Source organism: Streptomyces sp. NPDC052052, assembly GCF_040680455.1.
Lineage (GTDB): Bacteria > Actinomycetota > Actinomycetes > Streptomycetales > Streptomycetaceae > Streptomyces.
Map to the genome: position 1 here is coordinate 1 of NZ_JBFAWU010000026.1, position 57,671 is coordinate 57,671.

Sequence of the window (57,671 nt, forward strand, 5' to 3'; positions counted from 1 at the left end):
ATTTCCCTTTCGGCGAGTCCGACTCTATCAGATCCTTTCGGGCCTGATTCCCAGTCAGTTGGGTTTGTCCTCCCGGCCGTTGGGCCGTTCCGACGTCCCAAACTCTAGCGGATTCTCCCGGCGACTCATAATCGAGCCTTCGAAATTAATTTCGGCATGCCGAAATTGTCCCGAGTGGGAGATCGTGCTGAGTTTTGGTTGCCGCGTCCGCGGCGGGATCGGTTGTCGCAGAACCGTTCCGGCTCGTTGACAACTCGAAGAACCTTACGGATCGAGGAAGGGTGTGTCAACTTCGCCAGGTCAAGCTCTTTCCCCCGCGTGTCGGCCCCGGTTCAGTCCAGGTCGGTGAGACGGCCACCCGCATCCGGCTGCGCGTGTTCCACACGGCGCAGGAGCCGGATGAGCATGTCGCCGAGGACCCCGCGTTCCTCGCTCGAGAGGTCCTGGAGCAGCTCCTCCTCGAAGTCGGAGGCCATGCGCATCGCCTCCAGCCACTTCGCACGGCCTTCGTCGGTCAGTTCGACGATCACGCGCACCCGGTTGCTCTCGTCCCGGTCCCGGGTGACCAGGCCCTCGCCCGCCATGCGGTCGATGCGGTGGGTCATGGCCGCCGGGGTGAGCCCGAGGCGCTTCGCCAGCTCTCCCGGGCCCAGTCGGTACGGGGAGCCGGCCAGGACCAGGGTCTTGAGGACCTCCCACTCGGCGTTGCTGATACCGAGGGCGGCGACCTGACGCCCGTACGCCACGTTCATCCGGCGGTTCAGTCGCCCCAGGGCCGATACGACCTGCTCGACCTGGGGGTCCAGATCGCGGAACTCGCGCTGATAGGCGGCGATCTGCTCGTCGAGGCTCGGCTCCTGCGGGCCGGGCTGCTCGGTGGTGTCAGACATGGCGGGCAGTATTCCATGCCCCCCATAGCCCTCGAAGTCCTTCAAGGTGAATTGTTGAGCTTCTAACTTTAGTGCTAAAGTCTTCGGGTTCGAGTCTTGGAGTGGCTCGACACGTCGTTCTTTGGAGATCTGAGGTAGGTGAGTGTGACCAGGGAGATGGGCGCAGCGCTGCGGCGAATCCAGCTGGGGAGCGCGCTGAGCGCCTTCGGGGTGGGGTTCACCGTTCCGTATCTGTACGTCTATGTGGCACAGGTACGTGATCTGGGCGCCGGTACGGCGGGAGTCGTGCTGGCGGTCTTCGCCATGGCAGCACTCGCTGTCCTGCCCTTCAGCGGGCGTGCCCTCGACCGGCGCGGACCGCTGGCCGTGCTCGTCGTCGCCTCGGTCACCGCCGCCCTGGGCTCGGTCGCTCTCGGTCTGTCGTCGAACACGGCCTCCGCCGTGCTGTCGGCCGCGGTCCTCGGCGCCGGCACAGCGGTCATGCAGCCGGCCCTCGCCACCATGCTCGTCTGGTGCTCCAGCACCGCCACCCGTACGCGTGCCTTCGCCATGCAGTTCTTCCTGCAGAACCTCGGACTCGGGATCGGCGGGCTGGTCGGCGGCCAGATCGTTGACACGAGCCGGCCGGAGACCTTCACCCTGCTGTTCCTCATCGAGGCCGCGATGTTCATCGTGCTCGGTGTCATCGCCGCCACGGTGCGGATGCCTCGTACGCCGTCCTTCCCCGACGCAAGGCCTGCTGAAGGGGCCGGGGCGACGGGCGGGCTGCGGGCGCTGCTGTCGCACCGGGCCATGGTGCAGCTGTGCGTGCTGGGCTTCGTGCTGTTCTTCGCCTGCTACGGGCAGTTCGAGTCCGGGCTCTCCGCCTACGGCACCGAGGCCGCCGGGATCCAGCCTTCGACGCTGGGCGTCGCGCTGGCCGCCAACACGGCCGTCATCGTCGTGGCGCAGTTCGTCGTGCTGCGTCTGGTGGAGCACCGCAGGCGCAGCCGGGTCATCGCCTCAGTCGGTCTGATCTGGGCGTTCGCCTGGGTCGTGGCGGGGTACGCGGGGCTCGGGCACGGCAGCCAGACCATGGCGACGGCCGCGATGATCTCCACCTATGCGCTGTTCGGACTCGGCGAGTCGATGCTGTCCCCGACGCTGGCCCCCTTGGTCGCCGATCTGGCGCCGGAGTCGATGGTCGGGCAGTACAACTCCGCGTTCGCCCTGTGCAAGCAGCTCGCGCTGGCGATCGGTCCGGCCGTGGGCGGGCCGATGGGGGCGACGCTGCACGGCCCGTACATCGTGACGTTCGTGCTGTTCTCGCTGGGCATCACGGTGCTGGCGCTGCGGCTCGGCCGTCGGCTCACCCCCGTGCAGGATCAGCCTTCGATCGCGGCGATGGCATCCAGGGTCGTGGCCGTGTCCCGGCCGGAGACCGGACCCGTGGCCGCCTCGGCCGTCACCACGCGCTGAACCGACCGGATCGCGCGCGGGGCGCACAGGAGTGCGCCGGGGTGCGTGGGGCCCCGCTTCGGCAGGGCCCTCACTTCGGCAGCACGAATTCGCACCAGACCGCTTTGCCGCCGCCCGGTGTCCGGCGGCTGCCCCAGGACGAGGCGATCGTCGCGACGATGGAGATGCCGCGACCCGCTTCGTCCGCAGGATCGGCGCGGCGGCGGCGCGGCAGGTGGTCGTCGCCGTCGGTCACCTCGATGATCAGGCGTCGGTCCGTGCGGCGCAGGCCCAGGCGCATCGGCGGGGTGCCGTGCTGGAGGGAGTTCGCGACGAGTTCGCCCGCGGCCAGTACGCCGAGGTCGCAGAGCTCGGCCGGGAAGCGCCACGAGGTCAGGACGCCGGTCGCGAAGGCGCGGGCGCGCGGGGCCGCTTCGGTGCCGCCGAGAAGATCGAGCGAGGCGTTGTGGAAGAGTTCCGCGTCCGCGCCCGTGCGGGCGGGGTGCTGAACCACCAGGACCGCCACGTCGTCGTCGTGTTCGGCGGTGACGCCGAGGGAGCGGATCAGCCGGTCGCAGACCACCTGGGGTGAGCCCTTGGCCCCGGACAGCGCACGCTCCAGCGCGGCGACGCCCTCGTCGATGTCCTCGCTGCGGCGCTCCACCAGGCCGTCCGTGTAGAGGACCGCGGTGGAACCGGGCGGCAGCGCGATCGTGCCTGAGGTGTGGATCCAGCCTCCGGTGCCGAGCGGCGGTCCGGTCGGGTCCTCGGCGCGGTGGACCGTACCGTCCTCGTCGCACACCAGGATCGGCAGATGCCCGGCGGAGGCGTACACCAGCTGTCCCTCGTTCGGATCGTGGACGGCGTAGGCGCAGGTGGCGATCTGGCTGGCGTCGATCTCGGCGGCGAGGCCGTCGAGGAGCTGCAGCACCTCGTGCGGCGGGAGGTCGAGGCGCGCATAGGCGCGCACGGCCGTACGGAGCTGGCCCATGACGGCGGCGGCCCGCACCCCGCGGCCCATCACGTCGCCGATGACCAGGGCGGTGCGGCCCGCGCCGAGGGTGATCACGTCGTACCAGTCGCCACCGACCGCGGCGTCCGTGCCGCCGGGCTGGTAGGTGGCGGCGATCCGCAGGTCGTCGGGCTGCTCCAGCTCCTGCGGGAGCAGCGAGCGCTGGAGGGTGACGGCCGTTTCGCGGTGACGGCGTTCGCTGGCGCGGAGGCGTTCGGCCGCTTCGGCGTGGTCGGTGACGTCGGCGGCGTACACCAGGACTCCGCCGTCGCTGACCCGGCTCCTGTTCCTGTTGCCCCTGCCGCTTCTGCTCTGCTTCCAGCCGTCGGTCCCCCGGTGCACCGGGGTGCAGGTCACGGTGTACGAGTTGCCGCTGCGGACCTTGCGGGACTTGACCGTACGAGGGGTGCCGCTGCGCAGGACCTGGTCCATGAGGGGCAGCAGGCTGAGCTCGGTGAGTTCGGGCATCGCCTCGGCGGCGGTGGCGCCCGTGGGGCGGGGTCCGAAGGCTGCGGTGTAGGCGTCGTTGACGTACGCGATCCGGTGGTCGGGTCCATGGACCAGGGCCACCAGGGCGGGCAGTTGGCCGAGGATGTCCCGGGTGGAGAGGTCCTCCGGGGCCGGCCCGCGGTTCTCGGTGACGCCGCTGTCGTCGCCGGGCGTGACGCGGCTCGTGCCGCCGTCCCGCTGCCGGGGGCCGGTCTCCGGCCGGGGGTACTCGGCACGGGCCGAGGGTACGGAACTGCGGTCGTCCCGTGCGGCGGCGCGCCGCTGCGTTCCTGGTAGTCGGGCGCTCCAGCGCGTGAAGTTCACGGAATTTCTGGCCTCGTGTGTCGGTCTGGTCCGCTCGGGCGGGCTGCTCGGTGTCGGTCACTGCCGGCCGGTTCACTCAGTGCAGGTGTAATCCCCACCCATGGTCACATGTCCAGTGTGACGGACCGTACGGACACTTCTCGGTACGGTCGGGTGCGCGGGCAGGGCGACGGGCAGTCAGTTGCCTTTGTCCGTCCGGGCATCGGGGTCCGGTGGCCGTTCGCTCCCCGGCGCGCCGCCCGGGCGGGGTGGGCCGACCGGGCCGGGGTGTCTGCCTCGTGCGGCGAGTTCGAATTCGGCGCGCGGGTGTTCCAGCGAACCGAGGGAGACGATCTCGCGTCTGAAAAGCCCGGCGAGGGTCCATTCAGCAAGGACACGGGCCTTCCGGTTGAACGTCGGGATACGGCTCAGGTGGTACGTACGGTGCATCAGCCAGGCCGGAAAGCCTTTGATCGCGCGCCCGCGCACATGGGCCACGCCCTTGTGGAGGCCGAGGGAGGCGACGGAGCCCACGTAGCGGTGGCGGTACTCCTCGAGGAGGTTGCCGCTGATCGACGCGAGGACGTTGTCGGCGAGGACCTTGGCCTGACGCACGGCGTGCTGGGCATTGGGCGCGGTTGTCCTGCCGACTTCGGCGCTGGTGAGATCGGGGACGGCCGCGGCGTCCCCGGCTGCCCAGGCGTGTTCCCTTCCTTCGACGGAGAGTTCCGCCGTGCAGGTGATCCTGCCTCGCTCGTCGAGCGGCAGGTCGGTGGCGGCAAGAATCGGCGCGGGTCTGACTCCGGCGGTCCATACGAGGGTGCGGGTCGGGAAGCGGGAACCGTCGCTCAGGACGGCGATCCGGTCCTCGCAGGACTCCAGCCGGGTGTCGAGGCGTACGTCGATGTTGCGGCCGCGCAGTTCACGGATCGCGTATCTGCCCATGGCGTCGCCGACCTCGGGAAGGATGCGACCGGACGCCTCCACCAGGATCCATTTCAGATCGTCCGCCTCGATGTTGTGGTAGTACCGCGAGGTGTAGCGGGCCATGTCCTCCAGTTCGGCGAGGGCTTCGACGCCCGCGTATCCACCGCCGACGAAGACGAAGGTGAGGGCGGCGTCGCGGATGGCCGGGTCGCGGGTGGTGGAGGCGATGTCCATCTGCTCGATGACGTGGTTGCGCAGGCCGATGGCCTCCTCGATGGTCTTGAAGCCGATGCCGTGGTCGGCGAGGCCGGGAATCGGGAGGGTGCGCGAGACGGAGCCGGGCGCGAGGACGAGTTCGTCGTAGGGGATCTCTACGGCTCCCGTGCCGTCCTCCCCGGTGGCGAGTGTGGTGACGGTCGCCGTCCGTTTCGTGTGATCGATACGGTGCGCCTCGCCGATCACGAGCGTGCAGTGCGCCAGGACGCGGCGGAGCGGAACGACCACATGGCGGGGCGAGATCGAACCGGCAGCCGCTTCGGGCAGAAACGGCTGATACGTCATATAGGGCTCGGGCGTGATGACGACGATCTCGGCCGTCCCGCTTCGGAGTCTGTGCTTCAGCTTCCGCTGGAGACGCAGCGCTGTGTACATCCCGACGTGGCCGCCGCCGACGACGAGAATGCGCACACCGGACGCGGGTGCGGAGTGTGTTCCCACGGAGTCTGAAGCCTTCACCACCCCATGACGCAACGCGCTCAAGGGTTTGTCCACAGGCCCGGCAAATTGTGTGACCGGAGGTTCTGGACGGGCCGCTGCCGCTGATCACGGCGACATTACGGAAGCTCCGCAGGTCAGGGGTTGGTGTGGAGGTGGAGGGCAGGGGCCGATTCAGTGACCAACCGGTCCTTGCTCCGATCGGGGGGCGCTCCGTGCGGAACCACCCTCTTCTGAATTGACCCGGGCTCAACTATGTTCGTATGTCGTCGGGGTGTCGGTCGAGACCGTGATCCGCGCTCCGGCTCAAACGGCGGGAAGTCTCCGGGGGGAGACGTCATAACCGGGGGAAAAGTTATGCCCATTCAGGAATCTCATTGGCAGACCGCTGCGGCAGTCACGTCAGCCACGTCCCATTCTCCCGACGGAAACGGGCGAATCGGAGCAGTGGGGACCATGGACACGGAGATGCCGGTCGGCACGTCCGCCGCGGCGGGGGCAGTCGTGACGAACGGCCGCTCGACTCCGCTCCGGGTGGACGCACAGCGCAATCTGGAGCATGTACTGCGAGCCGCGCGCGAGGTGTTCGGCGAGCTGGGTTACGGGGCTCCGATGGAGGACGTGGCGCGTCGCGCCAAGGTCGGAGTCGGCACGGTGTACCGGCGGTTCCCGAGCAAGGACGTCCTGGTGCGGCGGATAGCCGAGGAGGAGACCTCCCGGTTGACGGCCCAGGCACGGACCGCCCTGGGCCAGGAGGAGGAGCCGTGGTCGGCGCTGTCGCGCTTCCTGCGGACGTCCGTGGCCTCGGGTGCGGGGCGGCTGCTGCCGCCGCAGGTGCTGCGGGTCGGGGTCGATGCCGACGCCGCGGCCGAGGGGCTGCCGGGGGCTGTTGCGGCTTCAGTGCCGGTCTCGGGCACGGACGGCGCGGGGGGCGAGGCATGGGTGCCTCAGCAGCGCCACGGCATGGGGCAGGGCGGCCTCCGGCCCGCCGCGGAGTCCGATGTGCAGGACGATGCCGGGGCCGGTGAACTGCTGGACGTGGTCGGCCGGTTGGTGGACCGGGCGCGTGCGGCCGGTGAGCTTCGCCGTGATGTGACGGTGGCGGATGTGCTGCTGGTCATCGCCACGGCGGCACCTTCGCTGCCCGATGCCGAACAGCAGGCCGCGGCGTCGAGTCGGCTGCTGGACATCCTGCTGGAGGGGCTGCGCTCACGGCCTGCCGCTTGAGCGGGTAAGCCGACGTGAAGTACCCGGGCGTGGGCGCGGTGCGCGGCCACGGAGCGGACTCCGGTCGGCTTTCGAGTCCGTGAGGCGGTGCCGGGCGGGTCTGGGCGGGCGGCCGTCGGCGCGATCGGGCCGCTCGTGCATCGCCTGTATGCCCTCGGCTCGGTGCCCCTTCAGCAGGCTAGCCGCACCCGGCCGACGCCCGGCGGGGAGGCCGCTCAGGATCCGCCCCGTCCTTCCGTGCGGGAGAGCGGAAGGCTCCTCCCCACCGGTCCGTACGGGCCGCGGAAGGCTCCGCCCCAGTCGTCCGTACGGGCCGCGGAACGCTCCGTCCCCGGGTGGGGGGCCACCGCCCCTCACCTGCCGGAACGCCCCGGACGAGCGCTTATGGGGACGCAGAGGTTCGGTGTGAACACGTAATGTGAAACGCTTGCCCGATATTCGGTTCCGACGGTGCATACGGGAGCTTCCGCGATGAGCGGTGACGGGCAGCAGGAGAAGTCGCTCGACGACGTCTCAGCCAAGGGTGAGGCGGCGGGGACCGGTGGGCCGTCCACCCCGCAGGTACCGGGTCAGGGCGGCCCCCTGCGGTCGGCCGGTGGCACGGAGGGCGGCACCGTCCTGCCCGGTCCGTGGTCGACGCCCGACGAGTCCGCTGCCGACTCCGGTGCCGCCGTGCCGATGCAGCGGGAGGGCCGCGCCGGCAGTGCTGCCGGTACCTCCGGTTCCGGCTTCTCCGACGGCGAGTTGATCAGGCAGATGCGGGACGGTGACGATCTCGCGTACGCGGAGCTGTTCCGGCGGCATTCGGACGCGGTACGCCGTTACGCGCGGACCTGTTGCCGGGACGCGCACACGGCCGACGACCTGACGGCCGAGGTCTTCGCCCGCACCCTGCAGGCGGTCCAGCGGGGCAAGGGTCCCGAGGAGGCGGTCCGGGCCTACCTCATGACATCGGTACGGCACGTCGGAGCCGCCTGGGCCAAGACCGCGAAGCGGGAGCAACTGGTCGACGACTTCGCGGTGTTCGCCACCGAGGCGTCCCGGCCCTCCCCGCTGTCGGATACGGACAGGCTCGACGTGGGTGCCGATGTGCTGGCGATGCACGACGCCGAGCAGTCCATGGCGATGGACGCGTTCCGCAGCCTGCCGGAGCGCTGGCAGGCGGTGCTGTGGCACACCACGGTCGAGGAGGAGTCGCCCAGCGAAATCGCCCCGCTCTTCGGGCTGAGCGCCAATGCCACGGCCGTCCTCGCCAAACGGGCCCGGGAGGGACTCAAGCAGGCCTATCTGCAAGCGCATGTGAGCCAGGCGCTCACCTCGGACGGCAACTGCGCCCGTTACGCCGACCGCCTCGGCGCGTACGCACGGGGTGGACTCCGGATGCGGGCGGAGCGCGGGTTGCACGGACACCTGGACGAGTGCGCCAGGTGCCGGGGCGTCGCGGGCGAACTGGCCCATGTCAACGCCGGGATCCCCGCGCTGCTGCCGGTCGCGGTCATCGGCTGGTTCGCCGCCGGATACGCGCTCAAGGCTGCCGGTGGCGCGGCAGGAGTAGCGGGAGCAGCGGGAGCCGGTGTCGCCGCGGCGGCGGGTGGGGGAGGTTCGTCCGGAGGCGCGGCCGGAGGTGCCGCGGCGGGGGGACTGGGCATCCCCGCGAAGGCCGGAATCGCGGCGGCGGTCGCCCTGGCCGTGTCGGCCGGACTGGCCTGGGCTCTGATCGGCGACGACCAGCCGGAGCCCGAGGCCAGGCGCGAGGCGAAGCCCGCGTCCGTGGCACCCGTGGTGCCGAAGCCCAGGACATCGACGCCGGCACCGGCCGCCCCGGGGCCGCCCGGATCACCCGCCTTCTCCCCGACTTCCTCGCCCACGTCCGGACCGAAGCCCGCGACTGCTCCGACGCCGGCGTCCACCCCCGACCCGACGCCGACACCGAAGCCGAAACCCACATCGAAGCCGACCCCGACGCCGACGCCGACGCCGACTCCGACACCGAAGCCGAAGCCGGTTTCGACACCGAAGCCCACGCGCACCCCCGGGCCGACGCCGACCTCCAAACCGTCGGCGTCCCCCTCACCGAAACCTCCCTCTCCGGATCCGACTCCCAGGCCTGCCCCTCAGACCGTCTACCGGCTCAGCGAGTTGAGCTACTCGATGCGGGGCGACCACTCGCGGCCGGAAATATCGGTCAATGAGAGCAACTGGCTCCAGCAGCGTTCCGGCCTGTCGATCGGCGGAACCTGGTACGCACACGGGGTGACCGTCCACAGCAAGTCCTCGGTCACCATCCGGCTGAACCGCCCCTGCACGCGTTTCGAGGCCATGGTCGGGCTCGACGACCCGACGAGGTGGTCCGGTTCGGTGCGTTTCTCCGTCCTCGGCGGTGACAGGACGCTGCTGTGGCAGTCCTCGGCGCTGAGGCGCGACGACCGTGCCGTGCCGGTCCGGCTCGGCATCGGCGGCCAGAAGAAGATCCGGCTCGTCGTCGAGCGGCTGGAGAAGGGAGGAGGTGCGGCCCTCGCCAACTGGGCCGCCTCGACCATCACGTGTCAGTGAGGAGGTCGGGAGGTCCGCGAGAAAGCCGGTCAGGGACTCGATGACTGCGCCGACCGTCAGCGGGCCGCCCGCGGCGCGCTGACCTTCGTACAGCTGAGAACTCGGCGCGCTTCCTCTCGTACCAGCTGAGGTCTCGGCGCACCTCCCCTCGTACAGCTGCGATCTCGGCGCCCGTCCTTCGCCGGCTACGGCTGCAAGGTCCGTCTCGCCGGGACGACTCCGCCCGCGACCGCGCGCTGGCGGGGTGCCTCCGTGCCCGTCCAGCAGGTGCCACGCCGGGAGACCAGGCGGCGGAGCCAGAGTTCCGTGGACGCCAGGTGCGCCAGGCCGTCCAGCGGGAGCGGTTCGCCCTCCGACGCCGCACGCAGGGCCTTCCGCACGACGCGCGCCTCGATCAGGCCCGCATCGGCGAGCAGGGGGGCGTCGAAGAGAGCGATCAGACCGGGGAGGGCGGCCCGCAGCCCCGTGCGGGCGGTCTCCTGCGAGGTGGCGAGGGAGGGGGTGCCCCAGCCGTGCGGCAGCTCGTGGATGCCCGCGCCCGCGAGCACCTGACGCAGGATCGCGGCGCGGGCACCGGGCTGGACCCGGAGCGATTCGGGGAGCGCACGGGCGGCGCGTACGACCTGGTTGTCGAGGAACGGGGCGTGCACCCGCTGGCTGCGGTTCTCCGCGGCCTGCTCCAGGATCCGGTGGTCGGCGGCGTACCGGGCGAGGGCGGCCCGGGCGCGGGCCTCGCCCGGGCGCTGGACGGAGACGGGGCGGATCGCCGCCTCCTGCAGACGGACCGACACCTCGGCAAGGGCCTCCCCGGTCAGCCAGCGTGCGGCGGGCCCCGGCCGCGACCAGGCGAGGGCGGCGAGCGACGCAGCGGCGGGGGTGTCGAGATCGGGCGTGTGGCGGTTGGCACCCGGCAACCGGTCGGCCGCCGTCTCCAGACCGGCGCGGTAGGACGTACGGGAAAGTCGACGAGCCGCGCGGTAGACGGTCAGCGGGACGAAGAGGGAGTGCGCGGTCGGGCCCTCGGCCCTGGCGAGTGCGGCGACCGGACGCAGCAGATGGCGTCGCCGCCGGTCCATCAACAGGTCGGCGAGGCGGGCCGGGTGGGCGTCGAGCGCCTGTCGGGCGCCGGCTCCCACGAAGTGGTCGGCGCTGCCGGAGGCGAGACGGCGGCGGTGGCGTTCGGAGGCGACGAGGGACGGGGCGGGTTCGTCGGTGAGCGGGCCGCCGCCCAGATCGGCGTAGGGGAGGGCCTCCTCACCGGCGGCGACGACGACGTGGTGCAGGCGCGGGTCCGCGGCGATGACCCGGGCGCGTTCGAGCTCGTCCTCGTGCCCACGCGTGGTGAGGTCGTTGAAGGTGACGGCGAGCAGCCGCTCCCCCGCCCCCGCGCCGTGGCCGAGGAGGGTGCCGGGCAGGCCCGGCAGTCCGGCGGCGAGCAGGGCGAGCGTGGCGGAGGCGCTGCCTCCGGAGAGGTCGGCACCGATACCCGGTACGGGTGCGCCGCGGGCGGCGCGACGTTCGGCGGGTCCCATGCCGGGGACCGGGCCGGGGTCGGGCGGCAGGGTCTCGGGGGCGTGGCGCGGGGCGGTGAGCCTGGCGCGTACGGCTTCGACCAGTGCGTCGCGCACGCCGTCAACGGCGCTGACCGGGTCGAGTTGCGGCGCGGCGACGGCGAGGGAGGCCACCGCCTCGTACCCGGTGATCTCGCGCGAGCCCTCACGGAGGATGAGCGTGTGCCCCGGCGGAATGCGCTTCACTCCGGCGTACGGGGTGCCGTCGCGCAGCGCCTCCGGCGTTTCGGGACAGGCGAGCAGGGCGGCCAGGTGCCCGATGTCGAGCTGGGCCCCGATGAGGTCGGCGAGCGGGAGTGCGGCGGTGGCGTAGGCCGTACCGCCTGCCCAGGGCGTGTAGAAGACCGGGCGGGCCCCGGCGAGGTCCCCGATGACGGTGATCCGGCGGCCGACCTGGACGACGGTCGTGTAGCTGCCGGGCCAGGAGGTGAGATGGCGCAGGGCTCCGCCGCGGGCGGCGAGGAGGCCGGAGCGCAACTGCTCGTCGGTGGCGCTGCAGCAGCCGAGTACGGCCATGCGGGCGGTGGGCGCCCCTCCGGGGGTCTCGACCGTGCTGATCCGGATCTCGTCGGGGCGCCAGTCGCCGACGGCCCAGAGCGGATCGGGGTCCCCCCACAGGAGTTGGGATCCGACGGGATGCACCGTGCGCCCCTCGTCGGCGGCTCCGACGGCACCGGCCGTGCCGAAGCTCGCGGCGATACTGCTCCACCCCACCAACCAACGCATCGCCGCCTCCACAGGCTGTGGACGAAACGGCGCAGCAGGGAGTCACCGGGATAACTGCGGTGGTGCGCAGCGCCGTTGCGACCATGCTGCCATGACAAAGGCGCACAGGAGGGGCTACGGACGGCGCACGTCGTCAGCGCATGCGCCCCTGGCAAAAACCGGAACGGAACGGGCAGGGGCCGGACACTGCCTGAGGCGCACCGGACGGGAGTCGGCTGCGGATATCCCGTGACCCGGTCGACGCACGGGTCGCATGAGGCACAGCGTGCACCAACACCCTTGCTCACACAGCGTGTTGCGTCCCCCTGAGGAACGCGTTCCGGCGGCCGGATTCCGGCCACGGGCCGAGGGGGACGACGTACGACGGCCGGCGGGATGATCCGCACCTCGGTCGGTTCCCCGGCGGGCGACGGGCAATATTCGGCCATTTTGAGGGGAGGTTGCACCTCGGGGACAGGAAAATCAGCGCACCAGACATGCCCTTTCGGCGCAATTGTCTCCCCGGCCCTGCCCGGCCTCCTCTGGAGCCCGACTCTGCCGAAGAGGACCGCCACAGGAGTGGGCAGTGGTCCGGTCCGGGCCCGGAGACCGGCCCGGACCAGTACCGACGCACAGTCCGGGAGGCGGAGTCCACCTCCCGGACCGGTCCCACCGCCTGCGGGGAATGAGGCGGCAGTGTCCCCCAGCCCACTGAGTCCCATGCAGCGGGCCGACCCACGCAGCACCCATGGAAACGCTTCCGATTCGGCCGTACGAGAGCGCACGGCCGGGCGCACGGCCACACACCAGGAGCACGTGCGGAGCCCGGCGGGCGAGTCCGTCCCCGCGCCCCGGCGATGTTCCGGGGAGCGCACGAACGGGGCGCCGGACAGGGCACCCGCCCCGGCCGATCCGGATCCGGGCGGGGTCCGGACCGCGGTACGCGATGTCCCGGCCGGCCCGCGACGGCGGTCGGAGCGGCGCCGCGAGACCGCTCACCTCCGCACGGACAACAATCCCGCCATACGGACGTCTGCCCCTTAACGGTAGGGATGCGGCGAACTACGCTGGCTTTTACTGAGGTTCTCGGCAGGAGGCATATTCCTCGGGGCTCGGCCAGATGCGTGTGCGGCCCGAGTGCCGGGGTTCGTCCCTGGGGAGGACACGGTACGAATGCCGCGCGCCGCTTCGGTGACGCGGCTGCCGTCTGTGTGTCGAGGGGTGTCCATGTCCAGGGAGCAACGCGGACCGAACGAGAAGCTCGGAACCGTTCTCGCCCTCGCGGGAATCAGCAACGCCGGGCTCGCCCGGCGCGTCAACGACCTCGGGGCGCAGCGCGGTCTGACCCTCCGGTACGACAAGACCTCGGTGGCACGGTGGGTCTCCAAGGGCATGGTGCCGCAGGGCGCCGCGCCCCATCTCATCGCGGCGGCGATCGGCGCCAAACTCGGCCGGCCGGTCCCGTTGCACGAGATCGGACTCGCGGACGCCGATCCGGCGCCGGAGGTCGGGCTGGCCTTTCCGCGCGATGTGGCCGAGGCGGTCCGCTCCGCGACCGAGCTGTACCGGCTGGATCTGGCCGGACGACGGACCGGCGGCGGGATCTGGCAGTCGCTCGCGGGCTCGTTCTCGGTGAGTGCGTACGCGACGCCTGCATCCCGCTGGCTGATATGCCCCGCCGACGCAACGGTGGCACGCGATGCGACAACAGCCGAGGCGGCCGTCCTCGGCACCCAGGGCGCACAGGGCGCACAGCCCGGTGCAGGGGCGCAGAGAGGTTCGGGTACGGCGACTGACAAGAGCGCGGATGCCCGGTCCGGCGAGCCGGGTGCGACGGGCGCGGCAAGCACGTCACCCGCGGGCGGCACCGCAGCGGACGCGGAGGCCCAGGGCCCACCGGGTGCCGCTGGAGCGCGGACGGCACCCGGAACCCGGACGTCGACGGGGACCCAGTCGGTTCAGGTGGCGCCGGGAACCCTGGGAGCCGTGGAGTCCCGACGGACCCCGGCCATCCCTGCTCAGCCGGGCCCGCAGACCGCGCCCCCGCCCGTAGGCACGGCCACGAACGCGCTCCCCCACGACATCTCCTCGCTGCGGGTCGGCCACAGCGATGTCTCCAAGCTGCGCGAGGCGGCCCAGGACGCCCGCCGCTGGGACTCCAAGTACGGAGGCGGGGACTGGCGTTCCTCGATGGTTCCCGAGTGTTTACGGGTGGACGCCGCGCCGCTGCTGCTCGGCTCGTACAGCGACGAGGTGGGCCGGGCGCTCTTCGGCGCGGCGGCGGAGCTGACCAGGCTCGCCGGATGGATGGCCTTCGACACCGGCCAGCAGGAAGCCGCGCAGCGCTACTACATCCAGGCGCTGCGTCTGGCGCGGGCCGCGGCCGACGTGCCGCTCGGTGGCTATGTGCTCGCCTCGATGTCGCTGCAGGCGACCTACCGCGGCTTCGCCGACGAGGGAGTCGACCTCGCGCAGGCGGCCGTCGAACGCAACCGGGGGCTCGCCACGGCCCGCACGATGAGCTTCTTCCGTCTGGTGGAGGCGCGCGCCCATGCGAAGGCGGGCGACGCATCGGCCGCGGGGGCAGCGCTGAAGGCCGCCGAGAGCTGGCTGGAGCGGTCCAGGGACGGTGACGCGGATCCGTCCTGGCTGGGCTTCTACTCCTACGACCGGTTCGCGGCCGATGCCGCGGAGTGCCACCTCGATCTGAAGGCACCCCGGCAGGTGCGACGCTTCACCGAGCAGGCCCTGTCCCGGCCCACCGAGGAGTTCGTCCGCTCGCACGGGCTGCGGCTCGTGGTGTCGGCCGTGGCCGAGCTGGAGTCCGGGAATCTGGACGCGGCCTGCGCGGCGGGCACCCGCGCGGTGGAGGTGGCGGGCCGCATCTCCTCGGCACGCACCACGGAGTACGTACGGGACCTGCTGCACCGGCTCGAACCGTACGGGCACGAGCCGCGCGTCGCCGAGCTGCGGGAGCGGGCCCGGCCGCTGTTGGTGGCGCCTGCCTGAACCGGATCCGGCCACGCATGCCCGCCGGCACCTGAGCGAGGACGCCGCCACGGCGTCCTCGCCCCGTCCGGGCGGGGCGCCGTGGTGCCCCGCCGCTCACGGATCGGGTACGCGGCGCGTACGGCCGACGTCTCTGCGGCATACCCGGCCCACTGGAACGGGGATTCCGCGCCACGCTGAGCCCGCCCGGTTTGAGGACGTTGTCAGTGGGTCAGTGCACTATCGGGGTTGGGAGGTGGTGCAACGATGACGCACATGGCGTACGACTGCGATGTGCTGGTGATCGGCGGCGGAATCGTCGGCCTGTCGACCGCGTATGCGATCACGCGCACCGCCCCGGGCACCAGAGTGACGGTGCTGGAGAAGGAATCGGGCCCCGCCCGCCACCAGACCGGGCGCAACAGCGGCGTGATCCACAGCGGTATCTACTACCCTCCCGGCTCGCTCAAGGCCCGTTACGCGGTGCGCGGCGCCGCCGAGCTGACCGGCTTCTGTGCCGAGCACGGCATCGCGCACGCGGTGACCGGCAAGCTGATCGTCGCGACCGAGCGGTCCGAGCTGCCCCGGCTGCACGCCCTGGTCCAGCGCGGCCGCCGGCACGGGCTGCCGGTGCGCGAGCTGGGGCCCGCCCAGATCACGGAGTACGAGCCCCGGGTGCGCGGGCTCGCCGCGATCCATGTCGGGACGACCGGGGTGTGCGACTTCGGCGCGGTCGCGGCGCGGTTCGCCGCCGAGGTGGGCGCCGCGGACGGAGTGATCCGTTACGGCTCGGAGGTCACCGCGATCGACCGGCGCCCCTGGGGCGTGGCGGTGCGCACGGCGGACGGCCCGGTGGTGCGGGCCCGGGTGCTGGTCAACTGCGCGGGGCTGCACTCCGACCGGGTGGCACGGCTCGCGGGCGACGACCCCGGGGTGCGGATCGTGCCCTTCCGGGGGGAGTACTACGAGCTGGCCCGGCCGGAGCTGGTGCGCGGCCTGGTCTATCCGGTGCCCGATCCGGCGTTCCCGTTCCTCGGTGTGCATCTGACCCGGGGCCACGACGGCAGCGTCCACGTCGGACCGAACGCGGTGCCCGCGCTGGCCCGCGAGGGGTACGGCTGGCCGGTCGTGCACCCCCGTGAGCTGGCGGACACCCTGACCTGGCCCGGCACCTGGCGGATCGCGCGAAGGCACTGGCGGTACGGAGCGGGCGAGGTGCACCGCTCTCTGTCGAAGCGCGCGTTCACGGCAGCCGTGCAGCGGCTGCTGCCCGAGGTCACACAGGCCGATCTGCTCCCGGCCCCGTCCGGGGTCAGGGCACAGGCCGTGCTGCGGGACGGCACCCTGGTGGACGACTTCCTGATCCGCGAGGCCCCGCACACCGTGCACGTACTGAACGCCCCGTCGCCCGCCGCGACGGCCTCCCTGCCCATCGGGCGAGAGGTGGCACGCAGGGCGCTGCTCCGGGCACGGGGGACGGGGTGGAAGCCGCCCGCCGTAGAATCGGGGCATTGTGTCTGAGCCCATGAACCCCTCCACGGACTCCTCCGCGCAGCCGCCCGTTCCGCCGAACGTTCCGACCGACGTTCCGACGACCGGCAGGACCTCGTCCGGGATCCCGGACGAGCTGCGCGCCGCCTCCTTCGAGCGGCAGCGCAGGCTGCGCCAGGAGCCGCGCTTCCCCGGCGGACCGGCGATCGATCCCGCCGGATCGCACCATGAGCGCCGTATCCGCAGCTTCCAGCCGCGTCGCAGCCGCGTCACGCCCGGCCAGGAGGACGCGCTGCTGCGGCTCTGGCCGAAGTGGGGCCTGGACATCGACGGACAGCACGTCCTCGACCTGCCCGAGCTGTTCGACGGACTCCCCGCGGTGCTGGAGATCGGCTTCGGCATGGGTGAGGCCACCGCGCAGATGGCGGCCGACGACCCGGGCACGGGCATTCTCGCCGTCGACGTGCACACCCCGGGCCAGGGCAATCTGCTCCGTCTCGCGGACCAGAACGGCCTGTCCAACATCCGGGTCGGCAATGGTGACGCGATCATCCTGCTGCGCGAGATGCTGAAGCCGGACTCCCTGGACGGGCTGCGGGTGTACTTCCCCGACCCGTGGCCCAAGAAGCGCCATCACAAGCGGCGGCTGATCCAGCCCGAGTTCCTCGATCTGGTGGCGCAGCGGCTGAAGCCGGGGGCCGTGATCCACTGCGCGACCGACTGGGAGCCGTACGCCGAGCAGATGCTGGAGGTGCTGACCGCGCACCCCCTCTTCGAGAACACCCAGGCGGACGGCGGCTATGCGCCGCGACCGGCGTTCCGGCCACTGACCCGGTTCGAAGGGCAGGGCCTGGACAAGGGCCATGTCGTGCACGATCTGCTCTTCGCCCGCCGCTGAGTCCTGCTGCTGAGCCCCGCTGCTGAGCCCCGCCGCTCAGCCCCGCCGCTCACCCGGTCGCCGGGCACAAAGCCCGGTGCCGGGGGCGTAGGTCACTCGTCCCATGGCCGACTGTCGGTCCTGCTCGCTAGGGTCATCGGGTGGTGTCCGACGGGTCTCTCCAGCAACGACAGTCGCAACCGGTCGTCCCGCTTCTCGATGAGCAGCGGGTCGGCGAGATCCTGGCTGCCGTACCGGAGCGCAGGCTCTGGCGCTACCGGCCCCGCCGCGTCGGCATGGTCTGGCGGAGCAAGGCATTCCGGATCTCGGCCGTGTGCACCGTGCTCGCGCTGTGCGCTCTGGCGATCCTGGCCCTGGTCCGCGATCAGACGGGCACCGAGGGCTTTCTCGTCGGGCTGGGTCTCGCCGTCCTGCCCGTACCGCTCCTGATGGCGGCGTTCCGGTGGCTGGACCGGGTCGAACCAGCGCCCTGGCGCAATCTGCTGTTCTCCTTCGCCTGGGGCGCGTTCGCGGCCGCCCTGGTGGCAATCATCGCCAATTCATTCGCAACCCACTGGATAGCCACAGCCACCGCAGACCCCGCGGATGCCGACACCCTCGGTGCCACGCTCATCGCCCCGGTCGTCGAGGAGAGCGCCAAGGCCGCGGCCGTCCTGCTGATCTTTCTGTTCCGAAAACGCGAGTTCCACGGGATCGTCGACGGCATCGTCGTCGCGGGCTTCGCCGCGAGCGGCTTCGCCTTCACCGAGAACATCCTCTACCTGGGCAGTGCCTTCGGCGAGGACCAGCGGACAGGCCTCTCGGGCGCTGTCGCGGTGACCGCCGCGACGTTCTTCGTACGGGCGGTGATGTCCCCGTTCGCACACCCACTCTTCACGGTGCTCACCGGAATCGGGTTCGGGCTGGCCGCGGCCAGTGCACGGCGCCACCGGATCCGGCGTATCGCGCTGCCCCTGCTGGGGCTCGTCCTCGCCATGGGCATGCACTCCCTGTGGAACGGGTCGGCCGCATTCGGCCCGTACAGCTTCTACGCCGTGTACGGACTCTTCATGGTCCCGGTCTTCTCCCTCGTGACCTGGCTGGCGATCTGGTCGCGCCGACGGGAGCTGCGCACCCTCGCGGCCGAGCTGCCCGCCTACGCGGCGGCCGGCTGGCTGGCCCCCGCCGAGCCGCTGGCCCTCTCCTCGATGCGGGCCCGCGGCATGGCACGCGAGGCGGCACGCCGCCGCCACGCCCTCGCGGCACGCGGAGGCTGGGTCGGCCCGTACGCCACCGGACCCGTGCCCGCGTACGGACCGGGGTACGCGCCGGCGTACGCCTCGCCCCGGCGCGGGCCGGCGGCCCAGGTCGCAGCGCATGCCAAGGCGCAGGCCGAGGCCCATGGCAGAGCTGCCGCCCGTGCCGTCGCCGAGTACGAATCGTTCGCGACCTCACTGGCCTCACTGCGCCGGCAGGCCCGCCTCGGGACGGCAGGCCCGGACTTCGCCGAGCGTGAGCTGGAGTTGTTGCACCACCTCTGGCAGCGCAGGGACGTGGCCTCGCCCGCCCTGACGTATGCCGCTCAGGCGACGGGTCTGCTGCGCCCGCCCCACGGACCGGCCGCCCCGTACGCGTCCCCGCACCCGTTCCCGCAGCACACGCCGTACGGCGGCTACGGCGGCTACGGCCACAACCCCTACCTGGACCCGCGCCGGCCTCCACCACCGCAGTAAGGCCCCACGGCCGCGCCCAGAAGCGCCCGGGCCCCGGAGCATGCGGGGCCCGGGCGCGACCGGCGCGCGGTCCGGGGCGTCACTGTCAGGCGGATGCCTCGGTGAGGTCGGCCAGGTCCTGCTCGGTCAGCGCGAGGTCGGCGACCGCCACCAGTGCGGGCAGCTGCTCGACCGTACGGGCCGAGGCGATCGGCGCGGCGACGGTCGGCCGGGACGCGAGCCAGGCGAGCGCGACGGTCGCGACCTCCGCGTCGTGTTCCTGGGCGATCCTGTCGAGCGCGGTCAGCACCTTCTGCCCCCGCTCCGACTCCAGGTACTGACCGGCCTTCTCGGCCCGCGCGCTCTCCACCGGGACGCCCGGACGGTACTTGCCGGTGAGGAAGCCGGAGGCCAGGGCGTAGTACGGGACGGCGGCGAGCCCGGCCCGGGCGGCCGTGTCCTGGAGCTCGCCCTCGTATGTGTCACGGGAGACCAGGTTGTACTGCGGCTGCAGGGCGACATAACGGGCCAGCCCCTCGCGCTCCGAGAAGTCCAGGGACTCCTGGAGCCGTGCGGGGCTGATGTTGGAGGCGCCGATCTCCCTGACCTTGCCCTCCTTCACCAAGTGGTCGAGGGCGGTGATGATCTCCTCCACCGGCACGGTCTCGTCGTCGAAGTGCGTGTAGTACAGGTCGATGTGATCGGTGCCGAGCCGGCGCAGCGACTCCTCGGCCGCGGCCTTGATGTTCGCGGCGGAGAGCCCCCGGTACGAGGGGTGGGCGCCGACCTTGGTGGCGACGACGATGTCGGAACGGTTGGACCGTGCCGCGAGCCACTTGCCGATGACGGTCTCCGACTCGCCGCCCGCATTGCCCGGGACCCAGGCGGAGTACGCGTCGGCACTGTCGATGAAGTTGCCGCCCGCCGCGGCATAGGCGTCCAGAACGGCGAAGGACTGCGTCTCGTCGGCTGTCCAGCCGAAGACGTTGCCGCCGAGGGCAAGGGGGAAGACCCGGAGGTCGGAGGGGCCCAGCTCACGAAGAGAAGTCATGTGTGGATCAACGGATTCCAGCAGTTCGGCTATTCCGGCGGACCGGCCCCGACAGCCGCTTCCGGACAGCCCGTTCCGCCGGGTCCGGACGGCCGTTCCGACCGGCGGGACGGCGACGGACCGGCGGGACGGCGACGGACCGGCGGCCCTGACGTCGGGGGGTGAGCGTCAGGGCCGCCGGGGTTCGGCAGCCGGTGAACCGGCTCGGTTCACACCGGCGGGGAAGCGGCCGGTGGATCAGGGGGTGAGGCCCTTGTCGCGCAGCCAGGCCATCGGGTCGATGCCCGTGCCGTCGGAGGTGTGGACCTCCAGGTGGAGGTGCGGGCCGGTCACATTGCCGGTCGCGCCGACCCGGCCGATGGTGTCACCGGTGGTGACCTTCTGGCCGACGCTGACGCCGATCGAGGACTGGTGGCAGAACCACAGCTCCGTACCGTCCTCGAGCTCCAGCACCGTGCGGTAGCCGTACGAACCGGACCAGCCGGCCGAGGTGATGGTGCCGGTGTGCACGGCCTTGATCGGGGTGCCGGTCGGCGCCGCGAAGTCGAGGCCGGTGTGGTAGCCCGAGGACCACATCGAGCCGGCCTGACCGAACGTCGAGGTGACCGTGTACGAGGAGGTCGGGAGGGCGTAGCTGGCGGCGAGCTTGGCGAGTCGCAGTGCCTCGGCCTTCGCCCTGGCCTCCTCCTCCGCCTTCTTCTTCTCGGCGGCGGCCTTGGCCTCGGCCTCGTCCTGCTGCTTCTTGGCCTCGGCGGCGGCCTTCTCCGCGGCGGCCTTCTCCTGAGCCGCCCTGGCCTCGGCATCGGCGGCGTCCTGCTGCTGCTCGGCCTGCTGGAGGATGCGGGCACGGAGCGCCTCGCCCGCGTCCGTCGCCCCCTGCTCGGCCTCGGCCGTGGTGATGCCGGCGGTGGTGAGCGGAGCGGCGGCTTCGACGGCGGCCTGGTCGGCCTCGGAGTCGCTGGAGAACAGGGCGCCGACCCCGGGGAGGGACTTGACCTCGGGGAGGTTGTCCGAGATGGAGTCGGGAAGGGAGATGGAGACCGGCGGCTTGCTCTGTGCGCTGGCCATGCCGCCCGCGCCGACCGCCGCTATGACACCGACGCCGAGCACCGTGGAGCTACGGGCAAGTGCGTTGCGCTGCTTGGCCACCCGGTGCTTGCCGCGCACGGGACGGACGGACTCCTCGGTGGGGTTCCACTCGTCCCAGCTCCCGGCGGGTTCCCTGCCGTCGTCCGCACGGGCTTCGCCACCGAACTCACCGACGAAGCCGGCACCCGGTTCGGTGCCGTGGTCGGCGCCGAACTCCGTTCCCGTCCCGAGGGTTTGGTGTCCGTAACCGAATTCTGATCCGCCGCCAGTGACGCCGAGGCCGGTGCCGAACTCGGAGTCGAACCGTGAAGGGGCCTCGGGGGCAGGCTTGTTGGACGCCACGTGGGCGCACTCCTTTCCTTCCTTCTCGCCTACCGGGTTAGCTGACGGGTTCGGAGCAGGAAGGTCTCCTACGGGCCTCTCTCGCCTCTCACGAGACATGGATGCCCGATTCACCCCATATGGATGGTTCCCCGGTTCCCTTGCGGAATTCGGCGCTCGCGCACGGTGCCGCCACTGACGACGGCTGGGACGACCGCGCTGCGTTATCGAACGTTAATAGACGCGGGGGCTCGATTCCAAGCCGTTCCCCTGGATCGCTCACCTCTTTGGCCTGGCCTTTACCGGACAAAACCGTTCGGAGTCGGACGACCTGATCGGCCCTTAGGCGTCGACGACTTTCTGACGTTGCATCATATGTTATGCGGAGCGGCGCCTTTTGATTACGCACGGTTTCCTTCGGGTCCGGAGCCGCACCGCCCCACCGGGTCCGGCGCACCGTCGCCCCACCCGTCACGTCCCGTCCGGGCCCACGATGCTCACGGTCCTCCGCCGGTCCGGCTGCCCCTCGGCGGGACGTGCGACCGCGAGCAGCGCCATGTCGTCGGTCGTCTCGCCCCCCGTGTGGCGCCGCACGTCATCGATCAGCGCGGACAGCAGCTCCTCCGGCCCGGGAAAGATCCGCCCGCGCAGCCGGGCCGCCGGATCGTAGAAGACGCCGTCGGCATCCCGCGCCTCGGAGAGACCATCGGTGTAGAACAGCAGGGTCGCCCCGGCCGGCAGGTCCCACTCGTCGGCCCGGTCGGGCCACGCTCCCAGCCCCATCCCGAGCGGCAGCGCGGGCACCGTCGGCCCGAGCACCTCCACCACCCCGTCCGGGTGCAGCAGGATCGGCTCGGGGTGACCGCGGTTGACGATCCGGACCCGGGACGCACCGGACGGGATCTCGGCCAGTACGGCGGTGGTGAAGCCCTCGACCGCTTCCAGACCGCTCCGCCGCGACTCCTCCCGCGCCAGCGCCCGCTCCAGTCGCTGCGCCACACCCTCCAGCGAACGCTCCGGCTCGGCCGCCTCCCGGAACGCCCCGATGACCACCGCCACCGACTCGACCGCTTCGAGCCCCTTCCCCCGTACGTCCCCGACCACCAGCCGCACCCCGTGCGGGGTCTCCGTCACGGCGAACAGGTCTCCGCCCACGAACTCGTCCGCCTGCGCCGCCTCGTACCGCGCCGCCACCTGGAGCCCGCCGATCCGGTCGGACGGCTTCGGCAGCACCGCGCGCATGGCGGTCTCCGCGACGACCCGTGCGGAGGCCAGCTGCTCGTTGCTGCGCCGTACCACCGTGTTGATCACGACCGCGAGGGCCGAGACGGTGGCCACGGTGAGCAGCTCACTGAGCGGCACGACCAACGGCAACGTGTTGGTGATCAGCCGCAGCACGATCACGGCCAGCACCGAGGCGGCACCGGTGCCCATGGTGCTGCGCAGCGAGAAGAAGGGCGCCGCGATCAAGGGCGCCGCGACGAACAGCGGAATGGCGGTGAACGCCTGCGGAGTGAGGACGTCGAACAGCACTCCGCCGACGATCATCAGCGCGGGCAGCATGCGGACGAAACGCCGGGTACGGGCGGCTTCGTACTCGCCGTGTCCGCCGCGCCGCTCCAGCCGCATCCCCACCTGTGCTCTCCTGCCCGGTACGCGCGAGGTACCGCGCCCCACCCCAGGCTCGCCCGAACGGGCCCGCACGGCGACTCCTCATCGCCCAATGGGGGCAGCCCGTGGCACAGCTCACACACCCGCCCGGCCTGCTCCCCCATCGGGCACCGGCCGGTCGTCCCGGGCCGCCGAATCCGAGGCGGACATGATTCAGGCCCGGCACGCTGTCTGCGTGCCGGGCCTGAATCTTCAGTAGCGGGGACAGGATTTGAACCTGCGACCTCTGGGTTATGAGCCCAGCGAGCTACCGAGCTGCTCCACCCCGCGTCGGTGAATACAACTGTACGGCATGTCCGACGCACTCGTGACCACTGGGGACATCACGGCCGCGCGCGCCCGGGAACGGCCCGCCCCGCTCCGCCCCCTCAGTTCGACTCGGTGATCCGTGCCGCGGCCTTCCCGTCGAACGCCGCCGGCTTCATCGCACTCGCGCCGTGCTGCAGGGACTGGAGGATCGCCAGCCCCTGGCCGACCACGCCCGCCGCCATCTCGTTGACACCACTGGTGCCGTTGAGAACGGTGAGATCGGCCCCCGACATACCGCGGGCGGCGGCGTCGGCCAGGGCCGGGAGGTTCTCCACGATGCGGTTGGCCGCGATGAGCTCCTGGTTGCCGTCGCGCAGCGAGGCCGCGCGCACGCTGTTGGCATCGGCCTGCGCCTGGGCGAGGGTCCGCTCGGTGTACGCGCCGCCGTCGGCCTCGAACTTCACCCGGTCACGGGCCGCTTCCGCGAGGGTGCGCTGCCGGTAGGCCTCGGCGTCCGCCGGGCGCCGGACCTCCGCTTCGAGCCGTTGCGCGGCGAGGGAGGCCTGCCGCTCGGCCAGTGCGGTCTGCTCCTCGATGACCTCCTGCGACGCCCTGGCCTCGGCGAGCGGCCCGGCCTGCGAGGCACGGGCGTTGTACTGCTCGGTCTCGGCCCGGAAGCCGGCCCGCTTGATCGCGGTGTCGCGCTCGTACTCCGCCTTGAGCGCGGCGGCCTGCTGCTCACGCTGGCTGGCCTCCTGGTCGGCCCTGGCCTCGGCGATCCTGGCCTGGCCGGCGACTGCGGCGGCGTGCGGGGCGGCGAGGTTCTTGATGTAGCCGGTGGCGTCTTCTATCTCCTGGATCTGGAGGGCGTCCACCACGATGCCGAGCTTCTCCATCTCGCCGTGGCTGCCCGCGATGACCTCCTGGGACACCCGGTTGCGCTCGCGGATGATCTGCTCCACGGTCAGTCCGCCGACGATGGACCGGAGGTGGCCCGCGAAGATCCGGCCGACGAGCTCCTCCATCTGTTCCTGCTCGGTCAGGAAGCGACGTGCCGCGTTGGCGATGGACACGGCGTCGTCGCCGACCTTGAAGACGGCGACGGCCCGGACGTTGAGGCGGATCCCCTGCTGCGTCACGCAGTCCTCGGTGAGTTCCGCCTCCCGCAGCGCCAGGGAGAGCATGCGCACCTTCTGCTTCACCGGGAGAACGAAGCTGCCGTGTCCGGTGACGATCCGGAACTGGGTGTCCAGGGTCTGCCTCTTGGAACCGGATATGAGCATCGCCTCGTTGGGGGCGGGAACGTGCCAGAAGAACATCGGAAGACTCCTGCCGTGCGTGACTGCCCGGCGTACCCGGATCCGCCGCCCGGAATCAGGACGGCAGGGGTTCCACGATCACGCCGCGCGCCGAGACCGAGTCGACGACAACGACGCGTACGTCACGGTCGATCGATCTCACCGACCATGCGGTGTATGCCTCCGACCCGCCCCGTACGGCCACCAGCACTTCGCCCGGACCGTCGGACGGGATCGGCACGGTGACGCGCCCGATCGCACCGACCGGGCTCCGGGCGGACTCGTCAGCCGCGTGCATGCGCCCTCGCGAGGACCCCTGCGTACGCCTGATCACCACACCGCCGCCCACGTCGCATCCCACACCGCTTCATGAACACGGGGCGACCTCGCCTCCTGGAGGCTCCGGCCTCCTCGTCACCTCCACGGTACTCCGCACCCACCCTCCGGAGGGCGACGAGCGAGGGACGATATGCGGTGGTATGACTGGTTTATAAGTCAGTCGGTCGACGCGATGAACTCGCGGTGATCCAGGAGCCGGACGTGCAAAATTACCCTCTGCTCAACCTCTTCTGGACCATGCTCTGGTTCTTCCTCTGGATCATGTGGCTGTTCCTGCTCTTCAAGGTCATCGCGGACATCTTCCGCAGCGACGACCTCGGAGGCTGGGCCAAGGCGGGCTGGCTGATCGTGGCCCTGGTGCTGCCGTACCTCGGCGTTCTGCTGTACGTCATCGTGCGCGGCAAGGCCATGGGGAAGCGGGACATCGAAGAGGCGCAGCAACGCGATGCGGCCTTCAGGAGATACGTACGGGAAGCCGCCGCCCCCGACGCGAGCGCCGCGAAGAAGGGCGGACACGTCGAGGACCTGACGAGGCTCGCCGAGCTCAGGGACAGGGGCGCCCTCACGGACGAGGAGTACCAGCGGGCGAAGACGAAGCTCCTGGTCTGAACCGTTCCCGCCGCGGCGACCCGACCGTCCGGCAGGACGGCCCGGTTGGCTGGGCCGGGCGCGCTTCCCCCTCGGTGAACAGGGAGATGGGCAGGCCATGAACGGCACCACGCGCACGACCCTGGACACGATGCGGGACGCGCTGCGCGGGCCCGTCATCGGCCCGCGGGACCCGGAGTACCGGTCCGCCCGCACGATCTACAACGCCATGATCGACAAGTATCCGGCGGCCGTGGTGCGGTGCCGGGACGCGGCGGACGTGATGGCCGCCGTCGTTCTCCTCCGGGACGAGGGCCTCGAGTGCGCGGTCCGCGGCGGCGGGCACAGCGGCGCCGGTCTCTGCCTGGTGGACGACGGCGTCACCATCGACCTGTCGCCCATGCGCTGGGTGCACGTCGACCCCGCCGAGCGAACGGCCACGGTCGGCGGCGGCGCCACCCTCCACGACCTCGACCACGCCTCGCACGCCTTCCAACTGGCCACACCCGCCGGAATCCAGTCGACCACCGGGGTCGGCGGCCTCACCCTGGGGGGCGGGCACGGCCATCTCACCCGCAGATACGGCCTGACGGCCGACAACCTGCTCTCCGCGGACGTGGTCCTGGCGGACGGCACCTGTGTGACGGCGAGCAACACCACCCACCCCGACCTGTTCTGGGCACTGCGCGGCGGGGGCGGGAACTTCGGCATCGTCACCTCCTTCACCTTCCGGATGCACCCGGTGGACACCGTGGTCCTCGCCCTCACGCTCTGGCCGGTCGACCGGACACCCGACCTGCTGCGCTGGTACCGCGAGTTCCTGCCGATCGCCCCCCAGGACCTGAACGGCTTCTTCGCCGCGCTCACCGTGCCGCCCGCTCCCCCGTTCCCGGAGGAGATCCACGGCCAGAAGACGTGCGGTGTCGTGTGGTGCTGGACCGGCGACCCGGAACTCCTCGGCACCGCCCTGGGCCCCGTGGACGACCTGGGCCCGCCCGCCTTCCGCTTCGCGACCCCGTTGCCCTACCCCGCGCTGCAGGCCATGTTCGACGAACTGCTCCCGGCCGGCCTGCAGTGGTACTGGCGCGGCAACCTCTTCGACCGGATCACCGACGACGCCGTCGCCGTCCACGCGAAGTACGCCGAGAACCTCCCCACCGCCCTGTCGACCACGCACCTCTACCCGGTCGACGGCGCCGCCCACCGGCTGGGCCCCGACGACACCGCCTGGGCCTACCGGGACGCGGTCTGGTCCGGCGTCATCGCGGGCATCGACCCGGACCCGGACAACGCCGAGCGGCTGCGGCAGTGGTGCGTGGACTACTGGGAGGAGCTGCACCCGCACTCCATGGGCGGCACGTACGTGAACTTCATGGGCACGGGCGAAGCCCCCGACCGGGTACGGGCCACCTACCGCGACCACTACGGCCGTCTCGCGGCCATCAAGAGCACCTACGACCCACAGAACTTCTTCCACGCCAACCAGAACATCGAACCGGCGGCCTGATGGGGACAGCCCCAGGTCGGACCTGCTCCGACCCGGGGCTGAGGTGCAGGCCGTGGGGGACTCGAACCCACAACCAACGGATGCGACCTTGATCAGCGTGACGCGTAGTCCGGCGTGTGCCAACCCGTCCGCTCACGCAGCGCTCACGCAACTCTGCTTCGCTGCCGGAGATCATCAAGATGATGACATCCAGGGGCTTTCGGCTCCGACCCCCGCCACCATGGCGTGCGCCCGTGTGGCCGTGTGCGTGAGGCTGATCAGCCAGGAGTGGATGCCCACCGTTTCCGCGAGTACCGCCGCGCGGCCGACGAGGAGGAGGGAGGGCTTCCCTCCCGGGGCCCGCCGGACCTCGATCTCCGTGAGGGCCGCGCCGGAGAGGCCGGTCCCCAGGGCCTTCAGCACCGCTTCCTTCGCCGCGAACCGGACCGCGTACCGCTCCGCCGGGTCGCCGAGGATGTCGCAGTAGGCGCGCTCCGCCTCGGTGAACGTCTTGGTCCGGAAGCGTGGTTGCCGGGCCAGGACGGCCCGCATGTCGGCCACGTCCACCAGGTCCGTCCCTATGCACAGGACTGGCCTGCCGACCAGGCCTTCTGTCCATACCGTGTGGGGCCCCACTCCGCGTTCCCGTCTCCTTGCTGCACAACCACCCTCAGGCTAGGGTGCCTGCCGCCACCCGACAATGCACCAAGGAAGCGAAAGGGTCCCCGCGATGAGTGTGCGGTTCACGATCGAGGCCAACCCCAGACCTGTGAGTCGCACCCGTCGCTCCGAGATCCTCCAGGACCCCAGGTTCGGCCAGTACTTCACCGATCACATGGCCCGCGTCGTGTGGACGAAGGACGGCGGCTGGCGGGACGCGGCGATCGTGCCGTTCGCCCCCATCCCCATGAACCCGGCCGCCGCCGTCCTGCACTACGCGCAGGAGATCTTCGAGGGTATGAAGGCTTACCGGCACGCGGACGGCTCGGTGTGGACCTTCCGGCCCGAGGCCAACGGCGAACGCTTCAACCGCTCGGCCCGCCGTCTGGCCCTGCCCGAGCTGCCCGTCGACATCTTCCTCGAATCCGTCACCCAACTGGTGTGCGCGGACCGCGACTGGGTGCCCTCCCAGGACGAACACAGCCTGTACCTGCGGCCGTTCATGTTCGCCTCCGAGCCGTTCCTCGGGGTGCGGCCCGCGGCCGAGGTGACGTACATGGTCATCGCCTCGCCGGTCGGCCCGTACTTCTCCGGTGGCGTGAAGCCCGTCTCCATCTGGCTCTCCGGCCAGTACACCCGGGCCGGGCGCGGCGGCACCGGCGCGGCGAAGTGCGGCGGCAACTACGCGGCCAGCCTCGCGCCGATGCTGGAGGCGGACGAGCACGGCTGCGACCAGGTCTGCTTCCTGGACGCCACCGAGGGGCGCTACGTCGAGGAACTCGGCGGCATGAACCTGTACTTCGTCACCCGCGACGGCCGTCTCATCACTCCGGAGCTCGGCACCATTCTGGAGGGCGTCACCCGGGCCTCCATCCTCACCCTCGCCAAGGAACTCGGCCTCGATGTCGAGGAGCGGCAGGTCGACATCCGCGAGTGGCAGGAGGGCGCCCGCACCGGCGAGATCCGCGAGGTGTTCGCCTGCGGCACCGGCGCCGTCGTCACTCCCGTCGGCCGCCTCGTCTGGGAGGACGGCGAGGTGACCGCCCCGGACACCGCCGCCGAGGACTCGGTCACCATGCAGCTGCGCCGCCGCCTGGTGGACATCCAGTTCGGGCGGGCCGAGGACCAGTACGGCTGGATGCGGCGCCTCGTCTGAGCGGGCACGTCCTCGCAGCCAGATCGGGCCGGGTCAGGCCGGGGCAGTGAGCAGGCCGTGGCCCACCGCGTCGTTCGGGCAGACCCCGCCGCAGTCGTCGCCGGTCAGGGTCCGCCCCTCCGTCACCGGCAGACAGGCGTCCGCCAGGTCCGCCGTGGTCAGCGCCCGGCCCTTGCCGATGCCCTGCTGCACGGCGAGCGCCACCATCCCGGCGGCATAGGCCGTCGCCCCCGACGTCCCGCTGGAGACCAGCCAGCCGTCGTCGGGGGCGGTGTTGTCGTACGCGCTGTTGCGGCGGTCGAACATGCACCCCGGCTGGGTCGGGAACACCACGTAGTCGCCGTTGGGCAGCATGCCGCAGGGTCCGGACAGGTCGGGGACCCGGCGGCCCGGGAAGACGTCCGAGCGGTAGCTGGACGCCAGGTCGGCGGCGCGCCTGCGGCCGTCCGGCGTCACGTGGACCCCGCCGACGGTGATCGCGCCCGGGGTAGCCACCGACTGGAACATGGCGGTGCGCCGATCCGTGGAGCCGTTCCCGGCGGCGAACAGGACCGTGATCCCGCGCCGCACCGCGTTGGCGACCTCCAGGTGGAGGTGCGGTTCGGCCCGCAGGGTGCCCCAGCTGCACGAGATGACGTCCGGTGCCAGCTCCACCGCCCGCTGGAAGGCAGCCACCGGGAAGGAGAAAGTCTCGCAGGCCATCTTGACCATGGTGAGCTCGGCCGCCGGGGCGACCGCGAGCAGCAGTGCGGACATGGCGGTGCCGTGGCCGCGCTCGTCCACGGCGGGGTCGAGGGCGGACAGCGCGCGGACGACCGATATGCGGTAGCCGTGGGCGCGGTGGTGCGGGTGGTCGTACAGGCCCGTGTCGACCATCACCACCCGGACCCCGTCGCCCCGGATCCCGGCCTCGTGCGCCCGGCCGGCGCCCGCGAGGCGCACCGCGTCCTCGGGCAGCCGCAGATAGCGGGCGTCGCGGGGCAGGGGCGGGGTGGCCAGGGGCGCGGACGGGGCTCCGGCGCCCAGCTCGAAACCCGCCCGGGGCACCCGTACCTCCGCGACCAGCTCGGCGTGCGGCCGGGAGCGGAGCGGGCCCGCGGCGGCGAACTCGTGGCGGACGGTGTCCCGGATGTACTTGTTCCGCACCGGCCGCACCGGGTGGCCGAAGACCTCCGCGAGCAGGTCCGGGGCGCCCGAGACGGTGAGACCCACCTCGGTGCGGGCCTCGACGGCCAGGCCCTCGCGGGCATACGCGTCGGCCAGCCGGTCCACGGTGCCGAGGGCCGGAAGGAACGGCTGCACCCCATGCCGCAGGAGCAGCGCGGGGTCGTCGCCGAGCGCCGGCCCGCCGGCTGAGCGGGGCACGACCGTCACCACGCCGCACCGCTCGAAGCGGGCCGCCTCCACGTCGCTCACCGGAACTCCGTTCTGTCTCCGGCCGCGTCCGCGGCCTCCCGCAGCCGGGCGCGGTCGAGCTTCCCGGACGGCGTCAGGCTCACGTCTCCGTCGGCCAGGAACTCGATCCTGGCCGGCAGCATGTAGTCGGGCAGCCGCAGCGCCAGCTCCCGACGCAACTCCTCCTCGCGCGAGCCCGTGTCGCCGTCCCGCGTGCCCAGGACGAAGAGCGTGATCGCCCGGCCGGTCAGCGGGTGCGCCACCGGGACCGCGCAGCAGTCCGTCACCCCGGCCGCGGCCAGCGTCGCGGCCTCCACCTCGGAGAGGTGGACGAGGTTGCCGTTGATCTTCAGGGCGTCGTCGCGGCGCCCCAGGAAGACCAGCGCCCCGTCCCCCGGCCGCTGCCGCACGTAGTCGCCCGAGCGGTAGTACCGATTTCCTGAGCCGGCCGGAAGCTCGATCACGGAGCGGGCGGTGCGCTCCGGCTCGCCGCAGTAACCCACCATCACCTGTGGCCCGCCGACGAGCAGTTCGCCGGTTCCTCCGTCGGCCACCGGCCGCAGTGCGTCGTCCACGACGAGGACGTCGACGGCCGGCAGCGGATGGCCGATGGGCAGGAACTCCTCGCCGTCCTTGCCCGGGGCGTCGGTGAGAAAGAGCGTGGCGCTGTGCGTGGTCTCGGTGGGCCCGTACCCGTGCACGTACCGCAGCCCCGGTACGAGGGCGGAGAACGCCTCAAGGACCGAGACCGGGCACGATTCGCCGCCGAACCACAGCCGTCGCAGCGAGCCGAGGTCGCGCCGTCCGGCGTCGCTGAACCGGCCGACCAGCATCCGGATCACGGACGGCACCAGCAGCGTGTCGGTGATCCGCCACTCCTCGATCGCGCGGGTGACCTGGGTGGGCATGCGCAGCCGGGGCAGTAGATGGACGGTGCCGCCGACCAGGAACGTCGACCACAGGTCCACGACGGAGGCGTCGAAGAAGAGCGGCGCCACGTTGAGGAAGCGCATGCCGTCCTCGAAGCCGACGGTCTCCTGTACCCCGGCCAGCAGGGCGCACATCGACCGGTGGCTGATCACGACGCCCTTGGGCGAGCCGGTCGAGCCGGAGGTGAAGACGACGTACGCGTGGTCCTCGGGGCTCCGGCCGGCCACCCCGGTCGGCCGGGGCTCGGCCTCGGCCGACGGGTTCCAGCCAGGGCCGGCGTCCACCGGGTCCGCGCCGACCGTGACCACCTTCCCGGTCGGCGCGCCGTCGAGCAGTTCGCGGTAGGCGGGCTGGACCAGGGTGGCCGTGGGCGCGCACTTCCCGAGCAACAGCGCGATGCGGGCCGCCGGCAGCGACTCGTCCAGCGGCACGTAGCGGGCGCCGAGCCGCAACGCGGCCCACATGACGGCCACCGAGGCGGCGGACTTGTCCATCACCATGGCGACGGTCCCGCCCCGGCCCACGCCGAGCCCGGCCAGCAGGTCGGTCAGGGCCTGGACTCGGCGGGTGAGAGTCCGGTACGACACCTGCTCGCCGGTCTGCAGGTCCACGACGGCGGTGGCCGTGCTGTCCCGCCGCCGTTCCAGCAGCTCGTCGGCGAATGTGACGCTCATCATTCCTCCGGGTGAGTCCCGTCGAGACGGTGGCGGATCGCCGCCAGCAGCTCCGGGAAGGTGTCCATCTGCTGGTCGTACGAGCCGAAGTGACCCATGCCGCGCATGGCGTGGAACGTGCTCCCGGTCAGCCCGTGCAGCTCCTCGGCGACCTCGAAGGGCACCCAGGGATCGTCCTCCGAGTGGAACTGCTCGATGAACGACTGGTTGGCGCGGATGGCGTCCCAGTCCCACGGGGTGTCGAAGAAGCCGCTGCGCCGCTCCAGTTCGAATCCGCAGTCGTGGTGATGGCCGGCGACGGCGAAGGTGCCGAGGAGCGGCGCCTTCTCGGCGTACCGGAAGGCGGCCAGCGCGCCGGACGAGTGGCCGACGATGACCGTCCGCTCGTCCGGGCGGATGACGTCGCTGAGGTAGGGCAGCCAGTAGCGCATCCGGCCCTTGATGGGGTCGGGAAAGGTCTCGGCCACCACCTCGGCGCCGAGGGCCTCCAGTTCCCGCTTGAGGTACGGGAACCAGATGCCCTCGACGCTCGCTCCGGCGTTCCCGTGGATCAGCACCACGCGCACGTCCGAACGGATCTCAGACAGGGGACACCTCGTCTTCGAGGAGTTCCTCCAGGAGACCGGCGAGGGAACCCAGAGTCGCGAAGTTCTCCGTCGTCAGCAGCTCGGGTTCGAGCTCGATGTCGTAGAACGTCTCGAAGGCCAGAGTCAGTTCGATCATCTGGGTCGAGTTGAGCGACAGGCCGCCGTTGAACAGCGGGGTGTCGGAGTCGAGTTCGACCTGCTGCCCGGGGAAGATATCGGCGATCACCCCGCGGAGGTCGTCCTCGATCTCCTTCTGGGTCTTGTGGCTTCCCACGGTGGTTCAGCTCCCCTCGTTCTTCACGGAGCCGGTCTCCTTGGCAGTCTCCTCCGCCGATTTCGGGCGGGTCTGGAGGAAGAGCGGGGTGCGCGGGATGTTCTGCGCGTCCTGGTGGAAGGGGTTGCGCTTGTTCTTCAGGGACAGGTACATCGTGCGCCGAGCGCGGGCCTTCTCCTCGTCCGAGTAGAAGAGGAAGGCGATGTTGCCGGCGTTCTCCCGGCCGTCCTCGGTGAGGGTCAGCTCCTCGTCGGTCTCGATCGCGTAGCCGCCCGCGACCAGCCAGTCCACCTCGCGGCGGTACTTCTCGAAGTTGGCGACATCGGCCTTGCGGGCGGTGCCGAAGACCGGGAAGAAGACCATGACCCTGTTCTCGACCTCGTCCTCGGAGCAGATACGGCCCTGCTCGATCGGGATGATGCCTTCCTCGACCTCTCGCATCCACCGATCGACGTCGGTGTGGTTGCGGTAGCTGCGCTCCCCCATGTAGTTCTCGGCGGCCGGGCCGATGCCGAGGGTGTAGCTGGCGCGGTAGCCGTTGCCGCCGCAGGCGTGGTTGAGGCCGATCTCGCCCGGGTCGTCCAGGTGGGTGAAGAAGTTGATCAGGAGCTGCTTGTCATAGCCGTACCCGGCCAGACCCTCCTTGATCTGCCGGTACTGCTGCCGCTCGATGGCGCCCGACGGCTTGACGTCCGCGACCTTGCCCGCCCGGATCTGCTGGTCGAGGCGGGTGCCTTCCCACTGGTTGAAGCGGTACGTCTGCACGAAACTGGGGCGCAGCTCGCCGCAGATGCCCGCCAGGTCCTTGGCGAGGACCTCGTCGTCCTGCCCCGGCAGGTTGTACATGAGGTCCAGGGCGAAGGTGCGGATGCCGGCCTTACGGATGTTCTCGGCGGTCTGGTGGACCTGTTCGACACTGGCCTTGATGGTGAGCTTGCGGCGGATCTCCTCGTCGAGGGTCTGCACCCCGAAGGAGATGCGGGTGATGCCGAGGGACTTCAGCATCTCGATGTAGCCGTCCTGGGACAGCCCGAGCGGGCTGCCTTCCAGGGAGATGCCGTCGACCTCGCTCAGGTCGAACTCGCGGTGGACGGCCTCCAGGATGGTGGCCATCGACTCCTGCTCCAGGGCGGAGGGCGTACCGCCCCCGAACTGGACGTACTTGACCTTGGTGCCCTGGAAGTACTTCGAGCGGGCGTTGCGCTGGATCTCCTTGACCATCGCCTGGACGAAGCGCTTCTGCCGCTCACCCTGGTACTTCGCCGCCGACTCCTTGAAGCAGGCGCAGAAGTTGCAGAAGGCCTCGCAGAACGGGATGTGGAAGTAGAGCAGGATGTCGGTCTGCTCCGGGTGGGACTGGCGGTCCAGGAAGGAGAAGTACTCCGCCTTCTTGTCCTCGGAGTCGAGGAAGTCCTGGAAGCCGCAGATCTTCGGGTAGAACCAGGTGACGTTGGTGCGTTTCTCGGGGCTCTCGAACTCGTCCTTCAAGTAGAAGTTCGAGTCGAGGCCCAGCATGAAGGGGTTCTCGACGTGAGTCGTCATGACCTAGGCTCCCGCTCTTTGGGTCAGGAAGGCTGGCTGGAGGGCTCGGCGGGGGCCTCGGTGGGCTCGCCCTTGGTGCCCCGGCTCTCGAAGATGACCGGGTATGTGTTGCTCATCTCGCCGTTGATCTCCATCCACTGGAACTTGTCTTCCGGCAGGTCGACGTCCGCCCAGATCGCCTCGGGCGGGCACTCGGAGACGCACGCGTTGCAGTCGATGCATTCCTCGGGGTTGATGTAGAGCATCTCGGGGCCCTCGTGGAAACAGCTCACGGGGCAGACATCCACACAGTCCGTGTACTTGCAGCCAACGCATTCGTCGGTGACGACATACGCCATGGTTCTCTCCTCCCTCAGGCGTGGACGGGCGCCACTTCGGTGATTCGCCGCATCCAGCCGAACCGGTCGACGGACTCGCCCCGGTGGACGCCGTCCAGCAGGTCCCGGAAGCGGGCGGTCACCGGACCGGCATCCTCCGAGGTAAGCCGGTACTCCTCGCCCTGGTGGCCGAGGGAGGCCACCGGTGCCACCCCGGCGGCCGTGCCGGTGGCGAAGCACTCGGTGACGGAGCCGTCCGCGATGCCCTTCAGGACCTCGGCGAGCTCCACCGGCCGCTCGACCACGGTGGTCCCGGCGTCCCGGGCCAGCTTCACGACGGAGTCGCGGGTGACGCCGGGCAGCACGGTGCGGTCGAGCGCGGGCGTGGTCAGCACGCCGTCGATCACGAAGAACGCGTTCAGCTCGCCGATCTGCTGGACGAAGCGGCCCTCGCCGTCGAGCCACAGCACGTGGTCGTTGCCGTAGTTGGCCGCGACCTCGGCGGGTACCACACCCGCCGCCAGCCCACCCGCCGTCTTCAGGTCACCGGTGCCGCCGGGCCAGGCCCGCCCGTACCCGTCCAGCGTCATGGCCTTCAGCGGCTTGGGCGCCGCAGCGGCCGGCAGCGAGCCGAGCACGTAGAAAAGGCATTCGTCCGCGGGCCCGGCGGCCAGCTTCGTGCCGTCCGCGGCGAGCACCGCGCGCAGCCGCAGCGAAGCGCCCGCCTCCTGCGGCAGCCAGCCCTCGTCCAACTCGATCACCGCCCGTATCGAGCTCCACACCCGGTCGAAGTCGACCTGCGGCATCGCGAGCCGGCGGGCCCCGTTGTTCAGCCGCTTGATGTAGCTGTCGGGACGGAACACGGCGACCGTGCCGTCCGTGAGCCGGTACGCGGCGAACTCGTCGACGACGGTCTGCCCGGCGAGCACGGCGGCGGCCGTGGGCCGCAGCGCCGGGATGCCGTCCCGGTCCGCCACGGTCAGCCCCTGCCAGCTGCGCCGCTTGCCGGTCCGCATGAAGAACGCGTGGTCGGTGAGGACGGCCCCGGCTGCCCCGTCCGCCTCGGGCCGTGGGCGCGGGGTGGTCGTGGGGATGACGGTCAGTTCGTTGCTCATGCGGAGGCACCTTCCTTGTCCTGGTGGCCGACGCCGTCGACGTCGACCCTCACGTCTGCGAGCACCGAGGCGACGAGGCGCTCGACCCGGTCAAGGTCGCCCTCGAAGTGGATACGGGCGACCCGATTGCTGAAAATGTCGCCCGGGTCGAGCACCGCCCCCGGTTCCGCTTCCGGCAGGAGGCCGCGGAACTCGGCCGCCTGCGTGAAGGCTTCGACACCGGGGAGCGTTCCGGCGAAGACGCCGGGCCGGCCGGTGGTGACGAACGCGAGACCCGCGCTCACCGGCGACAGCGCGCCGGGGGCGTGGGTCAGCCCGCGCGCGGCATCCGCCGTGGCGGCGCACAGGTCCACGCCGGGTCCGGCGAGTACCAGTTCGGGGATGTTGTCGCCGGCGAGCCGGGCCCCGACCTCGATCAGGACGGGGCCGCGGTCGCGGACGATCCGGGTCTCGATGTGGAACGGGCCGACCGTGAGGTCGAACGCGGCCACGACCTGGCGGGCGAACCGCTCCAGGACCTCGCCGTGCGGCGAGCACTCCGGCGCGGTGGCGATGTGGCCCATCTCGAAGAAGTCCGGCGGGGCGGAGAGGAACTTGCTGGTGACGCTCGCGAGGTGCGGCCCGTCGGCATCGACCCAGCCGTCGAGGGAGAACTCGGGACCCTCCACGTACTCCTCGACCATGGCGGTCCGGCGCGGGTTCGGGTGGAACTTCACGTCCTCGCCGGGGTCGTGGATGACCGCGCAGGCCCGCGCGTACTCCTCCTCGTCGCGGCACAGGCTCACCATCAGGCTGCCGCCGCAGTCGACAGGCTTGACCACGACCGGGAAGGGCAGCGGGCAGGGGCCCGCCGCCTCGGGACCGACCGCTGTCGACCGCGGGTAAGCGACCCCGCGCTCCTCGCACCGGCGCCGCATGACGTCCTTCTGCCGCACGGCCTCGGCCGCCTCGGCGCCGAGCGCGGGCAGCCCGAGAGCCCGGGCCAGTTCGGCGGCCTCCGGCACCGCGTACTCGAAGCCGGCGATCACCCCGGTGGGGGCGGTGCCGGTCTCCGCAGTGGCCTTCTCGACCAGGCGGAGCAATCCGGGCACCCCCGCGTCGGGGTGCCAGTCGACGACGGTCGCGCCGGAGTGCACCTCGGGCGGCAGCAGTTCGGGGAACTGGGTGGGAACGAGACACGGGACGCCGGCGGCCACCACCCGGGCGGTGAGCCGGACCCCTGCCGACAGGGGCTGGACGACGATCAGCATGCGCGTCCGCTCCCCGCGCCGCCGCCTTCGCCGAGGGTCCGGCCGAGGTGCAGCGTGAAGATCATCGGCACCGGGCCGAAGTTCTCGATCAGCCGCAGTCCCTCGGCCGCCGCAGCGGGTCCGGTGGTCACGCAGGCGTCGTACTGCCCGGCCGCGCACAGCACGGCGGCACATGAGTTGCTGCTGGTCAGCGTGATCTCGCCGCGCTCCGCGACCAGACTGCTGGGGGCCTGGTGGCTGACGATCGTGGACACGGTGGTGTGGTCCGGGCGACCGGCCAGCACCATGTCGTGGGTGTTGAGAATGAAGCTGTCGGCCATCTCCAGGCGGTGCAGGTTCTGGAAGACGAGTTCGTGCAGCCGGGGGTAGACGGCGCAGGCGAGGATGGCCTCGGTGCTGTCGAAGGCCATCGCATCGAGGCCGTCCTCCACCTCGTCGTGGAGCACCACCTTGCCGGTGATCCCCCGCTCCGCGAGCCAGTGGTGGGCGGCCTTCTCCAGGTTGGTGCCCGAGGGCCCCAGGGTGTGGATGACGGTGACTCTCGAGAGGGCGCTCTCCCGGTCGCCCTTCGAGGTGGCCTGATGGTCGTTCATGCGCGTCGTCCCCCGTTCTCGTCGGCCCGCAGGACGGTCCGCAGCCAGCCGTGCGCGTCGGGCGTACGTCTGTGCTGGACGTCCAGCAGGCTGCTGCGCAGAGCTGCGGTCATCGGTCCCTCTCCTCCGTCGCCCACCGTCAGGTCCTCGCCCCCGATGCCGATCCGGCCCACCGGGACCACGACACCGGCCGTGCCACAGGCGAACACCTCGGCCAGCCGGCCGGAGCGCAAGCCGTCCCGGACGGCGTCGATCGTGGTGTGCTCCTCGGCGGCCGCGATCCCGCGGTCCTCGGCCAGGGTCAGCAGCGAGTCTCGGGTCAGGCCTCGGACGATGGTCCCGTCGCACGGCGGGGTCGTCACCCGGGGCTTCTCCCCGTCGCGCCAGACGAGGAAGAGGTTCATGGTGCTGAGCTCCTCGATCCGGCTCCGTTCGTGCCCGTCGAGCCACAGCACCTCGTCGTATCCGGCGGCCTGCGCCTCGGTACGGGTGAGCAGGCTGGCGGCGTAGTTGCCGGCGCACTTGGACTCGCCGGTGCCGCCGCGCACGGCACGTACCGTCTCGGTCGCGGTGGTCACCGACAGCGGCCGGAAGTCGGCCCCGAAGCAGGGGTCTGCCGGGTAGGCGAGGATCACGCACCGGTAGTGCCTGGCGGGCCGGAGCCCGAGGTCGGGTTCCGTGGCGATGAGGAGCGGCCGCAGATACAGACTCTGCCCGTAACCGCCCGGCACCCACGCCTCGTCGGCCGAGACCAGCTCCGCGCACGCCCGTACGAACAGCGCGGGGGGCATCTCGGCCATCGCGAGCCTGGCGGCTGACCGGGCCAGTCGGCTTCCGTGGTCCTCGGGGCGGAACAGGTGCACCGATCCGTCCTCGGCTCTGAAGGCCTTCAGGCCCTCGAACACCGCCTGCCCGTAATGGAGTCCGAGCGTGGCCGGGTCCATCGCCAGGTCGGACCAGGACTCGACGCGCGGGTCCGACCAGCCGGTGTCCGCGTCCCAGTCGACGACGGCGAGGTGTCCGGTGGAGTAGCGGCAGAAGCCCGGGGCCTTGAGGATCGCCTCGCGTTCCGGCGCGCTGCGCGGCTCAGACATGGACCTCGGTACCCCACAGGCCGAGCGGCGCGAGGGGCCCGCCGTACCGGTCGGATCCGGCCTCGGGGCGACGGAGCAGCGTCCCGAAGAGGAAGTCCACGGCACCCGCCTTGTAGGCCGCGTCGTCCTCGTTGCGTTCGATCTCCTCGATCAGGCCCACGAGTTCGCGTACCGACTCCACGATCCTGGCCTTCGGCCCCAGGGCGCGGCGCCCCTGCTCGTCCTGGGTGAACAGCCCCTGCGACGCGAGCCAGGTGCCCAGGGCAAAGCCGGTGCCGGCGTCGAAGTTGCGCAGCGGTTCGGGCTGCGCCGGGTAGCGGAAGAGGCGTTCCAGGATGATGTACTCGAACACGACCGGGCCGTACGGCACATCTTCCTCGAAGCAGGCGATCGCCGACTTCATGTCGACCTTGAGCTCCTCCAGGAGCCCGGGCCGCCAGGTCGTCTTGATGGCCAGATGCTGGTCGAGGGGGCGCGGGCCGGTGTGGTGGAAGTAGTCGTGCATGTACCCCCAGACGCAGCGCGCCTGGTAGGTGTCCTCCGGGTCCACGTCCGCCGAGACGAGCTCCCTTTCGCCCGCGAACGGCGAACCGGGCCCGCACAGCCGCTCCGTGATCGCCAGGGTCTGGGCGTAGATCTCGGTGTGCCGGTTGAAGAAGAACCAGGCGAAGTTCTGATCGGTGCAGCGCGTGGCGGCCGGGATGTTCTCCGGGAAGAAGACCACGCAGTTGCCCTCCCGCAGGCCGCGGGAGGCGGACAGCAGCCGGGTGGACTGGAAGACGGCTTTGGGGTGTGGGTAGTTCGCCTGGAGCCGGGGTGTGCTGTCCGGGTCCTCGCGGATCACCGAGAACGCCTCGATGCGGACGTCGTGCCGGTCGCTGTTGGGGAGCGTCACCGGTCCCACGAACGCGGCGGCCTCGCCGTCCTCGGGGGCGGGCACCGTGTCACGGGTGCTGTCGAAGTGCGGGACGCCCTCGCAACCCGCCTCCTGCCAGGCCCGCAGGTCCTTGCAGGTGGCGGCGATCTGCGCCTCGGGCATCAGGCCTCGCAGCCCCTCCACGGCCGTGAGGACGGCATCGACGGCGAAACGTATCTCCTCTTCGGAGACGGCCGGTGCGCCGCCGTCCGCCTGCCCGGCTCCGTCGCGGCGCCTGGTCCGCAGCTCCCGCAGGGAGTCGACCGCGGGCACGACATTCCGCTCGAACTCCAGAAGTGCGGCAACAGTACGCGTCCCCACCAATACCCCCCCGTTCAGTGGTCGTTGGACGAGTCCCACAGGGAAATACGCGCCGGATCAGGGCCTCATCCGAGTCGTTCGGTCTGGGAGGCTAGCTCCGAACTCCCCCGCAAACAAGGCGTGTTCGGACATTGACACACCCCCCGGTCCCGTGCTGCTCCGCGGACGGATCACCGATTCCGGTGCACGGCCTGCGGCCGACTGCGGAGTGCTTATAATCTGGCACCACCCTGCGAGTGAGAGCCTCGCCCGGCATTTCGGAACGCGGACACGGGAATGCGTGCATCCTCCGGCTGACCACGGCTGCGGAGAGCACGGTCCAGGCGACTCGGTGACACGCACGAACGACGGGGGAGCATGAGCCACGAAGCGAGCAAGAAAACGGCCGAAGCACCCCACGGGGACGGGGGCGGCAATTCGCCCGCACCGCCGCACGCCTCCATGCCAGGCCCCCAGGTGGCACGTTTCGTGGGAGGTCGCGGACTGGCCGCACTCGGGGACCAGTTCCTCCTGTTCGCCATTCCGCTGCTGGCCTTCAAGATGACCGGCAGCGCGTCGCAGACCGGTCTGATCTTCCTGATCGAATGGCTGCCCCGGGTGCTGTTCCTTCCGGTGGCCGGGGTGTTCGCGGACCGAATACGCAGCTACGTCCTGTACATCGGCTCGGACTTCGTCCGCTCAGCTCTCGGGCTCACCGCGTTCGCCCTGATATTCCTGATCCCTGACGGGAAGTTCATCATCCTGTGCGTGCTCGCCGCCGGTATGTCGGTGGCCGGCGCTCAGTCGTACATCGCCCTCGAGGCCACGCTCCCTCGATTTGTCCCCATGGACCAGATGGTCCGGGCGCAGTCGATCATCCAGGGCACGGAGCAGACCAGCGAGGTCATCGGCCCGGTGCTGGCCGCACTGCTCGCTTCGGTGCTCCCGACGACCAGCCTCCTCGCGGTCATCGGCGTGGTGTACGGCCTGACCACGCTCAACACCTTCTCGCTGAGGCGCTGGCTGCGCGCCGAGACACTCGCCGTGCCCGCCGGAGAACGCACCACGGTCCGCTCGGTGGCCACCGGCATCGCCGATGGCGTGACGACCCTGCTGAAGCTGCCCGCGATCCTCGGCCTGGTCGGACTGACCATGACGGTCAATCTCATGGTCGGCGTCGGCATGGCCACCAGCGCCGCCACCACCGTGGGCGTCTTCGGCCAACCCGACAGGTACTTCGGGGCTTTGAGCACCGGGGCCGGAATCGTCGGCATCGTGACGTTCTTCTTCGTCCCGAGGATGATGAAGCGGCTGAATCCTTTCGTCGCCCTGATGACGTCCTACTCCCTGATCTGCCTGGGCGGCATCGGAGTGGGTCTGGCGAACACCTTCACGCAGTACGCGGTGAGCTATGCGGTGCTTCTCGGAACCGTCGGGTTCTTCAACGTCGTCATCCGCACGGAACGCGTCAGGAGGATTCCGCGCGAGCACTTCGCGAAGACGATCGCCATCATCATTCTCCTGAACCAGCTGTCCCTGCCCCTGGCCGGACTCCTGGTCACCCTCTTCACGCAGTCCTTCAGCCCCCAGAGCATCGCCCTGGGTTCCGTCATCGGCTCTGTCTGTGCCGGCGTCCTGCTCATTCCGCTTCTCGCACGTCTGAGGACCCATCATGCGCATCCTGATCCTGCACCGAGTCACGGACAAAATGATCCGGCACGCGACCGGAATTGACCACGCGGCCCACGACGTCACCTATGTCGGCCCCGCGGACCGGCTGGCCACCCTCCCGTCCGATCTCCGCTGCACGCGCATCGAGCGTCCCGACACCGGTGACCTCACGGAGGAGGTGCTGGCCGCGGTCGACGGGCTGCCCGCCTTCGACATGGTGCTCGCGCTCTCCGAGTTCGACCTGATCGCCGGCGCCCGGGTGCGGGCCGCCCTCGGGGTGCCCGGCGACCGGGAGGAGGACATCCTGCCCTGGCGCGACAAGGTGATCATGAAGTCCATGGTCGCCGCGGCTGGTCTGCGGGTCCCCCGCTTCCTGTCCCTGCCCGAAGCCCTGGCGGCCGGCCCCGAGGGGCTCCCCTGGGCCGGCGAGACGGTGCTGAAGCCGCTGGACGGCGCAGCGAGCATGAACGTCCACATCTACCCGACGCCGGACGAGGCCCTGACGGCGGTCCGCGAGGCCGGAGTGGTGCCCGAAGGTCCCGAGCGGGACGGCTTCGAGGTCGAGGAGTTCGTCACCGGCCCGATCATCCACGTGGACGGCATGCTGATCGACGGCAAGCCCATGGCGATCCAGGCCAGCCGCTACGTCGGCACCTGCCTCGGCTACGCGGAAGGCACGCCGCTGGGCTCGGTGCAGATCGAGATGACCCCGGAAATGAGCCGCTGGACCGCCGACTGCCTCGCCGCCGTCAACATCACCACCAGCCTCTTCCACCTCGAAGGCATCGAGACCCCGGACGGGCTGGTCTTCCTGGAGGTCGGCGCCCGCTTCGGCGGCGCGGACGTGGTGGACACCTTCGAGCTCGCCACCGGGGTGCACCTGCCCTCCCGGTATCTGCAGATGGTCACCGGCGGCGTGGCCGCCGAGGACCTGACCTGGCCCGATTCCGACGGGTCCCGCTACGGCTGGTTCTGCTGGCCGAGCCACAAACTGGGCGCCGAGTACTGCCGGATCGAGGGCGCGGACGAGTTCCGCGAGAGCCCGCTGGTGTACCGGTGGAGCCAGCGGACCGAGGACGAGCCGATCAAGACGGTGCTCAGCTACGCGGACACCGACATCCCGCTGGCCGGCGTCGTCGGCCCCGGCGACTCGGCCGAGCTCGACCGTTTCCTGTCCGATGCCTTCGCCTCCATACGCGTCGAACCCGTGACTCCGGCGGAGCCCGTCGGCGCGGAGTCGGCCGGCTGACTCGCCGTGGCCATGCCGGGCTGCGAGCAGCCCGGCATGGCCACGACTCGTCCTCCCAGACCCTGGGACCGCTCCGCCGGGGTCTGCGGTTCTTCCGCCGATCACCCTCCGGGATCTACCACACGTTTCCGCGACCCTCGCGCACAGCGGCGGAGGCAACCTCCACACGATCAAGGAGACGCTCCGCCACTCCACGATCACGCCGACCTCGGACACGTACACGAGCCTGCTGCCTGAGGTCGACGGGGCTGCGGCAGAAGCCGTGACTGCGCCGGTGCCTCGTGCCCGTAAAACCGCCTCCGTAGCGGCTGCTGCCGGGCCGTCCGCTCACGCACAAGACCGGGAGCGACGGAGCGCCCCGACCGGCGGAAACCGATCGAGGCGCTCAGTAGCAGGTCAGAGGGGTAACCCCTCCCTGCTCGCGGTAGGCCGTGTGGGACTCGAACCCACAACCAACGGATTAAAAGTCCGCTGCTCTGCCAATTGAGCTAACGGCCCTCGGCGAATCACCCCTGAGCATAGCCCGCCGTGGCGCTGTCGCCGATCGGGTATCGGTTACCGGGCCACGTCACGGGGATCAGGAGAGGCTCACGGAGGTGCGGGCGGGGTTCCGCGCGCCGACGGCGCCGTGGCAGGGGAGACCCCTGTCGGGGGTAGCCGGCCGTCCTCGTGACGGGCCGACACATCGTCGTGACCGTCGCCGTCGAGGTCTCCGGCACCCGCGATCCTCGTGAAGGCGATCCAGGACGAACGGATCCTCGACGAGGCGCGGACGAACAACGACCAGCCACCACAAGGGGCTCGAGCCATGCTCCCGGCCGGATCCCTGCGCGAGTCGCCGGATGCCGGCAGTCGCCCCGATACGAAAAGACAGCGGGCCCGCTCGTGAGGAGCGGGCCCGCTGCGCGAAGAGGTTCAGCAGACCCTGGGCGGGGCTGCCTCACGGCGTTCAGCCGTTGCGCTTCCACCGCGGCTTGTCGTCGCGGCGGCCGAAGGAACCGGAGTTGGTGCCACCGCGGTGGTCGTCACGGCGGCCGTAGGGGCGGTCGCCACCGGAGCGGAAGCCACCCGACGGGCGGTCGTCACGACGGTCGCGGTTGAACGGGCGGTCGCTGCCGCCGGAGCGGAAGCCGCCGGAGGGGCGGTCGTCGCGACGGTCGCGGTTGAAGGACGGACGGTCGTTGTCACGGCGCTCGAAGGAACGGCCACCACGGTCGTCACGACGCTGGAAACCACGGTCACCACCACGGTCGCCACCGCGGTCGTCACGGCGGTCGCGGCTGAACGACGGACGGTCGTTGTCACGGCGCTCGAAGGAACGGCCACCACGGTCGTCACGACGCTGGAAACCACGGTCACCACCGCGGTCGTCACGACGGTCGCGGCTGAACGACGGACGGTCGTTGTCACGGCGCTCGAAGGAACGGCCACCACGGTCGTCACGACGCTGGAAACCACGGTCACCACCACGGTCGCCACCGCGGTCGTCACGGCGGTCGTGACCGCCCCGGTGACCGCCACGGCTGTCCCGGCGCTCGAAGTTGCCGCGCTCGTCGCGACGGTCGTCGCGGGCGGGCTGCTCCGGTACGGCGGCGGCCTCGATCGCGGCCTCCGCCTCCGCGGCGGCCTCGGCCACCGCGGCCTCGGGGTCGTCGCCCCGCTCACGCGCGGCCCGGGCGACCAGGCGGTCGGCCTCCTCGCGCAGTTCACCGGCACGGCGCTGGACGCGCTCCAGCTGCCGGGTCAGGTCGGCGACCTCGCGCTCGGCCTGCTTGGCGGCGTTGCTCGCCGAGTCGGCCTGGACCTCGGTCAGCGAGCGGGCGCCGGTGATCTCGGCGACGTCCGGGTCGAAGGCGCCCGCACCGCCCACGATGTGGCGCGAGGCGTCGACGCCCGCCTCCTCCATGAGGCGGAAGATCTGGCGGCGCTGGTGCGGCAGGGCCAGCGAGACGACGACACCGGACTTGCCGGCCCGGGCGGTACGGCCCGAACGGTGCAGGTAGTCCTTGTGGTCACCGGCCGGGTCCACGTTCAGCACCAGGTCGATGCCGTCGACGTGGATGCCGCGGGCGGCGACGTCGGTCGCGACGAGGGCGTTGACGTAACCGTCCTTGAAGTCGGCGAGCACGCGGGTACGGGCACCCTGCGTCATGCCGCCGTGCAGCGCGTCCGCCTTGACGCCCGCCTCGACGAGCTGCTCGGCGATGCGGTCGGCGCCCAGCTGGGTGCGGACGAAGATGATGGTGCGGCCCTTGCGGGCGGCGATGGCGGAGGTGACCGGCGCCTTGTCCTTCGGCTTCACGACGAGGACGTGGTGCGTCATGGTCGTGACGTTGCCCTGGGCGCTGTCGACCTCGTGGCTCACCGGGTCGTGCAGGTAACGCTTGACCAGCGTGCCGATCTCGTTCTCCATCGTGGCGGAGAAGAGCATGCGCTGACCGCCGACCGGAACCTGGTCGAGCAGCTCGGTGACCTCGGGCAGGAAGCCCAGGTCGGACATCTGGTCGGCCTCGTCGAGGACGGCGATCTGGACGTTCTCCAGGGAGCAGGCACCCCGGTTGATGATGTCGCGCAGCCGGCCCGGGGTGGCGACGAGGACGTCGACACCGCGCTCCAGGGCGTAGATCTGGTTGCCCATCGACGTACCGCCGCAGACGACCTTCATCTTCAGGCCGAGCACGTCGCCGTACGGCTGGAGCGCGTCCGCGACCTGCATCGCGAGCTCACGGGTCGGGGTGAGGATGACCGCGCGGGGCTTCTTCTTCTCGGTGTGGCCGCCGGCCAGCGTGGCCAGGGTCGGCAGACCGAAGGAGAGCGTCTTGCCGGAGCCGGTGCGGCCACGGCCCAGGATGTCCTTGCCGGCCAGGGCGTCCGGAATGGTCGCGGCCTGGATCGGGAAGGGGCTGGTCACACCGTTCTGCGCGAGCTTGCGGACGATGCCCTCGGGCAGCCCCAGGTCGGCGAAGCCGATGGTCGGCTCGGCGTCGGCGTCGGCGGAGTCGGGCTGGGGGGCGTCGGCCTCGACGGACTCGGCGACGACGGCCTCCGCGGCCTCGATGAGCTCGTCGTTCTCGATGTTCTCGGGCATGACGGTGTGGTCAGAACTGGAAATTGACATGCGAAATGCGAAACCTTCCGGAGTCTCGGCACGCGCCCATAACTCCGTGATTCGCAATTTCGACCGCCTCAATGCGGTCCAGCCACGGCAAGGGAGAGTACGCGCCACACGGCGCGCTTCTGTTTCGGCGCCGGGCAATGGGATCAAACGATCTAACACCATACGCACTCCCTCCCACTTTGCGCAAACCGGCCTCTCCGCCCCGCTACACCGGCCCCGCCTGCGGCGACGCCTCCGGCGTCCGGAGCGACGCCGGACCCGGACCCTCCAGTGCGCTCACCACGTCGCTGCGGAACCCGACCGCCGACGAGGCGGAGGGCTGCGGCGACGGCTCCGCGGGCCCCGGGTCCGGCCCCGGGGAGGCCGGCGGCTCGGAAGCGGCCGGGCCGGACGGCGGCGGGGTCACCGGCCGCTGCGGGGCCTCCGACGCCGGGGGCGAGGCCGAGGATGCCGGGAGCCCGCCGCCCTGCGTCGCTCCCTGACCGCCGGGACCTGCCCCGCCGGGTGCCTCGGAGGAAGCGGCAGGGACGTCCGGCTTCGCCGATGCCGTGCGCTCGGGCGCCTCCCGTCCGGAGTGCGCCTGCTCGCCGCCACCGCCGGTGCGGGCACCGCCGGTGCCGGCCACGGTGCCGCCGTCCGGCTCGGCCACGCTCCCCCTCACCCCGGACGGCGGCGATGCCGGGGGCTCTTCTCCGCCGCCACCGACGCTCATACAGCCTGTGGACGCGGCGACCGTCACGGTGACGACGGCCGCCCATCGGACGCGGGCGGACAGCTGGCGCACGGGGGACACCTCCGGGGTACGAAGAGGGGCGGAGCGGTACAGGAAGCAGGGGACTCCGTGCCCAACTCCCAATCCCCCGCCGGGGACACGCCCCGCCCCATGCCCTCCCGCCCCCGCAGCGCAGGGGCGGCGACCCCATCCAGGACCGGTGGCACGGCACCGGAACCGGCCGGCGGCCCCGTCCCGGAAGCCGACGAGGGCCGCCCGGTCCACGGGACACGTACCGGATCCGCCGCCGCGTCCCCTGGTCCGCGATCGCCCCGGACAGGCGATCGTCCCGGACAATGGGGATGTGCTGGAGATGACGCGCGACGCGTTCGAAGAGTTGGTGAGCGAGGCCCTCGACAAGATCCCGCCGGAGCTGACGCGGGTCATGGACAACGTGGCGGTGTTCGTCGAGGACGAGCCCGCCGCCGGCGACCCGGAGCTGCTGGGTCTCTACGAAGGAACACCTCTCACGGAACGCGGTGAGTGGTACGCCGGGGTCCTCCCCGACCGCATCACGATCTACATGGGCCCGACCCTGCGCTTCTGCGAGACCAAGGAGGAGGTCGTCCACGAGGTGGCCGTGACCGTCGTCCACGAGGTGGCGCACCACTTCGGGATCGAGGACGCGCGGCTCCACGAACTGGGCTGGGGCTGACGTCCGCACGGCCGGGCCTCCCCCGGGCCGGACCGCTCCCCGGACGCCCCGGCCCGCTCCCCCGCCCGGGTCCCCCACCCACCGGCCCGGGCCCTCCCACTCCCCGCCCGGGCCCCTCCCACGACGTCCCCACAAACCGTTTTGGCGATAGCCGCCGCCATCCCATATGCTTCTCACGTCCCCGACGCGCTGGAAAGCGCGCAGGTGGGCCCTTAGCCCTCATCGTCTAGTGGCCCAGGACGCCGCCCTTTCAAGGCGGTAGCACGGGTTCGAATCCCGTTGGGGGCACGCATCAACGTGTGCGAGACTTGTCTCGCACATTGCTAGGTCCTGTGGAGCAGTTTGGAGTGCTCGCCACCCTGTCAAGGTGGAGGCCGCGGGTTCAAATCCCGTCAGGACCGCTGCAGCCTTTATGAGCTGCGTGGCTGGGTAGCTCAGTTGGTACGAGCGATCGCCTGAAAAGCGATAGGTCGCCGGTTCGATCCCGGCCCCAGCCACCACCCGAAGGCCCCGTCCGATGGACGGGGCCTTCGTCGTGTCAGGCCTCTTCCCGCTCCGCCGAGTTCACGCCCCTGCCGCGCCACGCCCGTACCGCCAGGACCAGCAGCACCATCGCGACCACGGCCACCAGCGCCACCGCGTCCGACACCTGCGCACCGATGCGCTGCACCCGCTGCTCGACGGCGAACGACTCGTCCACATCGAACAGGCCGGGCAGCGCCGTCGTCCCGTCGTACGCGAGGAAGAGCGCGCCGAGGGCGATGAAGAAGAGCCCCGACAGCAGCGTCGTGCTGTGCAGCTCGAATCGGCCGAGCCGGAGGGTGCGACCGCGCAGCCATGCCCGCCGCCCCAGGTCGAAACGCTCCCAGAGCAGCGCGAGCAGGAAGAGCGGGACCGCCATGCCCAGCGCGTAGACGGCGAGCAGCAGGCCGCCGTAGGCCGGGCTGCCGCCGACCGCCGCCACGGTGAGGACGCTGCCGAGGATCGGCCCCGCGCAGAAACCGGCCAGGCCGTACACGGAGCCCAGCGCATAGACCGATACGGCGGTGGCCGGGCGGATCCGGCCGCTGAGCGCGCTGATCCGGCGCGAGGCGAAGCCCAGGCCCACGATCTGCGCGACGCCGAGCGCAATGATCAGCCACCCCGCACCGAGGACGAACGCGTCACGGTGGCCGTAGAAGAGCCGCCCGGCGTACGAGCCGGCGGCACCGAGCGGGACCAGGGTGGTGGCCAGACCCGCGTAGAAGATGCCGGTGCGGGCCAGGAGCCGCGAGGCGGAGTCGATGGAGTACGCGAAGAAGGCGGGCAGCAGCAGCGCGCTGCACGGACTGACCAGGGCGAGCAGTCCGCCGAGAAAGGCCGCGACATAGCCGATGCCGGTTGTCATCCCGCGCCGCCCGCGACGTCCTCGGCGCCCGCGGTGCCGCTCCTGGCGCCCGTGCCGCTCTTGGCGTCCTCCGTGGTGCGGGCCGCCTCGGCCGCCGCCTCGATGGCCTCGGCGAAGGCCGCCAGCGGCTGGGCCCCGGCGAGCGGACGGCCGTTGATCAGAAAAGACGGGGTGGAGGTCGCACCGATCCCGTACCCCTGTTCCTGGTCCTTGCTCACCGCGTCGGATGCGGCGGAGCTGTCGGCGTCACGCACGAACCGGTCCAGGTCCGCGACCCCGGCCTGCCGGGCGAGCGCCTTCAGCCGGTCCTCGCCGAACCCCTTCTCCTTGGCCCCCTCGGCGTACGCGGCGCGGTGGAACTGCCAGAAGCGGCCCTGCTGCCCGGCTGCCCAGGCGGCCCGTGCCGCGGCCTGCGACTGGGCACCGAAGATCGGGAAGTTGCGCCACTCGATGCGCAGGGTGCCGTGGTCGACGTACTTCTCCACCAGGGCGGGTTCGGTGTCGCGGGCGAACTTGCCGCAGTAGCCGCACAGGAAATCGGCGTACTCGATGAGGACGACGGGAGCGTCCACCCGGCCCTGCGCGAGCCCGTCACCGGCGTCGCGCCGGGCGAGCCCCGCCAGCTCCGGATAGACCCCGGCATCCGGGTCCGCGGTGACCTCGGCGACCGGCGAGGAGGCGGAGGGACCGGAGGGGTCGGGGGCGGTGGCCCGATAGGAGACGAAGCCGAGCAGAGCGGCAGCGAGGACCACTCCCGCACCGTAGAACAGCGGCTTCCTGGACGACTGCGTACGTGAGGACGGGGGCATGCGGGACTCCGTGCTGGTGACGCGGGAGGGAGGAGGGGCGGCCGGCCGGGGTACGCCGTGCCCGCACCCTCAGTACAAGAAGCCCGGACGGGTACAGCAGGTGGTCAGCTGCCGGAAATGGTACGTGCTGCGACTCCGCATATCCGTGCAGTGACGAGAGGGTGACCCGGACCGCATGAAATACGCTCGCCGTTCCTCGGGCCCGGGTGAGATCCTGGACCCCGTATGTCTACTTCCTTCGCTGATCTCCAGTCCCAGCTCGGACAGCTCTCGCTCCGCGATGCACACCGGCTCGGCCGCCGTCTCGAAGGGGCGCGCCGCATCCGCAAGCCCGAGGCCCGGCAGTCCGTGCTGGACGAGATCGCCGTCGAGTCCGGAAAGGCAGCCGAACGGCTCGCCCTGCGTGCCGAGCGCATGCCCACCGTGTCGTACCCGGAACAGCTCCCGGTCAGTCAGAAGAAGGACGAGATCCTGGCGGCGATACGCGACCACCAGGTCGTGATCGTCGCCGGGGAGACCGGCTCCGGCAAGACCACGCAGATCCCCAAGATCTGCATGGAGCTGGGCCGCGGTGTCCGGGGCATGATCGGGCACACCCAGCCGCGCCGGATCGCGGCCCGTACGGTCGCCGAGCGTGTCGCGGACGAGCTGAAGTCCCCGCTGGGCGAGGCGGTCGGCTGGAAGGTCCGTTTCACCGACCAGGTGAACCCGGACGCGACGTTCGTGAAGCTGATGACGGACGGCATCCTGCTCGCCGAGATCCAGACGGACCGCGAGCTGCGCGCATACGACACGATCATCATCGACGAGGCCCACGAGCGGTCGCTGAACATCGACTTCCTGCTCGGGTACCTGGCCCGGCTGCTGCCCAGGCGCCCGGACCTGAAGGTTGTCATCACCTCGGCGACGATCGACCCCGAGCGGTTCGCGCGCCATTTCGGCGAGGCCCCGATCGTCGAGGTCAGCGGGCGTACCTACCCGGTCGAGGTGCGCTACCGCCCTCTCCTCGAGGAGGACGGCGACGACGCCGACCGGGACCAGGTCACCGCGATCTGCGACGCCGTCGACGAGCTCCAGTCGGAGGGGCCGGGCGACATCCTGGTCTTCCTCTCCGGCGAACGCGAGATCCGCGACACCGCGGACGCGCTGAACAAGAAGAACCTCCGCCACACCGAGGTGCTCCCCCTCTACGCCCGGCTCTCGCACGCCGAGCAGCACCGCGTCTTCCAGCGCCACACGGGACGCCGGATCGTCCTGGCGACCAACGTCGCCGAGACCTCACTGACCGTCCCCGGCATCAAGTACGTGATCGACCCGGGCAACGCCCGGATCTCCCGTTACAGCCACCGCACCAAGGTCCAGCGGCTGCCGATCGAGCGGATCTCGCAGGCCAGCGCCAACCAGCGCAAGGGCCGCTGCGGCCGCACCTCGGACGGCATCTGCGTCCGGCTGTACTCCGAGGACGACTTCCTGACCCGCCCGGAGTTCACCGACCCGGAGATCCTGCGGACGAACCTGGCCTCCGTCATCCTGCAGATGACCGCGGCCGGCCTCGGCGACATCGAGAAGTTCCCCTTCATCGACCCGCCGGACCACCGCAACATCCGCGACGGCATCCAGCTCCTCCAGGAGCTCGGCGCACTGGATCCGAACGAGAAGGATCCGAAGAAGAGGCTCACCCCGCTCGGCCGGAAGCTCTCGCAGCTGCCCGTCGACCCGCGCCTGGCCCGGATGGTCATCGAGGCCGACCGCAACGGCTGTGTCCGCGAGGTCATGGTGATCGCCGCCGCGCTCTCCATCCAGGACCCGCGCGAGCGGCCCTCGGAGAAGCAGACACAGGCCGACCAGCAGCACGCCCGCTTCAAGGACGAGACCTCCGACTTCCTGGCGTTCCTGAACCTGTGGCGGTACATCCGTGAGCAGCAGAAGGAGCGCGGCTCGTCCAGCTTCCGCCGGATGTGCAAGCAGGAGTATCTGAACTTCCTGCGCATCCGCGAATGGCAGGACATCTACGCGCAGCTGCGCACGGTCGCGAAGCAGATGGGTATCGAGCTGAACGGGGAGGACGCGCCCGAGCAGTCGGTGCACACCTCGCTGCTGGCCGGGCTGCTCTCGCACATCGGGCTGAAGGACACCGAGAAGAACGAGTACCTCGGCGCCCGCAGCGCCAAGTTCGCGATCTTCCCCGGATCGGCGCTGTTCAAGAAGCAGCCGCGGTTCGTGATGTCGGCCGAGCTGGTCGAGACGTCCCGGCTGTGGGCGCGGGTCAACGCCCGGGTCGAGCCCGAGTGGATCGAGCCGCTGGCCCAGCACCTGCTGAAGCGCACCTACAGCGAACCGCACTGGGAGAAGGACCAGGCAGCGGTGATGGCGTACGAGCGCGTCACGCTGTACGGGGTACCGATCATCGCCCAGCGCAAGATCAATTTCGGCCGCATCGACGCCGAGACCTCCCGTGATCTGTTCATCCGCAATGCCCTGGTCGAGGGCGACTGGCGGACGCACCACCAGTTCTTCCACGACAACCGCAAGCTCCTCGGAGAGGTCGAGGAGCTGGAGCACCGCGCCCGGCGCCGCGACATCCTCGTGGACGACGAGACGCTCTTCGACTTCTACGACCGGCGCATCCCCGAGCACGTGGTCTCCGGGGCGCACTTCGACTCCTGGTGGAAGCACAAGCGCCGGGACGAGCCGGACGCGCTGGACTTCGAGCGCTCGATGCTCATCAACGAGAAGGCCGGGGCGGTCACCAAGGACGACTACCCGGACTCCTGGCGGCAGGGGAAGCTCAAGTTCCGGGTGACGTACCAGTTCGAGCCCGGCGCGGACGCGGACGGCGTCACGGTCCACATTCCGCTCCAGGTGCTCAACCAGGTCACCGCGGAGGGCTTCGACTGGCAGATCCCCGGCCTGCGCGAAGAGGTGGTCACGGAGCTGATCCGCTCGCTGCCCAAGCCGGTCCGCCGGCACTACGTTCCCGCGCCGAACTACGCGGGCAAGTTCCTCGACCTCGCGGTCCCCCTCCAGGAGCCGCTGCCGGTCACGCTGGCCCGGGAGCTCCAGCGCATGGTCGGCGTCCCGGTCGACGCCGCCGACTTCGACCTGACGCGCGTCCCGGACCACCTGAAGATCACCTTCCGGATCGTCGACGAGCGGCGCCGCAAGGTCGCCGAGGGCAAGGACCTGGAGGCGTTGAAGCTCCAGCTGCGCCCCAAGGCCCGCCAGGCCCTCTCCAAGGCCGCTGCGGCCACCGCGGGCCCGTCGGGCGAGTCCATCGAGCGTTCGGGCCTCACGGACTGGACGATCGGCACGCTGAACCAGGTCTTCGAGACCCGGAGGGCCGGCCAGCCGGTCAAGGCGTACCCGGCCCTCGTCGAGCAGGAGGGAGCCGCGGCGGGCACCGTCGCCGTACGGCTCTTCGACACCGAGGCCGAGCAGCAGAAGGCGATGTGGCGCGGCACTCGGAAGCTGATTCTGCTGAACATCCCGGTGAACCCGGCGAAGTTCGCCTCGGACCAGCTGACGAACCAGCAGAAGCTGGCCCTGTCCCGCAATCCGCACGGCTCCATCCAGGCGCTCTTCGAGGACTGCGCGACGGCGGCCGCCGACCGGCTGATCGGCGTGCACGGCGGCCCGGCCTGGGACGAGGAGTCGTACCGCAAGCTGTACGACCAGGTGCGTGCCGACCTCGTCGCCCTGACCGAGCACACCGTCAAGCAGGTCCAGCAGGTGCTCGCCGCCTGGCAGTCCTGCGAGCGGCGCCTGAAGGCCACCAACAGCCTCGTCCTGGTCAACAACGTCACCGACGTACGGAACCAGCTCGCCGCCCTCGTACCCCCCGGCTTCGTCACCGCGACCGGGCTGCGCAGGCTGCCCGACCTGATGCGCTATCTGGTCGCGGCGGACCGCCGGCTCCAGCAGATGCCCACGGCCGTCCAGCGCGACACCACGCGCATGGAGAAGGTCCACGAGATGCAGGACGAGTACGCCTGGCTGCTCGAACAGATGCCGCAGGGCAGGCCCGTCCCGCAGGAGGTCCTGGACATCCGCTGGATGATCGAGGAGCTCCGGGTCAGCTATTTCGCGCACGCCCTGGGGACCGCCCAGCCCGTCTCCGACAAGCGGATCATGAAAGCGATCGACGCCGCTGCCCCGTGAGACGCACCCGGTCACCGGCGTAATGGACCGGGCACCTTGGGTGAGGTCGACCAGACCCTCTGACCTGCTGTACAGTCTGTCTTCGCAGCCAGCCGCAAGGCAGCAGCGAAAACCTGGTCCTGTGGAGCAGTTTGGAGTGCTCGCCACCCTGTCAAGGTGGAGGCCGCGGGTTCAAATCCCGTCAGGACCGCAGTAAAGAAAGCCCGGATCCACTGGATCCGGGCTTTCTCGCGTCCTGCCGCCGACATCTTCCGACGGGCAGTCAGAGAGCGGCGACCGCCGCGCACTTCGCGGGCACGGGACGGTGGCCCACGGGGAGGTGGCGCGTACGGCGACGCCCATGGCGCACGAGACCCGCACACTTCCGCGCGCCCATCCGGCCGCCGCTTCCGACTGCCGCCACCTCGCGCCCCGACGCCCCGGTCCACCATCGCCTTCCGCGACTCTCCAGGGGCCCGTGACGGCCTCTCGGACGCCCCTCCCCGCCCCGCCCCGCCGGTTCTGTGCGTGGGGGCCCCAGAACGGCACACAGAGGGGTCTGGGCAACCAAGGACCAAAGCCCCTCCATCGAGTGACCAATGGCGAGGCAATCCACTCCCCGGAAGTGGCAGCCTGGTACCCGGCGCGGCCCATGCAGTGTGATAGGAGTCACTCAAAGAGTTTCAGGAAGGTGTGTCTTTACTCCCTCCCTACAACTGGCGAATTTAATATGTGCAATTGCACCACTCGGACGGGAGCACCACAGGACATTCCGAACCGTGCCGACCCAACCTCCCCAGCCCCTCGGGGTCAGGCCCACACAAGCCCGAACAGGCCCACACACAGACGCATCGCCACCCCTGACCAGAGCCAACCGGACGTCCGGTTTCCGACATCGCCGGAGAACAGAAAAATCGCGCTGGACCCGGCGGAGTCCAGCGCGATGAACGACGCACCCGTATGGAACAGGTATGGCGCCCGTTGGGGCGGACGCCCGTCATGTGGAGCTATGGGGGGCTTATGCGGGTTGGGGGGCCCGCTAGCCCAGTTGTGGCGCGGCAGGGGGTGTGTCAGGCCTCGCTGCGCTGCTGCGGGATACCCGCAAGCAGTGCGCGGACCTCTGCCTCGCGGTACCGGCGGTGTCCACCAAGCGTGCGGATGGACGTGAGCTTGCCCGCCTTGGCCCAGCGGGTAACCGTCTTCGGGTCCACGCGGAACATCGTGGCGACCTCAGCCGGGGTCAGCAGCGGCTCGGCATCAGGGGTGCGAGCGGTCATGAGCGGCCTCCTCGGGAGAACCGAACCATCTCGGTTCTTTCCTCTAAATTCTGCACCTTGACCCGCGTTGCCCGAAATGGCGGACGCGGGTCGAGTCGGTTATAGGACGAACGGCTTGTCCTCGGCACTACAACTACACCATCCGTCCAGCCGCGTCGGCCAAACCGATGGAATTGCCCTCCCAGGTGTTCATCAGCGACGGAAGCCGATGGACCATGCCATAGCGGACAGTCACGCCACCGTGACGATCAGTCACAGGACGATCAGGAGTCACCAGACCCCCCATAGCATGCAATGCAGAGCATTCCGCCCTTAGTTGGGCGGATGGAGCCCTCCCCGGGCTCCTTGTCCTATTTTGGCACGAGGAGTAGGGAAGGACGCAAGGGCCCAGTTAGTGCAATCCATCACGCTTGAGGCATAGGCCCGGTTCGGGACGTAGGTCCTGTGTCCCAAGACACACCTGCGCCCCTCCAGCTTCACGGGTCACACGCGTCACACGTTCAGACGCCCAGGGAACCACGTCAGTTCGCGAACTGACGATCTTTTACCGCCCGCCAGCGCTCCACCAGCCGTCCGTAGGCCGCACCGGCCCCCTCGGCGTCGCCCGCCCGCAGCGCCGCGATGCCCTCGGCCACATCGGCGGCCGAGCGGTCCTCGGCCAGCCGCTCCGGCGGCAGCGCGTGCACCAGGCCGGCGTAGTCCAGTTCCACCAGTGCGCGCGGATGGAACTCCTCCAGCCAGCGCCCCACCTCCACGAGCCGCTCGGTCAGCGGACCCTCGTCCACGTTCTCGCGCAGCGCCTTCAGGGCCCGCGCCAGCCGACGCCGGGCCTGGACCATCGGCGTCCGGTAGCGCAGCACGGGCGGCTCACCGTCCTCGCCCGCCTCCGTGTACTCCCGCTCCTCGTCGCAGAAGAGCGTGAACCAGTACACCGGGACCTGCCAGACCGACGTGAGGATCCAGGGCCTGGCGTCCGGATTGCGCTCCGCCCACCGCTCGTGGTCCACGACCGCCTGGCCCCGCACCACCGGGGGCAGTACGGCGTCGAGCACCGGTCCGGGGAACATCTCCATCAGTTCCCCCAGCGCCAGCCACCCGCGCAGCCTGGTCCGCCACGGACAGACGCACACCACTCCGTCGATCTCGGCGACGAACGCGTCCGCGCTCTCGCGCACGGGCACGCCGACCGGCGGCGTGGCCACCAAGTCGGCAAGGGAACGACGCAGTTCGTCCTGGGCGGTGGGGATACGGGCCCGCCCGGCGTAACGCGTCCAATGGGTGCGCTCGGGCTCCGGGAAGGCTGCCAGCGGCTCGTACACCCGGAGGTAGGACGCGTAAGGGACGAGTACTGAAGACACCACCGCCATGCAGCAAATCGTGTCATGCCCGTACTCCGCCGGGGGGTGATCCTGAGCACTGGAACAGATCTACGCCCGCGTAGGACTTACTCTCGTGCCCATCGGACCGGCCGTGCGGCCGGGCCGCGGCCCTCCCCACCTCCAGGAGGGTCCCGCCGCTTCGTACTTGGGAGTCACCACAGTGACCGATGTGACCGACGGCGTCCTGCGCACCCTGTTCCGCTCGGATCAGGGAGGCCACGAGCAAGTCGTGCTCTGCCAGGACCGCGCCAGCGGCCTCAAGGCTGTCATCGCCCTCCACTCCACCGCCCTGGGCCCGGCCCTCGGCGGCACCCGGTTCTACCCGTACGCCTCCGAGGAGGAGGCCGTCGCGGATGCTCTGAACCTGTCACGCGGTATGTCCTACAAGAACGCCATGGCCGGTCTCGACCACGGCGGCGGGAAGGCCGTGATCATCGGGGACCCCGAGACGATCAAGTCCGAAGAGCTGCTGCTGGCCTACGGCCGGTTCGTGGCCTCGCTCGGCGGCCGCTATGTGACGGCCTGCGACGTCGGCACCTACGTCGCCGACATGGACGTCGTCGCCCGCGAGTGCCGCTGGACCACCGGCCGCTCCCCGGAGAACGGCGGCGCCGGCGACTCCTCCGTCCTCACGGCGTTCGGTGTCTTCCAGGGCATGCGGGCCTCCGCCCAGCACCTCTGGGGCGACCCGACGCTGCGTGGCCGAAAAGTAGCGGTCGCCGGAGTCGGCAAGGTCGGTCACCACCTGGTCGAGCACCTGCTGTCGGACGGCGCGGAGGTCGTGATCACGGATGTGCGCGAGGAGTCCGTCCGCCGCATCACCGATCTGCATCCCGAGGTCGCGGTCGCGACGGACACCGCGGCACTGATCCGCACCGAGGGTCTCGACATCTACGCCCCGTGCGCGCTCGGCGGCGCCCTGAACGACGACACCGTTCCGGTGCTCACGGCGAAGGTGGTGTGCGGTGCGGCCAACAACCAGCTCGCGCACCCCGGGATCGAGAAGGACCTCGCGGACCGGGCGATCCTGTACGCACCCGACTACGTGGTGAACGCCGGCGGTGTCATCCAGGTCGCCGACGAGCTGCACGGCTTCGACTTCGACCGGTGCAAGGCGAAGGCGACGAAGATCTTCGACACCACTCTCACGATATTCGCACGTGCAAAGGATGATGGGATTCCGCCGGCCGCCGCGGCCGACCGGATCGCCGAACAGCGCATGGCCGAAGCACGCCGTAGCTGACGGTCGCGGGGCGTCACTCGCCGCCCCGCACCTTCCCTGCCCTTTCCCTTCGTCCGACCCGCCGACCTGCGAGAGAAGACTCACGCCGGTCGGCGGGTCGCATGCCGAGAAGAGGCTAAAATCGCAGTTGACCAGCGAGGAAAGGGCTTCTCGCCGGTCTCCTTCCGAGGCACGTGATGCGGG

At 70.7% G+C, this 57,671-nt stretch carries 42 protein-coding genes, 6 tRNA genes, 1 pseudogene and 1 riboswitch; of the genes and pseudogenes, 20 read left to right on the forward strand and 29 right to left on the reverse strand.

All coding sequences use genetic code 11. The features are described 5' to 3' along the window. Positions 1-332 precede the first annotated feature (332 nt). Positions 333-890 carry a MarR family transcriptional regulator gene (locus AB0L71_RS26875; RefSeq protein ID WP_365247650.1) on the reverse strand — a complete coding sequence of 186 codons (558 nt, stop codon included), beginning with the start codon at positions 888-890 and terminating at the stop codon, positions 333-335. Positions 891-1,046: 156 nt separating this feature from the next. Here AB0L71_RS26875 and AB0L71_RS26880 point away from each other — a divergent pair, with 156 nt between their 5' ends. Next, a complete protein-coding gene (locus AB0L71_RS26880) occupies positions 1,047-2,348 on the forward strand; it encodes an MFS transporter (protein WP_365247825.1) in 1,302 nt (433 codons plus the stop codon). 70 nt (positions 2,349-2,418) lie between these two features. On the opposite strand, the gene AB0L71_RS26885 is transcribed toward AB0L71_RS26880, so the two are convergent. Continuing rightward, entirely contained in the window at positions 2,419-4,152 is a 1,734-nt protein-coding gene (locus AB0L71_RS26885; protein WP_365247652.1) for a SpoIIE family protein phosphatase, read from the reverse strand. Positions 4,153-4,329: 177 nt separating this feature from the next. Then, positions 4,330-5,745, reverse strand: a complete 1,416-nt coding sequence (locus tag AB0L71_RS26890; RefSeq protein ID WP_365247827.1) for an NAD(P)/FAD-dependent oxidoreductase — start codon at positions 5,743-5,745, stop codon at positions 4,330-4,332. A 384-nt stretch (positions 5,746-6,129) separates the two neighbouring features. Here AB0L71_RS26890 and AB0L71_RS26895 point away from each other — a divergent pair, with 384 nt between their 5' ends. Continuing rightward, positions 6,130-6,999 carry a helix-turn-helix domain-containing protein gene (locus AB0L71_RS26895; protein WP_365247654.1) on the forward strand — a complete coding sequence of 290 codons (870 nt, stop codon included), beginning with the start codon at positions 6,130-6,132 and terminating at the stop codon, positions 6,997-6,999. Positions 7,000-7,470: 471 nt separating this feature from the next. Then, positions 7,471-9,552: a sigma-70 family RNA polymerase sigma factor gene (locus AB0L71_RS26900; RefSeq protein WP_365247656.1), complete on the forward strand. Its 2,082-nt coding sequence runs from the start codon at positions 7,471-7,473 to the stop codon at positions 9,550-9,552. 185 nt (positions 9,553-9,737) lie between these two features. Here the strand turns inward: AB0L71_RS26900 and AB0L71_RS26905 are convergent, their stop codons facing one another. Then, entirely contained in the window at positions 9,738-11,849 is a 2,112-nt protein-coding gene (locus AB0L71_RS26905; protein WP_365247658.1) for an asparagine synthase-related protein, read from the reverse strand. A gap of 1,206 nt (positions 11,850-13,055) precedes the next feature. On the opposite strand from AB0L71_RS26905, the gene AB0L71_RS26910 reads away from it, so the two are divergent. The 4 genes from AB0L71_RS26910 to AB0L71_RS26925 all read left to right on the forward strand — a co-directional run bounded on the left by AB0L71_RS26910 (position 13,056) and on the right by AB0L71_RS26925 (position 18,917). Continuing rightward, positions 13,056-14,837: a sporulation protein gene (locus AB0L71_RS26910; protein WP_365247660.1), complete on the forward strand. Its 1,782-nt coding sequence runs from the start codon at positions 13,056-13,058 to the stop codon at positions 14,835-14,837. 246 nt (positions 14,838-15,083) lie between these two features. Continuing rightward, positions 15,084-16,337: an L-2-hydroxyglutarate oxidase gene (lhgO, locus tag AB0L71_RS26915; RefSeq protein ID WP_365247662.1), complete on the forward strand. Its 1,254-nt coding sequence runs from the start codon at positions 15,084-15,086 to the stop codon at positions 16,335-16,337. Between the two features lie 4 nt (positions 16,338-16,341). Continuing rightward, on the forward strand, positions 16,342-17,205 hold the full coding sequence (trmB, locus tag AB0L71_RS26920) for a tRNA (guanosine(46)-N7)-methyltransferase TrmB (protein WP_365247664.1): 864 nt from the start codon (positions 16,342-16,344) through the stop codon (positions 17,203-17,205). 143 nt (positions 17,206-17,348) lie between these two features. Beyond that, positions 17,349-18,917, forward strand: a complete 1,569-nt coding sequence (locus AB0L71_RS26925) for a PrsW family intramembrane metalloprotease (RefSeq protein ID WP_365247666.1) — start codon at positions 17,349-17,351, stop codon at positions 18,915-18,917. A gap of 85 nt (positions 18,918-19,002) precedes the next feature. On the opposite strand, the gene AB0L71_RS26930 is transcribed toward AB0L71_RS26925, so the two are convergent. From AB0L71_RS26930 to AB0L71_RS26955, 6 genes are all read right to left on the reverse strand, one after another. After that, positions 19,003-19,947 (reverse strand): aldo/keto reductase, encoded by a 945-nt coding sequence (locus AB0L71_RS26930; protein WP_365247668.1) that lies wholly within the window; start codon positions 19,945-19,947, stop codon positions 19,003-19,005. 237 nt (positions 19,948-20,184) lie between these two features. Further along, a complete protein-coding gene (locus AB0L71_RS26935) occupies positions 20,185-21,378 on the reverse strand; it encodes a M23 family metallopeptidase (RefSeq protein ID WP_365247670.1) in 1,194 nt (397 codons plus the stop codon). 11 nt (positions 21,379-21,389) lie between these two features. Beyond that, a riboswitch (cyclic di-AMP (ydaO/yuaA leader) is annotated at positions 21,390-21,543 on the reverse strand. Positions 21,544-21,828: 285 nt separating this feature from the next. Continuing rightward, on the reverse strand, positions 21,829-22,986 hold the full coding sequence (locus tag AB0L71_RS26940) for a PP2C family protein-serine/threonine phosphatase (RefSeq protein WP_365247829.1): 1,158 nt from the start codon (positions 22,984-22,986) through the stop codon (positions 21,829-21,831). A gap of 238 nt (positions 22,987-23,224) precedes the next feature. Beyond that, positions 23,225-23,298, reverse strand: a tRNA-Met gene (locus tag AB0L71_RS26945). Between the two features lie 98 nt (positions 23,299-23,396). After that, positions 23,397-24,596 (reverse strand): SPFH domain-containing protein, encoded by a 1,200-nt coding sequence (locus AB0L71_RS26950; protein WP_365247672.1) that lies wholly within the window; start codon positions 24,594-24,596, stop codon positions 23,397-23,399. 55 nt (positions 24,597-24,651) lie between these two features. Next, entirely contained in the window at positions 24,652-24,873 is a 222-nt protein-coding gene (locus tag AB0L71_RS26955) for a hypothetical protein (RefSeq protein ID WP_365247674.1), read from the reverse strand. A 242-nt stretch (positions 24,874-25,115) separates the two neighbouring features. Here AB0L71_RS26955 and AB0L71_RS26960 point away from each other — a divergent pair, with 242 nt between their 5' ends. Both AB0L71_RS26960 and AB0L71_RS26965 read left to right on the forward strand, forming a co-directional pair. Further along, positions 25,116-25,523 carry an SHOCT domain-containing protein gene (locus AB0L71_RS26960; RefSeq protein ID WP_365247676.1) on the forward strand — a complete coding sequence of 136 codons (408 nt, stop codon included), beginning with the start codon at positions 25,116-25,118 and terminating at the stop codon, positions 25,521-25,523. A 97-nt stretch (positions 25,524-25,620) separates the two neighbouring features. Continuing rightward, positions 25,621-27,009, forward strand: a complete 1,389-nt coding sequence (locus AB0L71_RS26965) for an FAD-binding oxidoreductase (protein ID WP_365247678.1) — start codon at positions 25,621-25,623, stop codon at positions 27,007-27,009. Positions 27,010-27,183: 174 nt separating this feature from the next. Here AB0L71_RS26965 and acpS read toward each other — a convergent pair whose 3' ends face one another. Continuing rightward, complete coding sequence (gene acpS, locus AB0L71_RS26970) at positions 27,184-27,624, reverse strand: holo-ACP synthase (protein ID WP_365247680.1); 441 nt, start codon at positions 27,622-27,624, stop codon at positions 27,184-27,186. A 94-nt stretch (positions 27,625-27,718) separates the two neighbouring features. Between acpS and AB0L71_RS26975 the strand changes: the two genes are divergently transcribed. Further along, positions 27,719-28,804, forward strand: a complete 1,086-nt coding sequence (locus AB0L71_RS26975) for a branched-chain amino acid aminotransferase (protein ID WP_365247682.1) — start codon at positions 27,719-27,721, stop codon at positions 28,802-28,804. Positions 28,805-28,837: 33 nt separating this feature from the next. On the opposite strand, the gene AB0L71_RS26980 is transcribed toward AB0L71_RS26975, so the two are convergent. The 11 genes from AB0L71_RS26980 to AB0L71_RS27030 are packed head-to-tail and all read right to left on the reverse strand — an operon-like array spanning position 28,838 to position 39,812. Next, positions 28,838-30,220, reverse strand: a complete 1,383-nt coding sequence (locus AB0L71_RS26980; RefSeq protein WP_365247684.1) for a S8 family serine peptidase — start codon at positions 30,218-30,220, stop codon at positions 28,838-28,840. Continuing rightward, a complete protein-coding gene (locus tag AB0L71_RS26985) occupies positions 30,217-31,803 on the reverse strand; it encodes an amino acid adenylation domain-containing protein (RefSeq protein WP_365247686.1) in 1,587 nt (528 codons plus the stop codon). The genes AB0L71_RS26980 and AB0L71_RS26985 overlap by 4 nt, the downstream gene beginning before the upstream one ends. After that, positions 31,803-32,363 (reverse strand): alpha/beta hydrolase, encoded by a 561-nt coding sequence (locus AB0L71_RS26990; RefSeq protein ID WP_365247688.1) that lies wholly within the window; start codon positions 32,361-32,363, stop codon positions 31,803-31,805. The genes AB0L71_RS26985 and AB0L71_RS26990 overlap by 1 nt, the downstream gene beginning before the upstream one ends. A 19-nt stretch (positions 32,364-32,382) precedes the next feature. Further along, positions 32,383-32,664, reverse strand: a complete 282-nt coding sequence (locus AB0L71_RS26995; protein ID WP_365247690.1) for an acyl carrier protein — start codon at positions 32,662-32,664, stop codon at positions 32,383-32,385. Positions 32,665-32,670: 6 nt separating this feature from the next. Then, on the reverse strand, positions 32,671-34,206 hold the full coding sequence (locus AB0L71_RS27000; RefSeq protein WP_365247692.1) for a radical SAM protein: 1,536 nt from the start codon (positions 34,204-34,206) through the stop codon (positions 32,671-32,673). Between the two features lie 23 nt (positions 34,207-34,229). Next, on the reverse strand, positions 34,230-34,544 hold the full coding sequence (locus tag AB0L71_RS27005) for a ferredoxin family protein (RefSeq protein WP_365247694.1): 315 nt from the start codon (positions 34,542-34,544) through the stop codon (positions 34,230-34,232). A 14-nt stretch (positions 34,545-34,558) separates the two neighbouring features. After that, positions 34,559-35,638: an aminotransferase class IV gene (locus AB0L71_RS27010; RefSeq protein WP_365247696.1), complete on the reverse strand. Its 1,080-nt coding sequence runs from the start codon at positions 35,636-35,638 to the stop codon at positions 34,559-34,561. Beyond that, complete coding sequence (locus AB0L71_RS27015; RefSeq protein WP_365247698.1) at positions 35,635-36,888, reverse strand: ATP-grasp domain-containing protein; 1,254 nt, start codon at positions 36,886-36,888, stop codon at positions 35,635-35,637. Before AB0L71_RS27015 ends, AB0L71_RS27010 begins: the two co-directional genes overlap by 4 nt. Next, complete coding sequence (locus AB0L71_RS27020) at positions 36,882-37,481, reverse strand: bacilysin biosynthesis protein BacA (protein ID WP_365247700.1); 600 nt, start codon at positions 37,479-37,481, stop codon at positions 36,882-36,884. Before AB0L71_RS27020 ends, AB0L71_RS27015 begins: the two co-directional genes overlap by 7 nt. Next, positions 37,478-38,575 carry a branched-chain amino acid aminotransferase gene (locus AB0L71_RS27025; protein WP_365247702.1) on the reverse strand — a complete coding sequence of 366 codons (1,098 nt, stop codon included), beginning with the start codon at positions 38,573-38,575 and terminating at the stop codon, positions 37,478-37,480. The genes AB0L71_RS27020 and AB0L71_RS27025 overlap by 4 nt, the downstream gene beginning before the upstream one ends. Beyond that, a complete protein-coding gene (locus tag AB0L71_RS27030; RefSeq protein ID WP_365247704.1) occupies positions 38,568-39,812 on the reverse strand; it encodes a DUF6421 family protein in 1,245 nt (414 codons plus the stop codon). The genes AB0L71_RS27025 and AB0L71_RS27030 overlap by 8 nt, the downstream gene beginning before the upstream one ends. Before the next feature lie 468 nt (positions 39,813-40,280). Here AB0L71_RS27030 and AB0L71_RS27035 point away from each other — a divergent pair, with 468 nt between their 5' ends. The 3 genes and pseudogenes from AB0L71_RS27035 to AB0L71_RS27045 form a co-directional block, all read left to right on the forward strand. Continuing rightward, positions 40,281-41,525, forward strand: a complete 1,245-nt coding sequence (locus AB0L71_RS27035; RefSeq protein WP_365247706.1) for an MFS transporter — start codon at positions 40,281-40,283, stop codon at positions 41,523-41,525. Next, the gene (locus AB0L71_RS27040; RefSeq protein ID WP_365247708.1) at positions 41,464-42,711 is read left to right on the forward strand and encodes an ATP-grasp domain-containing protein; all 1,248 of its coding nucleotides are present in this window, start codon (positions 41,464-41,466) and stop codon (positions 42,709-42,711) included. Before AB0L71_RS27035 ends, AB0L71_RS27040 begins: the two co-directional genes overlap by 62 nt. Positions 42,712-42,802: 91 nt before the next feature. After that, positions 42,803-43,103 (forward strand): annotated as a pseudogene (locus AB0L71_RS27045) (site-specific integrase); the annotation flags it as partial. 33 nt (positions 43,104-43,136) lie between these two features. On the opposite strand, the gene AB0L71_RS27050 reads toward AB0L71_RS27045, so the two are convergent. From AB0L71_RS27050 to AB0L71_RS27060, 3 genes are all read right to left on the reverse strand, one after another. Further along, positions 43,137-43,209, reverse strand: a tRNA-Lys gene (locus tag AB0L71_RS27050). Positions 43,210-43,660: 451 nt separating this feature from the next. Then, positions 43,661-45,799, reverse strand: coding sequence for a DEAD/DEAH box helicase (locus tag AB0L71_RS27055; RefSeq protein ID WP_365247831.1), 2,139 nt, complete (start codon positions 45,797-45,799; stop codon positions 43,661-43,663). 235 nt (positions 45,800-46,034) lie between these two features. Further along, on the reverse strand, positions 46,035-46,613 hold the full coding sequence (locus AB0L71_RS27060; RefSeq protein WP_365247710.1) for a hypothetical protein: 579 nt from the start codon (positions 46,611-46,613) through the stop codon (positions 46,035-46,037). A 292-nt stretch (positions 46,614-46,905) separates the two neighbouring features. Here AB0L71_RS27060 and AB0L71_RS27065 point away from each other — a divergent pair, with 292 nt between their 5' ends. The 4 genes from AB0L71_RS27065 (at position 46,906) to AB0L71_RS27080 (ending at position 47,756) form a co-directional block, all read left to right on the forward strand. Then, entirely contained in the window at positions 46,906-47,256 is a 351-nt protein-coding gene (locus AB0L71_RS27065; RefSeq protein ID WP_365247712.1) for a metallopeptidase family protein, read from the forward strand. Positions 47,257-47,471: 215 nt separating this feature from the next. Continuing rightward, a tRNA-Glu gene (locus AB0L71_RS27070) sits at positions 47,472-47,544 on the forward strand. A 38-nt stretch (positions 47,545-47,582) separates the two neighbouring features. Further along, positions 47,583-47,657 (forward strand) — tRNA-Asp (locus AB0L71_RS27075). Between the two features lie 22 nt (positions 47,658-47,679). Further along, a tRNA-Phe gene (locus tag AB0L71_RS27080) sits at positions 47,680-47,756 on the forward strand. 38 nt (positions 47,757-47,794) lie between these two features. Here AB0L71_RS27080 and AB0L71_RS27085 read toward each other — a convergent pair. After that, complete coding sequence (locus AB0L71_RS27085; RefSeq protein ID WP_365247714.1) at positions 47,795-48,643, reverse strand: cytochrome c biogenesis CcdA family protein; 849 nt, start codon at positions 48,641-48,643, stop codon at positions 47,795-47,797. Next, the gene (locus AB0L71_RS27090; RefSeq protein WP_365247716.1) at positions 48,640-49,452 is read right to left on the reverse strand and encodes a thioredoxin domain-containing protein; all 813 of its coding nucleotides are present in this window, start codon (positions 49,450-49,452) and stop codon (positions 48,640-48,642) included. The genes AB0L71_RS27085 and AB0L71_RS27090 overlap by 4 nt, the downstream gene beginning before the upstream one ends. Positions 49,453-49,677: 225 nt before the next feature. Here AB0L71_RS27090 and hrpA point away from each other — a divergent pair, with 225 nt between their 5' ends. Then, positions 49,678-53,610 (forward strand): ATP-dependent RNA helicase HrpA, encoded by a 3,933-nt coding sequence (hrpA, locus tag AB0L71_RS27095; RefSeq protein ID WP_365247718.1) that lies wholly within the window; start codon positions 49,678-49,680, stop codon positions 53,608-53,610. 115 nt (positions 53,611-53,725) lie between these two features. After that, positions 53,726-53,800 (forward strand) — tRNA-Asp (locus AB0L71_RS27100). Between the two features lie 859 nt (positions 53,801-54,659). On the opposite strand, the gene bldC is transcribed toward AB0L71_RS27100, so the two are convergent. Together bldC and AB0L71_RS27110 are read right to left on the reverse strand one after the other, a co-directional pair. Continuing rightward, positions 54,660-54,866, reverse strand: coding sequence for a developmental transcriptional regulator BldC (gene bldC / locus AB0L71_RS27105; RefSeq protein ID WP_003949541.1), 207 nt, complete (start codon positions 54,864-54,866; stop codon positions 54,660-54,662). 521 nt (positions 54,867-55,387) lie between these two features. Beyond that, positions 55,388-56,233: a hypothetical protein gene (locus AB0L71_RS27110; RefSeq protein WP_365247720.1), complete on the reverse strand. Its 846-nt coding sequence runs from the start codon at positions 56,231-56,233 to the stop codon at positions 55,388-55,390. Between the two features lie 172 nt (positions 56,234-56,405). Between AB0L71_RS27110 and AB0L71_RS27115 the strand changes: the two genes are divergently transcribed. Further along, positions 56,406-57,488, forward strand: a complete 1,083-nt coding sequence (locus tag AB0L71_RS27115) for a Glu/Leu/Phe/Val dehydrogenase dimerization domain-containing protein (protein WP_365247722.1) — start codon at positions 56,406-56,408, stop codon at positions 57,486-57,488. Positions 57,489-57,671 lie beyond the last annotated feature (183 nt).

Coding starts and splice junctions, on each gene's coding strand:
- AB0L71_RS26875 (WP_365247650.1), bottom strand. CDS start 890: ATGTCTGACACCACCGAGCAGCCCGGCCCGCAGGAGCCGAGCCTCGAC.
- AB0L71_RS26880 (WP_365247825.1), top strand. CDS start 1,047: ATGGGCGCAGCGCTGCGGCGAATCCAGCTGGGGAGCGCGCTGAGCGCC.
- AB0L71_RS26895 (WP_365247654.1), top strand. CDS start 6,130: ATGCCCATTCAGGAATCTCATTGGCAGACCGCTGCGGCAGTCACGTCA.
- AB0L71_RS26900 (WP_365247656.1), top strand. CDS start 7,471: ATGAGCGGTGACGGGCAGCAGGAGAAGTCGCTCGACGACGTCTCAGCC.
- AB0L71_RS26905 (WP_365247658.1), bottom strand. CDS start 11,849: ATGCGTTGGTTGGTGGGGTGGAGCAGTATCGCCGCGAGCTTCGGCACG.
- AB0L71_RS26910 (WP_365247660.1), top strand. CDS start 13,056: ATGTCCAGGGAGCAACGCGGACCGAACGAGAAGCTCGGAACCGTTCTC.
- lhgO (WP_365247662.1), top strand. CDS start 15,084: ATGACGCACATGGCGTACGACTGCGATGTGCTGGTGATCGGCGGCGGA.
- trmB (WP_365247664.1), top strand. CDS start 16,342: ATGAACCCCTCCACGGACTCCTCCGCGCAGCCGCCCGTTCCGCCGAAC.
- AB0L71_RS26930 (WP_365247668.1), bottom strand. CDS start 19,947: ATGACTTCTCTTCGTGAGCTGGGCCCCTCCGACCTCCGGGTCTTCCCC.
- AB0L71_RS26940 (WP_365247829.1), bottom strand. CDS start 22,986: ATGCGGCTGGAGCGGCGCGGCGGACACGGCGAGTACGAAGCCGCCCGT.
- AB0L71_RS26950 (WP_365247672.1), bottom strand. CDS start 24,596: ATGTTCTTCTGGCACGTTCCCGCCCCCAACGAGGCGATGCTCATATCC.
- AB0L71_RS26955 (WP_365247674.1), bottom strand. CDS start 24,873: ATGCACGCGGCTGACGAGTCCGCCCGGAGCCCGGTCGGTGCGATCGGG.
- AB0L71_RS26965 (WP_365247678.1), top strand. CDS start 25,621: ATGAACGGCACCACGCGCACGACCCTGGACACGATGCGGGACGCGCTG.
- AB0L71_RS26975 (WP_365247682.1), top strand. CDS start 27,719: ATGAGTGTGCGGTTCACGATCGAGGCCAACCCCAGACCTGTGAGTCGC.
- AB0L71_RS26985 (WP_365247686.1), bottom strand. CDS start 31,803: ATGAGCGTCACATTCGCCGACGAGCTGCTGGAACGGCGGCGGGACAGC.
- AB0L71_RS27000 (WP_365247692.1), bottom strand. CDS start 34,206: ATGACGACTCACGTCGAGAACCCCTTCATGCTGGGCCTCGACTCGAAC.
- AB0L71_RS27005 (WP_365247694.1), bottom strand. CDS start 34,544: ATGGCGTATGTCGTCACCGACGAATGCGTTGGCTGCAAGTACACGGAC.
- AB0L71_RS27010 (WP_365247696.1), bottom strand. CDS start 35,638: ATGAGCAACGAACTGACCGTCATCCCCACGACCACCCCGCGCCCACGG.
- AB0L71_RS27015 (WP_365247698.1), bottom strand. CDS start 36,888: ATGCTGATCGTCGTCCAGCCCCTGTCGGCAGGGGTCCGGCTCACCGCC.
- AB0L71_RS27020 (WP_365247700.1), bottom strand. CDS start 37,481: ATGAACGACCATCAGGCCACCTCGAAGGGCGACCGGGAGAGCGCCCTC.
- AB0L71_RS27025 (WP_365247702.1), bottom strand. CDS start 38,575: ATGTCTGAGCCGCGCAGCGCGCCGGAACGCGAGGCGATCCTCAAGGCC.
- AB0L71_RS27040 (WP_365247708.1), top strand. CDS start 41,464: ATGCGCATCCTGATCCTGCACCGAGTCACGGACAAAATGATCCGGCAC.
- AB0L71_RS27055 (WP_365247831.1), bottom strand. CDS start 45,799: ATGCCCGAGAACATCGAGAACGACGAGCTCATCGAGGCCGCGGAGGCC.
- AB0L71_RS27085 (WP_365247714.1), bottom strand. CDS start 48,643: ATGACAACCGGCATCGGCTATGTCGCGGCCTTTCTCGGCGGACTGCTC.
- AB0L71_RS27090 (WP_365247716.1), bottom strand. CDS start 49,452: ATGCCCCCGTCCTCACGTACGCAGTCGTCCAGGAAGCCGCTGTTCTAC.
- hrpA (WP_365247718.1), top strand. CDS start 49,678: ATGTCTACTTCCTTCGCTGATCTCCAGTCCCAGCTCGGACAGCTCTCG.
- bldC (WP_003949541.1), bottom strand. CDS start 54,866: ATGACCGCTCGCACCCCTGATGCCGAGCCGCTGCTGACCCCGGCTGAG.
- AB0L71_RS27110 (WP_365247720.1), bottom strand. CDS start 56,233: ATGGCGGTGGTGTCTTCAGTACTCGTCCCTTACGCGTCCTACCTCCGG.